This window comes from Stenotrophomonas sp. 112478_Sma (assembly GCF_056479905.1).
Genome location: NZ_CM151072.1, coordinates 2,237,926 through 2,294,142, shown reverse-complemented (window position 1 = coordinate 2,294,142; position 56,217 = coordinate 2,237,926). Strand labels below are relative to the sequence as shown.

General features: G+C 63.2%; 53 protein-coding genes (2 of these 53 cut by a window edge). 25 read left to right on the top strand and 28 right to left on the bottom strand.

Annotated features, from left to right (window positions below):
• The 4 genes from ACZK08_RS10590 to ACZK08_RS10575 all read right to left on the bottom strand — a co-directional run.
• On the bottom strand, positions 1–714 hold the 5' portion of the coding sequence (locus ACZK08_RS10590; protein ID WP_065182276.1) for a TonB-dependent receptor. It extends 1,998 nt beyond the left edge of the window; 714 of the gene's 2,712 nt are visible here — the first part of the coding sequence; its start codon is at positions 712–714; the stop codon falls past the left edge of the window.
• Positions 715–789: 75 nt separating this feature from the next.
• Positions 790–1,938, bottom strand: coding sequence for a cellulase family glycosylhydrolase (locus tag ACZK08_RS10585; RefSeq protein WP_053515931.1), 1,149 nt, complete (start codon positions 1,936–1,938; stop codon positions 790–792).
• 116 nt (positions 1,939–2,054) lie between these two features.
• Positions 2,055–3,197, bottom strand: a complete 1,143-nt coding sequence (locus ACZK08_RS10580) for an aldose epimerase family protein (protein ID WP_065182275.1) — start codon at positions 3,195–3,197, stop codon at positions 2,055–2,057.
• Positions 3,198–3,301: 104 nt separating this feature from the next.
• Entirely contained in the window at positions 3,302–4,231 is a 930-nt protein-coding gene (locus ACZK08_RS10575) for a 2-dehydro-3-deoxygalactonokinase (protein WP_065182274.1), read from the bottom strand.
• A gap of 105 nt (positions 4,232–4,336) precedes the next feature.
• Here ACZK08_RS10575 and ACZK08_RS10570 point away from each other — a divergent pair, with 105 nt between their 5' ends.
• The gene (locus tag ACZK08_RS10570; RefSeq protein ID WP_065182273.1) at positions 4,337–5,338 is read left to right on the top strand and encodes a glycoside hydrolase family 43 protein; all 1,002 of its coding nucleotides are present in this window, start codon (positions 4,337–4,339) and stop codon (positions 5,336–5,338) included.
• Positions 5,339–5,469: 131 nt separating this feature from the next.
• On the opposite strand, the gene ACZK08_RS10565 is transcribed toward ACZK08_RS10570, so the two are convergent.
• Positions 5,470–6,396, bottom strand: a complete 927-nt coding sequence (locus ACZK08_RS10565) for a ParB N-terminal domain-containing protein (protein ID WP_065182272.1) — start codon at positions 6,394–6,396, stop codon at positions 5,470–5,472.
• A gap of 192 nt (positions 6,397–6,588) precedes the next feature.
• Here ACZK08_RS10565 and ACZK08_RS10560 point away from each other — a divergent pair, with 192 nt between their 5' ends.
• The 3 genes from ACZK08_RS10560 (at position 6,589) to ACZK08_RS10550 (ending at position 9,385) form a co-directional block, all read left to right on the top strand.
• Positions 6,589–6,750, top strand: coding sequence for a hypothetical protein (locus ACZK08_RS10560; protein ID WP_180875215.1), 162 nt, complete (start codon positions 6,589–6,591; stop codon positions 6,748–6,750).
• A 78-nt stretch (positions 6,751–6,828) separates the two neighbouring features.
• Positions 6,829–7,530, top strand: a complete 702-nt coding sequence (locus tag ACZK08_RS10555; protein ID WP_065182271.1) for a lasso peptide biosynthesis B2 protein — start codon at positions 6,829–6,831, stop codon at positions 7,528–7,530.
• A 13-nt stretch (positions 7,531–7,543) separates the two neighbouring features.
• Entirely contained in the window at positions 7,544–9,385 is a 1,842-nt protein-coding gene (locus tag ACZK08_RS10550; RefSeq protein ID WP_065182270.1) for an asparagine synthase-related protein, read from the top strand.
• Here the strand turns inward: ACZK08_RS10550 and ACZK08_RS10545 are convergent.
• From ACZK08_RS10545 to ACZK08_RS10530, 4 genes are all read right to left on the bottom strand, one after another.
• A complete protein-coding gene (locus ACZK08_RS10545; protein ID WP_065182269.1) occupies positions 9,382–10,092 on the bottom strand; it encodes an ABC transporter ATP-binding protein in 711 nt (236 codons plus the stop codon). The genes ACZK08_RS10550 and ACZK08_RS10545 overlap by 4 nt on opposite strands.
• Positions 10,093–10,101: 9 nt before the next feature.
• On the bottom strand, positions 10,102–11,388 hold the full coding sequence (locus tag ACZK08_RS10540) for an ABC transporter permease subunit (protein WP_231107779.1): 1,287 nt from the start codon (positions 11,386–11,388) through the stop codon (positions 10,102–10,104).
• 68 nt (positions 11,389–11,456) lie between these two features.
• On the bottom strand, positions 11,457–12,920 hold the full coding sequence (locus ACZK08_RS10535; RefSeq protein ID WP_065182267.1) for a DUF3526 domain-containing protein: 1,464 nt from the start codon (positions 12,918–12,920) through the stop codon (positions 11,457–11,459).
• Positions 12,921–12,925: 5 nt separating this feature from the next.
• Positions 12,926–15,289: a TonB-dependent receptor plug domain-containing protein gene (locus tag ACZK08_RS10530; RefSeq protein WP_231107778.1), complete on the bottom strand. Its 2,364-nt coding sequence runs from the start codon at positions 15,287–15,289 to the stop codon at positions 12,926–12,928.
• 137 nt (positions 15,290–15,426) lie between these two features.
• Between ACZK08_RS10530 and ACZK08_RS10525 the strand changes: the two genes are divergently transcribed.
• Both ACZK08_RS10525 and ACZK08_RS10520 read left to right on the top strand, forming a co-directional pair.
• Entirely contained in the window at positions 15,427–17,109 is a 1,683-nt protein-coding gene (locus ACZK08_RS10525) for an ABC transporter ATP-binding protein (RefSeq protein ID WP_065182265.1), read from the top strand.
• Between the two features lie 116 nt (positions 17,110–17,225).
• Entirely contained in the window at positions 17,226–18,044 is an 819-nt protein-coding gene (locus tag ACZK08_RS10520; protein ID WP_065182355.1) for a S1 family peptidase, read from the top strand.
• Positions 18,045–18,056: 12 nt separating this feature from the next.
• On the opposite strand, the gene ACZK08_RS10515 is transcribed toward ACZK08_RS10520, so the two are convergent.
• The 3 genes from ACZK08_RS10515 to ACZK08_RS10505 all read right to left on the bottom strand — a co-directional run bounded on the left by ACZK08_RS10515 (position 18,057) and on the right by ACZK08_RS10505 (position 20,344).
• Positions 18,057–18,335, bottom strand: coding sequence for a hypothetical protein (locus ACZK08_RS10515; protein WP_053515798.1), 279 nt, complete (start codon positions 18,333–18,335; stop codon positions 18,057–18,059).
• Positions 18,336–18,522: 187 nt separating this feature from the next.
• Positions 18,523–18,879: a hypothetical protein gene (locus ACZK08_RS10510; RefSeq protein ID WP_065182264.1), complete on the bottom strand. Its 357-nt coding sequence runs from the start codon at positions 18,877–18,879 to the stop codon at positions 18,523–18,525.
• Between the two features lie 469 nt (positions 18,880–19,348).
• Complete coding sequence (locus tag ACZK08_RS10505) at positions 19,349–20,344, bottom strand: LysR substrate-binding domain-containing protein (protein ID WP_231107777.1); 996 nt, start codon at positions 20,342–20,344, stop codon at positions 19,349–19,351.
• Between ACZK08_RS10505 and ACZK08_RS10500 the strand changes: the two genes are divergently transcribed.
• The 5 genes from ACZK08_RS10500 (at position 20,343) to ACZK08_RS10480 (ending at position 25,091) form a co-directional block, all read left to right on the top strand.
• Positions 20,343–21,371 (top strand): glutathione S-transferase family protein, encoded by a 1,029-nt coding sequence (locus ACZK08_RS10500; RefSeq protein ID WP_065182262.1) that lies wholly within the window; start codon positions 20,343–20,345, stop codon positions 21,369–21,371. The two genes, ACZK08_RS10505 and ACZK08_RS10500, sit on opposite strands and share 2 nt — an antisense overlap.
• Positions 21,368–21,994: a LysE family translocator gene (locus tag ACZK08_RS10495; protein WP_065182261.1), complete on the top strand. Its 627-nt coding sequence runs from the start codon at positions 21,368–21,370 to the stop codon at positions 21,992–21,994. The genes ACZK08_RS10500 and ACZK08_RS10495 overlap by 4 nt, the downstream gene beginning before the upstream one ends.
• A gap of 119 nt (positions 21,995–22,113) precedes the next feature.
• A complete protein-coding gene (acuR, locus tag ACZK08_RS10490) occupies positions 22,114–22,752 on the top strand; it encodes an acrylate utilization transcriptional regulator AcuR (protein ID WP_065182260.1) in 639 nt (212 codons plus the stop codon).
• A 78-nt stretch (positions 22,753–22,830) separates the two neighbouring features.
• Entirely contained in the window at positions 22,831–23,817 is a 987-nt protein-coding gene (acuI, locus tag ACZK08_RS10485; protein ID WP_065175658.1) for an acrylyl-CoA reductase (NADPH), read from the top strand.
• 176 nt (positions 23,818–23,993) lie between these two features.
• Positions 23,994–25,091 carry a hypothetical protein gene (locus ACZK08_RS10480; protein WP_065182259.1) on the top strand — a complete coding sequence of 366 codons (1,098 nt, stop codon included), beginning with the start codon at positions 23,994–23,996 and terminating at the stop codon, positions 25,089–25,091.
• A 99-nt stretch (positions 25,092–25,190) separates the two neighbouring features.
• Here ACZK08_RS10480 and ACZK08_RS10475 read toward each other — a convergent pair whose 3' ends face one another.
• The 4 genes from ACZK08_RS10475 to ACZK08_RS10460 form a co-directional block, all read right to left on the bottom strand.
• Complete coding sequence (locus ACZK08_RS10475) at positions 25,191–25,589, bottom strand: hypothetical protein (protein ID WP_065182258.1); 399 nt, start codon at positions 25,587–25,589, stop codon at positions 25,191–25,193.
• A complete protein-coding gene (locus ACZK08_RS10470) occupies positions 25,570–25,965 on the bottom strand; it encodes a hypothetical protein (RefSeq protein WP_231107776.1) in 396 nt (131 codons plus the stop codon). Before ACZK08_RS10470 ends, ACZK08_RS10475 begins: the two co-directional genes overlap by 20 nt.
• Positions 25,966–26,084: 119 nt before the next feature.
• Positions 26,085–28,391 carry a TonB-dependent siderophore receptor gene (locus ACZK08_RS10465; protein ID WP_081284408.1) on the bottom strand — a complete coding sequence of 769 codons (2,307 nt, stop codon included), beginning with the start codon at positions 28,389–28,391 and terminating at the stop codon, positions 26,085–26,087.
• Between the two features lie 201 nt (positions 28,392–28,592).
• Entirely contained in the window at positions 28,593–29,444 is an 852-nt protein-coding gene (locus ACZK08_RS10460) for an AraC family transcriptional regulator (RefSeq protein WP_065182352.1), read from the bottom strand.
• A gap of 198 nt (positions 29,445–29,642) precedes the next feature.
• On the opposite strand from ACZK08_RS10460, the gene ACZK08_RS10455 reads away from it, so the two are divergent.
• The 11 genes from ACZK08_RS10455 (at position 29,643) to ACZK08_RS10405 (ending at position 41,181) form a co-directional block, all read left to right on the top strand.
• Entirely contained in the window at positions 29,643–30,839 is a 1,197-nt protein-coding gene (locus tag ACZK08_RS10455) for a GAF domain-containing sensor histidine kinase (RefSeq protein WP_081284407.1), read from the top strand.
• A gap of 305 nt (positions 30,840–31,144) precedes the next feature.
• Positions 31,145–31,474: a hypothetical protein gene (locus ACZK08_RS10450; protein WP_227255272.1), complete on the top strand. Its 330-nt coding sequence runs from the start codon at positions 31,145–31,147 to the stop codon at positions 31,472–31,474.
• Positions 31,475–31,901: 427 nt separating this feature from the next.
• Positions 31,902–32,117, top strand: coding sequence for a hypothetical protein (locus tag ACZK08_RS10445; protein WP_065182350.1), 216 nt, complete (start codon positions 31,902–31,904; stop codon positions 32,115–32,117).
• Between the two features lie 590 nt (positions 32,118–32,707).
• On the top strand, positions 32,708–33,007 hold the full coding sequence (locus ACZK08_RS10440; RefSeq protein WP_081284403.1) for a hypothetical protein: 300 nt from the start codon (positions 32,708–32,710) through the stop codon (positions 33,005–33,007).
• Positions 33,008–34,584: 1,577 nt separating this feature from the next.
• Entirely contained in the window at positions 34,585–35,232 is a 648-nt protein-coding gene (gene paoA, locus ACZK08_RS10435; RefSeq protein WP_065182255.1) for an aldehyde dehydrogenase iron-sulfur subunit PaoA, read from the top strand.
• On the top strand, positions 35,229–36,179 hold the full coding sequence (locus ACZK08_RS10430; RefSeq protein ID WP_065182254.1) for an FAD binding domain-containing protein: 951 nt from the start codon (positions 35,229–35,231) through the stop codon (positions 36,177–36,179). Before paoA ends, ACZK08_RS10430 begins: the two co-directional genes overlap by 4 nt.
• Complete coding sequence (gene paoC, locus ACZK08_RS10425; RefSeq protein WP_065182253.1) at positions 36,179–38,401, top strand: aldehyde oxidoreductase molybdenum-binding subunit PaoC; 2,223 nt, start codon at positions 36,179–36,181, stop codon at positions 38,399–38,401. Before ACZK08_RS10430 ends, paoC begins: the two co-directional genes overlap by 1 nt.
• An 8-nt stretch (positions 38,402–38,409) precedes the next feature.
• On the top strand, positions 38,410–39,471 hold the full coding sequence (locus ACZK08_RS10420) for an XdhC family protein (protein ID WP_065182252.1): 1,062 nt from the start codon (positions 38,410–38,412) through the stop codon (positions 39,469–39,471).
• Positions 39,447–40,070 (top strand): nucleotidyltransferase family protein, encoded by a 624-nt coding sequence (locus tag ACZK08_RS10415; protein WP_065182251.1) that lies wholly within the window; start codon positions 39,447–39,449, stop codon positions 40,068–40,070. Before ACZK08_RS10420 ends, ACZK08_RS10415 begins: the two co-directional genes overlap by 25 nt.
• Before the next feature lie 207 nt (positions 40,071–40,277).
• A complete protein-coding gene (locus ACZK08_RS10410) occupies positions 40,278–40,409 on the top strand; it encodes a hypothetical protein (protein ID WP_262917601.1) in 132 nt (43 codons plus the stop codon).
• Positions 40,410–40,449: 40 nt separating this feature from the next.
• On the top strand, positions 40,450–41,181 hold the full coding sequence (locus ACZK08_RS10405; protein ID WP_065182250.1) for a hypothetical protein: 732 nt from the start codon (positions 40,450–40,452) through the stop codon (positions 41,179–41,181).
• A 164-nt stretch (positions 41,182–41,345) separates the two neighbouring features.
• Here ACZK08_RS10405 and ACZK08_RS10400 read toward each other — a convergent pair whose 3' ends face one another.
• Positions 41,346–41,609, bottom strand: coding sequence for a DUF3693 domain-containing protein (locus tag ACZK08_RS10400; protein ID WP_428992339.1), 264 nt, complete (start codon positions 41,607–41,609; stop codon positions 41,346–41,348).
• Positions 41,610–41,816: 207 nt separating this feature from the next.
• A complete protein-coding gene (locus tag ACZK08_RS10395) occupies positions 41,817–42,560 on the bottom strand; it encodes a hypothetical protein (RefSeq protein ID WP_053515771.1) in 744 nt (247 codons plus the stop codon).
• A 238-nt stretch (positions 42,561–42,798) separates the two neighbouring features.
• On the opposite strand from ACZK08_RS10395, the gene ACZK08_RS10390 reads away from it, so the two are divergent.
• On the top strand, positions 42,799–43,626 hold the full coding sequence (locus ACZK08_RS10390) for a hypothetical protein (RefSeq protein ID WP_053515769.1): 828 nt from the start codon (positions 42,799–42,801) through the stop codon (positions 43,624–43,626).
• A gap of 36 nt (positions 43,627–43,662) precedes the next feature.
• Here ACZK08_RS10390 and ACZK08_RS10385 read toward each other — a convergent pair whose 3' ends face one another.
• From ACZK08_RS10385 to ACZK08_RS10340, 10 genes are all read right to left on the bottom strand, one after another.
• Positions 43,663–44,034: a DUF3653 domain-containing protein gene (locus ACZK08_RS10385; RefSeq protein WP_081284401.1), complete on the bottom strand. Its 372-nt coding sequence runs from the start codon at positions 44,032–44,034 to the stop codon at positions 43,663–43,665.
• Positions 44,035–44,455: 421 nt separating this feature from the next.
• On the bottom strand, positions 44,456–45,001 hold the full coding sequence (locus ACZK08_RS10380; RefSeq protein ID WP_126412179.1) for a hypothetical protein: 546 nt from the start codon (positions 44,999–45,001) through the stop codon (positions 44,456–44,458).
• 826 nt (positions 45,002–45,827) lie between these two features.
• Positions 45,828–46,874, bottom strand: coding sequence for an ATP-binding protein (locus ACZK08_RS10375; RefSeq protein ID WP_157806056.1), 1,047 nt, complete (start codon positions 46,872–46,874; stop codon positions 45,828–45,830).
• Positions 46,875–46,896: 22 nt separating this feature from the next.
• A complete protein-coding gene (locus ACZK08_RS10370; RefSeq protein WP_239515108.1) occupies positions 46,897–48,747 on the bottom strand; it encodes a hypothetical protein in 1,851 nt (616 codons plus the stop codon).
• Positions 48,740–49,456, bottom strand: a complete 717-nt coding sequence (locus tag ACZK08_RS10365) for a hypothetical protein (RefSeq protein ID WP_049401583.1) — start codon at positions 49,454–49,456, stop codon at positions 48,740–48,742. The genes ACZK08_RS10370 and ACZK08_RS10365 overlap by 8 nt, the downstream gene beginning before the upstream one ends.
• A gap of 375 nt (positions 49,457–49,831) precedes the next feature.
• Positions 49,832–50,155, bottom strand: a complete 324-nt coding sequence (locus tag ACZK08_RS10360; protein WP_024956858.1) for a hypothetical protein — start codon at positions 50,153–50,155, stop codon at positions 49,832–49,834.
• A 720-nt stretch (positions 50,156–50,875) separates the two neighbouring features.
• Positions 50,876–51,115, bottom strand: a complete 240-nt coding sequence (locus ACZK08_RS10355) for a hypothetical protein (RefSeq protein ID WP_126412177.1) — start codon at positions 51,113–51,115, stop codon at positions 50,876–50,878.
• A 916-nt stretch (positions 51,116–52,031) separates the two neighbouring features.
• Positions 52,032–52,556: a Pycsar system effector family protein gene (locus ACZK08_RS10350; RefSeq protein ID WP_474752781.1), complete on the bottom strand. Its 525-nt coding sequence runs from the start codon at positions 52,554–52,556 to the stop codon at positions 52,032–52,034.
• Positions 52,501–53,283 (bottom strand): E2 domain-containing protein, encoded by a 783-nt coding sequence (locus ACZK08_RS10345; RefSeq protein WP_369332838.1) that lies wholly within the window; start codon positions 53,281–53,283, stop codon positions 52,501–52,503. Before ACZK08_RS10345 ends, ACZK08_RS10350 begins: the two co-directional genes overlap by 56 nt.
• A 92-nt stretch (positions 53,284–53,375) precedes the next feature.
• A complete protein-coding gene (locus ACZK08_RS10340) occupies positions 53,376–54,908 on the bottom strand; it encodes an adenylate/guanylate cyclase domain-containing protein (RefSeq protein WP_043033494.1) in 1,533 nt (510 codons plus the stop codon).
• A gap of 133 nt (positions 54,909–55,041) precedes the next feature.
• Between ACZK08_RS10340 and ACZK08_RS10335 the strand changes: the two genes are divergently transcribed.
• Positions 55,042–55,962 carry a TIR domain-containing protein gene (locus ACZK08_RS10335; protein WP_088428977.1) on the top strand — a complete coding sequence of 307 codons (921 nt, stop codon included), beginning with the start codon at positions 55,042–55,044 and terminating at the stop codon, positions 55,960–55,962.
• 2 nt (positions 55,963–55,964) lie between these two features.
• On the top strand, positions 55,965–56,217 hold the 5' end (the start) of the coding sequence (locus ACZK08_RS10330) for an adenylate/guanylate cyclase domain-containing protein (RefSeq protein ID WP_197467664.1). The gene runs 449 nt beyond the window's last position; the window shows 253 of its 702 coding nt (coding positions 1–253); it begins with the start codon at positions 55,965–55,967; its stop codon lies beyond the right edge, outside the window.

The following is a 56,217-nucleotide window of genomic DNA, read 5'->3' as shown; positions in this document are numbered from 1 at the left end:
ATCCGGATTCTCCAGCACCTTCGGGAAGTCACCCCACACCGCATCGTACGCATAGCGCTTGCCGACATAGCCGAAGTTGACCATGGCGCCGATTTCGCCGGCATCGGTGTCCCAGCGGTTGCTCAACAGCAGGCTGGCGGAGGGATCGATGTCGCCGCCGTACTTGCTGTGCGTACCGGTCACGGTGCCGGCGATCTCCGCACCGTCGAAATCCAGCGGGCGGCGCAGCTGGATGTCCACCAGGCCCGCGATGCCGCCCAGTGGCAGGCTCGCCTCGCTGCTCTTGTAGACGTTCAGGCTCTTGATGGCGGTGGCCGGCAGGTTCTGGAAGGCGTAGCCGCGGCCGGAGCTGCTGAAGATCTCACGGCCGTTGAGGGTGCTGATCACGTTCGGCAGGCCGCGGATCACCACCCCGGTGGTCTCGCCCTGGTTGCCCTGCGCCACCTGCACACCGGTAACGCGCTGCAGGGCGTCGGCCACGCTGTTGTCGGGCAGCTTGCCGATGTCTTCGGCAACGATCGAATCGACGACCATCTCCGCCTCCTGCTTGATCGACTGGGCGGTCTGCAGGCTTTGGCGCAGCGCGGTCACGGTGACCGTGTCCAGGTTGACGGCCTCCTGCGAGCCGGCCTCCTGCGCCTGCACCAGAGAGGGCAGGGCGAGGGCCGAAAGGATGGCCAGGGAAAGCACGGTGCGGGAAGAACGAGCGGTCATGGCGGTATCTCCGGATTCCGGAAAGCAGTCGCGGTTGAGTGGCCCGCCTTCATGCGAAGGCGGGCGCCAGTAGGGTCAGAAAGCGGGAACGGAGGTGCGCGGGGTCTTGGCCAGCCTGCGGAACAGCTCGGCTTCGCGTGCCCGGTAGGGCGTGCCGTCGGCCTTCAGCAGATCGTGGAACCACACGGTGGGGGCTTCCATCGTGTAGGGGCGCTGCCAGCTGTCCCACGGGAAGCGGGTCTGGATCGCGCCGTCCACGAACCCCCAGTTGATCATGCCGATGTTCTCGCGGCGGGCGATCGGAAGGATCGTGTCCACGTTCGAGCCTGCGCCGCGTGCCAACCATTCGGTGCAGATCAGCGGGCGGCCGTACTTGCGCAGCTGTGCAATGCGGGCAACGAATGCCTCCGGCTGCTCGTAGTTGTGGAAGGTGATCACATCCGACTGCTCCAGCTGCGTGCGCTGGATCGCGGTGAGCGATGCGGCGCCCGGCGACCAGTCATCGCCGATCCACACGCCGCTGGTGAGCGGCTGCACCGGCTTCTTCGCGCGTGCCCAGTCGAAGATCTTCGGCAGCAGTTCGGCGATGCGTTCCTGCTCGCCCGGCAGCTGCTTGTCCATGTAGTTGCCACCCCCGGGGTTGTCCGGCTCGTTCCACAGGTCCCAGGCCAGCACGCGCGTGTCATTGGCGAAGTGACCGATCACACCCTCCACATAGGCCTGGAAGTGCGCGTCATTGGCGCGGTCCACCAGCATGTGGCGGCTCGGGCTCTGCACCCAGCCGGAGTTGTGCACACCGGGAATCGGACGGCGCTGCGGGCCGAGCACCGGATCCGGGTCCCAGCAGCTGTCGAACAGCACGAGCATCGGGCGGATGCCGTTCTTCTCGGCGATGGACAGGAAGGTGTCGATGCGCTTCAGCAGGCCCTGCGGGTCCTGCTGCCACAGCAGGTCATGCAGGTAGACGCGCATGGTGTTCATGCCGAACTGCTCGTGCGCCCAGCGGAGTTCGCGGTCGATGGCTGCCGGATCGAAGGTCTCGGCCTGGAACATCTCCAGCTGGTTGATGGCGTTGGAGGTGGTGTAGTTCGCGCCCACCAGCCACTGCTGTCTGGAATACCACGCGTCGGCTTCGGCCGGGGTCCAGCGTGCGGCGTCGGTCGCATGCGCCATCGGTGCGACGGCGAGCAGCGTTGCCAGCAAAGGGGTAAGCCACTTTCGCATGAGATGCATCTCCTTGGTTCATGAGCTGCCCGTCCTGGCGTGAGCCAGGAGGCGGGCGGTGCGTACTGCGTCGGATTGCCGGTGCCGTGGGCGACCGGCGTGCCAGCTGCGCGGGATCAGCGGGCGGGCGGTGTGCGGTCGGTCGAGAAGTCGTAGACGATGCGGTTCACATAGGTCTCGCCCGGGGCCAGCCGCGCCGAGCCGAACGACGGCTGGTTCGGTGTGTCCGGGAACAGCTGCGGTTCCAGCGCGATGGCATCGCCCTGGCGATAGACCCGGCCACTCTTGCCCACGGTGCTGCCGTCGAGGAAGTTGCCCGAATAGAACTGCAGGCCAGGCTGCGTGGACAGCACGGTCATGACCCGGCCCGAGCGCGGGTCGTGCACGCGGGCGACTTCGCGGGGCTCGCGCGTGGGCGATCTGCTGATGACCCAGTTGTGGTCGTAGCCGCGACCATGCAGCAGCTGCGGCTCATTGCCCTGGCGCAGGTCGCGCCCGATCGGCTTGGCCGTGCGGAAGTCGAAGGCGGTGCCTTGCACCGGCTGCAGCACGCCCGTGGGAATCAGGCTCGCATCCACCGGCGTATAGGCGCTGGCCGGAATGGTCAATTCGTGATCCATCGCCGAGCCGGAACCCTCGCCGGACAGATTCCAGTATGCGTGGTTGCTGAGGTTGACGATGGTCGGTGCATCGGTCGTGGCGCGGTACTCCACCTCCAGCCGGCCATTGCCCTTCAGTGCGTAGGTTGCCGTGACCGTGAGCGTGCCCGGATAACCCTGGTCGCCGTCAGGGCTGACATGCTGCAGGGTGGCGTGATCGGCGGCGGCGTCGACGATCTTCCACACCACCTTGTCGAAGCCGCGGGTGCCGCCGTGCAGGCTGTTCGGCCCATTGTTGACCGGTACCTGATAGGTCCTGCCATCCAGGGTGAAGCGACCCTTGGCGATGCGGTTGGCGAAGCGGCCGACGATCGTGCCGAAGTACTGCGGATTGTCGAGCGTCGCCTTGAGCGTCGCGTCGCCAAGCAGTACATCCGCGTATGCGCCATCACGGTCCGGCACTTCCAGTGAATGCAGTGCAGCGCCCAGCGTCAGTACCGTGGCCTGCATGCCGGTGCCGTCACGCAGCAGGATCGACTCCACCACGGTGCCATCGGCTGTCCGGCCTACCACAGCGCGTTCCTGTGCCTGACCTGCGCCCACTGCAGACAGTGCCAGTACGCCGATCAGCCCTGCCGTCTTCCCCTTGCCAGCACGCATTGCTCAAGACCCCTCTCGATGTCGTGATGCGTACAAAAACATATAATCAGACAATACGCACGTTGCGACGCAGCACGTGATCGGACCGCCGCGTTCGGCTGGGGTCAACGCGCAGTCGCGGTCATCGCGTGCAGTGCGGAGAAGCCGCGCACCACGGCGTCGGCGGACGCCACCGCGTGCGTGGCGATGCCGATTTCCGACAGCGCCGCCTGGTACAGCCGGGTGACCGGTCCGGAGCCCACCAGTGGCACCGACGCCGACCTCAGCCCGGGGAACAGCGCCAATGCGTCTGCAATCTCCGCACCGGCCAGCAGTCCGCGCAGGTAAGCGCTGGTCGCCGTGCGCGGCAGGGTGCCGCGGATCATCCGTGCCCGCACGCCGAAGAGCAGCGCACCCAGGCCCAGTCGGCGGTCGGCGCCTGCATGCACACCCTCGGCGAAGGCCGGTCCTGGCTCACCCGGTCCGTCCAGCACCGAGGCAAGCAGGCCGCCACTGGCCAGTCGATCGAACAGTTCGCCGGACATCGAGGTCATGAAGCTCTGCACCTGGCCGTCGATCAGCTGGATCCACTTGGTATGCGTACCCGGCAGCGCCACGATGGCATCGGGGCCGACATCGCCGCCGCGCAGCAGCCCCAGCAGCTCGGTCTCCTCGCCGCGGAGCACGTCCGGCATGCCATCCACGGGGCGCACGCAGGCCATGCCGGGCACGATGCTCACGGACAACTCGCCGATCCGGGTCGGCACCAGCTGCTGCGCGATCGAGGCAACACCTGCAGGGCACTCCACGTAGCCGGCATCGATCCAGCCGACATTCGACCCGATCATGCCGGCCGCATAGGCGTGGCGTGCAGCCGGCCAGCGCGCGCGGATCGTGTTGGCGGCCACCACCATGTCGTCACGGTCCAGCGTGGCCACGCCCGCAGGCATTTCATGGCCATCAAGTCGCTCACCGTTGGGGCTGATCAGATAGGCGCGCAGATTGCTGCTGCCCCAGTTGATGCCGATGATGCTGTCGGGGTGGTCCTGCTGCATGGTGGTTCCTTGGCGGCGGTGGTGTTGCCTATTGTCTGATTATATGGTTTGGTTGCCGCTCGCTGGCAAGCCTGCCGGCGCAGTTCCAGTCGGGAGGGGAACGCAATGAACGGCACGCTTTCCATGGCGCTTGCAGCGCTGCTTCAGGTATCGACGAACGCGTCCGCCGCAACGCCGGTGGTGGACAATCCGCTGCTGGACTCCGGGCCGGACCCGTGGATCACCCGCGATGGGGACGTGTTCTATTACATGGGCACGCACGGTGATCGCCTCGCCATCCGCGCCACCCGCGACCTTGCGCACCTGGCTGACGCGCGCGAAGTCACGGTGTGGCGTCCGCCGGCAACGGGGGCGAATGCCAAGTCGATCTGGGCGCCGGAACTGCATCGCATTGATGGGCGCTGGTACATCTACTACACGGCGGCAGCGGGCGATGCACCCGAAGGCCAGGAAGACGCCCATCGGGGGGTGTTCGTGCTGGAGAACAGCAATGCCGATCCGACCCGGGGTACATGGACCGATCGCGGACGGCTGGCCACGGCACACCCCGGCATCGACGGCACCACCTTCGTGACCGGCGGCAAGCGCTACTTCGTGTATTCGCCCTATGTAGGACCGGACAGCGTGCTGGCCATCGTGGCCATGGCCAACCCCTGGACCCTGCGGGGCAGCGAAACCATCATCGCGCGGCCGGACCAGGCGTGGGAGCGACAGGGCGGGCGGCAGATCCTGGAGGGCCCGGAGTTCCTGCAGGGCCCACGCGGCGACCTGTTCCTGACCTATTCGGGCAGTGCGTGCTGGTCGGATGACTACGCGATTGGACTGCTGCACGCCAAGGCGGGCGCCGATCCGCTGGATGCGAGCGCGTGGCACAAGGTAAAGCAGCCGATCCTTGCCAAGCATCCTGCAGGCAACGTGTACGCGCCGGGGCACAACGGCTTCTTCCAGATGGCCGACGGCGCGCCGTGGATCATCTACCACGCCAACCCGGGGCCGGACATGGGCTGCACCGCCAAGCGCTCGCCGCGCATCCAGCCGGTGCATTGGAGCCAGGACGGCATGCCGCTGCTGGGTGCGCCGTCCGGGCGCGGAGTCGGGGTGAAGTGATTGCGTCGGCGGTCGAATGCTCTCACGCTTCTCCAGCAGCCTTGTCTGGCGCCAGGGCGGCCGCGCGGCTGTGATGAAACGCCGCCGCAGGGCTGGAGGTGGGAGGTGCCGGATTGTTCCGATGCTTTGCGCTACACCGCCGGCACCGTGATCCTCTGCAGGTCCAGCGTGGCCCGCAGCGCATAGTTCTTGCGGATCACCGGCACGATGCGGGTCAGGCGTGGATCGAAGTAGTCCCTGAACAACGGCGGCCGTGCCGAGCCCAGATAGAACGCACGGTCCTGCTTGACTGCTGCCGGCAACAGCACGTCACTGAAGTCGCTGTCGGAGGCGTCAGTCACCAGGCACGGTACATGGCGGAGCCCAAGCTGGCGCAGCAGGTACAGGCGATGGGAGCCATTGGTCAGGATCAGGCGGTTGCCGATCCGGGTGGCACTGACGAGGTTGTCGCTGAAGCCCAGATAGATGACCAGCGCGTGGCTGGCTGCACCGAAGGGTTCGTAGCCGGCGATGGCGGACGGGTCGATCGTCGCCACGTCCAGAAAGCGCAGGTCGTTGGAGCTGGACGCAAAGGTGTAGCTGCCTTCGGACCGGGACGCGCGGACCGGCGGGTGAGCGTGCCGCCCGTTGCGTGCAACCAGCTCCATGATGTCCTGTGCCGTGGGGGAGGCGGGGAAGGCCGCGGCAAGCTCGCCGACATGGCGCAGGTTGATGCACTCCTGGAAGACCACCAGCCGGTCGATCTCGACCATCTGCCATGCGCGCGGCACGTTGTTCGTCATGCGGTGCATCGACGGTTGGCGTGGCGCGTGGTCGGCCAGCGCCGCCATCTCCGCAGGAAGTGCATGCACCTCGACCGCGTCGGCCTCGTTGGCCTCTTCCTTCAGCTGGCGCAGCGCGTCGGCGCGGGCGTTCTTCCATTCCTCCACCAGCATCGCCTCATCGAAGCATCCGGGCGGGCATCGCTCCCTGATGAAGCGGATGAACCTCGGCAGCGGGAACGGTCCTTTGAGCAGAAGGGTGGGCTCAAGGCCATCGTCACTGATCGGGTCGCTCATCCATTTCCCCTTCGAGAAGGCGTGTCGACGTTGCCGGACAGCGACAGTCGTCACACTGAAATAATATGTTATATCGTAACATTTGCATGCCTTGACGGCAATCGCTTAGCAACACGCGCAGCGATGGTGGCTTGGCTGCTCCGTATCCGTGGCACGACGCCCGGATACATCCACTGACAAGAGGAGATGTTCATGAACGAGCTGATTGAGCTGGGTGTAGTGGCAGGACAGCAGAACCCTGAAGACCAGGGTGTGGGCGGTGATCTGATCGAGCTGGGCTCGGTGGTTTCGGAAACCAAGGCACACAACCACGGCACCTTGTGGGATGGCGTGTTCCCGACCACCTCGCCCTGATCCACTGCGGCATGCATGACCTGCGGTGCATGCCCTGCGCATGCACCGCTTCTCCGCCTGGACTGAAGAGATCACGTAATGGAACAGCCTGCGGCGCGCTATTTCCTGTCGAAGCAGGCCCATGTCTGTGTCACCGGCGATGCAATGGTGATCCTGGACCAGGCGACGGGAAAATACCTGTCGCTCGACCGCCATCGTGCAGCCAGCCTGGGCGGGCTGGTGCTGGGTTGGCCGTTGCCGGCAGACGGCCGGCGGATGCCGGATCTGTTGCAGTCGCTGCTGCAACGCGGGCTGATCACCGACGATCCGCAGCGAGGCAAAGCCGCGACCAGTGCTTCGATCGCGCTGCCGCGCCACTGGATACGCGACGGTGAACCTCGCGGTTGTCCGCGCATCACCGCACGTGACGTCCGCAGATTCATGGCTGCGTGCATGCGTGCCGGATGCAGCAGGACGTTCCTTCCTTTCAGCCACACAGTGTCCTCGGCGCGCGGGCGTGCGCAGGGATCACAGCGCACGGACGTAAGCGTGCAGGAGCTGGCCCTGCGCGTCCGGGTGTTCGACTGGCTGCGGCCGTTGGCCTTCAGGAAGACGGACGAATGCTTTCTCTACTGCCTGGCGATGCGCGAATTCCTGTCCAGGCATGGAATCGTCGCGGACTGGGTGTTCGCGGTCAGGACCCAGCCCTTCGCGGCGCACTGCTGGCTGCAGCACGGCGATCAGGTCCTGACCGATATCCCCTTCAACCTGCGCCGGATGGTTCCCATCCTGGTGCTGTAGAGGCGCCTCACGCATGTATCGATACATCGCCGTGCTCTGGAACACCTCCTGCGACTCCGCAACCGCCCGGGCGCAGCAGGCGATGCAGCGCATCGAGGCCATGCACGCCGGCATCACCTGCGTGATGAACGACCACGGCGCCGCGATTTATGTCCAGAGTGACAACCCGGGCTACCTGGACTGCAGTCGCTGCGGCTCGCTGGTCGTGCTCGGCGCGCTGTTCGACAGGAATTTCAGCCGGGATACCGTGCCCGCGCGCGTGCCACTGGATGCGGCCGCCGCCGATGCGGCCTGCCGCACGCAGGGAAAAACCCTCGTGCAGCACTACTGGGGCCGCTATGTAGCGTTCGGCTACCAGCCGCAGTCATCGAGCTGGTTCGTCCTGCGTGATCCCACCGCTGAAATTCCCTGTTACATGACGACGGCGGATCAGCTGACGGTGGTCTTCTCCAGCATGGAAGACTGCCTTGCACTGGGCCTGCGCGATTTCAGCATCGACTGGCCCTTCCTGTCCTACTCGCTGCTGTTTCCGTTCCGTGACGGGTTGCAGACCGGCTTCAGGGAGGTCACCGCCATCGAGGCCGGGGAGGCCGTTTCGATCCGCCATGGCGAGCCGGTCAGCCGGCAGTGCCAGTGGGACATCGTGCGCCTGGCCCGCGACGAACCGATCGAAGACCTGCAGGAGGCGGTGCAGCTCGCGCGCTCCACGCTGTTGGGCTGCATCGGTGCCCTGGCCAGCCGGCACCGGCGTATCCAGCTGCAGCTGTCGGGTGGGCTGGATTCCTCCATCATCCTCGCCGGTCTGCTGCACGCGCCCTCCCTGCCGGAAGTGGACTGTGTCCACCACTATGACGACGGCATCGGTGCCGATGAGCGGATGTTCGCCCGCATGGCGGTGGCCGGTGCCAGTGAGTCGTCAGGCCGGCGCTGCGGGTTCGTCGAGTACCGGCGGCAACCCCACTGCGCGCTGGAAGAGATCATGGCCTTCCCGCGGACGGCGCGGCCGGCACATTGCTCGGGCTACCTTCTGCATCGCCGTGATGTCGCCTTTGATGGCGACACCGTGCAGTTCACCGGTGTCGGCGGCGACGCGGTCTTCCTGCGCTTCAAGGGCAACGCTGCGGCGATCGACCATGCCTGGCGGCGCGGCATCGACCGCCACTTCTTGCGGGTCGCCTTTGAAACCGCGCAGTCGGGCGATTCGCTATATGGCGTCCTCAAGGATGCGGTGATCCATGGGCTGCTCAGGCGGCCCGCCAGCATCAACGGTCGCTGGGGCAACCCCTGCGAATGGGTGAAGGTCGACGTGTCCGAGCAGGACGTCACGCCACCGGCCTGGCTGCGCCACGCGCGCAACGAAGGGCATGAGGTGTCACCGTACAAGCTTGCGCACATCAGCCGGATGGTGTTTCCGACCAGCGTCCTTGATCCGTTCGAGGGCGCGGGTCGCTGGCACGGTGTCTCTCCGATCAGCGCACAGCCGCTGGTCGAACTGTTCGCGCGCATGCCACTGCGCCTGCTCATGGCGGATGCGGAGGACCGGACGATCGCACGGCGTGCCTTGCAGGGGCTGCTGCCGGATGCGCTGCTGTCGCGGAAAGTGAAGTCCTACCTCGACGATCATTCGGTCGCGGTCACCCTGGGCCATCAGGCATTCATCCGCAGCCTGCTGGTCGATGGCCTGCTGGCCCGGCGTGGGTACATCGACAGCGCGTCGGCCGACGCCGGCATCCGTCGGGCCGGCCCGGATCATTCGTCGCAGGTGCTCGGCATCTTCGGCCCGCAGATCAACATCGAAGCGTGGCTCAGGCGCTGGGCAGGGTGGCCAGCAGCGCAGGGGGCCGGAGTCGCCTAGGCGCTCCGGCTCATCTCCTCGAGGTACAGGCTCTCAAGGTCGTTGGCGGTGATGGTGGTGGCATCCAATGTCCTGCGCAGCCGTCCGGCCTGCATGAGGCCGATCGTGGTGGCGACTTCGCGGGCGCGGAACAGATCGTGCGTGGCCATCAGGATGGCGGTGCCACGATCACGCTGCCGCACGATCAGGTCATGGAACTCGGCCGACGCGGTGGGGTCGAGTCCGGAGGTTGGCTCGTCAAGCAGCAGTGCCTTGGCGTCCTTGACGATGGCCAGGGCAATGCCGACCTTCTGCCGCATGCCCTTGGAGTAGAGGCCCACGCGTCGTCCGAAGACATCCGGCGCCAGGCCCGCTGTACTCAGTGCATCCCGCAGCCGGGCGGGTGAGCGGTCGTCCACGCCGGCCAGACGCGCGAAGTAGTCCAGGTTCTCAAGACCGGACAGCTCGTCGTACAGCGCCACGGTCTCGGGGATGTACAGCAGCCTGCGTCGCACCTCCTGTGGCTGCCGATGCGCGCTGAGTCCATCGACTTCCGCGGATCCGGAGGTGGGGGTGAGGAAGCCCAGAAAGAGCTTGATCGTGGTCGATTTTCCCGCACCGTTGGCCCCGAGCAGGCAGAAGATCTCGCCCGGCCCGACCTCGAAGCTGACGTCGTCGAGCGCCCGGTGGGTGCCGTGTTCCTTGACCAGGTTCTTCGCAGAAAGCATGTAGGCTCCTCAAGGGGTCGCCAACCGGCGACGCATCGATCCGGCGGCGATCAGCAGAATCAGGGTGGCGGCGAGCAACGCCGCGAGATCGGCACGCAGTCCACGCCGGCCCGCGCCGGCCGGCTCCACGAACCAGAAGCGGGGCAGGGCTTCATATTCGGCAAGAGTCTGCGGCGCGTCGCGATCCAGGTACGCCTTGTGCAGCAACCGACGGGCCTGCCAGAACGCATGGACCTGGTCCTGGAAGGCGAGCGCGCGATCCGCGTCCGAGCCGGCGATGCGGTCCAGCGCGTCCTGTACTGCGACCGCGGGCATCAGCAACCGCACGTTGTCCAGCACCCGGTGGCGTGCATCCTGCGCCCGCTCATGCGATTCGATCAGCGGCGCAAGGTCGAGATCGGTCGCCAGCAGGTCGGCATAGGCCTCGCGCACGTGGTCCGGAATCACCGGTGTCGAAGAACGTACAGCCGTTGAAGCACTGCGGCGATGGAGTGTCTGTTGCCTGGCCGTTGCGGCCAGCCGCGCCTTCACGTCGGTCGCGAGCTGCATCTGTGATGGCGGCGGAACGGCCAGATTCACTGCGGCGAGGGTCAACGACGGGGCCATCACCACGATCAGCAACCACACTGCGCCGGCCGCAATGGCCGCCTCCGTGGTGCGCCGGGCGAAACAGCCGATCAGCACCGCCACCGCCAGCCAGAAGCCGCCATAGGCAAGGATGACCAGCGAGAGCAGGCCGAGGCCGGCAAGGCTCTCCGCACCGGACCACGCCGCCGCGCCGACCAGGATCACTCCCGCAGGCAGCAGCACCACGCCGCCTCGGGCCAGCGCCTTCACTGCGATCAGCCGTCCCACCGCGACCGGCTGCGACAGCACCAGCGCAGCGATGCCACGCTCGCGCTCGCGGGCCCAGAGGTCATAACTGGCTGCCAGGATGACCAAGGGCAGCAGAAAGACGATGACGAACGCCAGATCGAACCGGCCTGCGGCCCGCGCCGCCGGATTGCCGATGTCGGCCCACACGTTCCTGAAAAGCTGGGTGCGATCGCCGAGCGCCACCACATCGGCCGTATAGGGATAGGCCTCCGCCTGCCCGATCGACACCGACGTCATCGCAGCCGGCGGTAGCACGGGTTGGACGCGCGGCAACACCGAGGGCGCCTTGCCGACGAACACCCGGCTGCGGTCATGGGTGTGCTGCTCTTCGAGCTGGATCACGCCGATGGCGGCGTTACGCTGTTCGACCCACGCCCTGCCATTCCACGCGGCGTAGGCGGCCAGCGCCAGCAGCAGCATCAGCAGGGTGGGCAGCGCCCGATCGCGTAGCAGCCTGCGGGCCTCATGGCCGGCAACGGAAAGACTGCTCATGGGGTCGTCCCCAGGCGCCGGGCCGAGAAGAACACCAGTCCAAGCGCCAGCAGCAACCAGCCCAGCAGAATGGCCAGGTTCGCCGCCTGTGCCGCGGCAATGCCGGCCAGGCACTGTTGCCCCGGCGTGTAGGCCACGGACCGGGTGAGGGTCGCGATGTCGGCACGATGCTTCTCCCCCTGCGGCGCCTTGTGCTGCTTCACTTCCGCATTGAGTGCCTGGATCAGGCGGTAGCGGTAGTCTTCCACGCTCTGCAGGAAGGCCAGGTGCGCCGCGAAATCGGTGCGGGCGAATGCGCGCGACCATGACTGCAGCGCGATGGCGGGAGAAACGAAGGCGAATGCGCGCCGTGTTGCTTGCTGCTGCCGATAGGTCGCATGGATCCGCTCGAAATGGCGGTTGTAGGTGTCCGTCGAGTTCCTCTCTGCGAACTCCAGGGCCACGCCCCGGAAGTTGACGGGAAGCTCTTCCACCGTGTCGACCTGGTAGCGCGCCATCAGCGCGTGTCGCAGGGCGTCCAGCCGCTTGTCCGCAGGGTCATGGCCATCCCCTCCGTTCTCCGCCTCTTCCGTCACGGCGGCCCTGAATGCCGGCGCGCTGGGCGTGGGATCCAGCGATTCGGCCACCGCTGGCGCCATTCGTGGCACCAGCACGGTGGCTACCACCCAGAACCCCAGCAACACCACCAGCGAGGTCCGCGCCGAGCTGGACAACGCGGAGACACCGACCGTTAGGGCACAGAACACCAGCAGATAGAGTCCGTAGGCCGCGCACATGGCCAGCAGCGCGGCGATGTCCATCCAGCCGGCGTTCTGTCCTGCCACAGCGGGAACCGTCGCCGCCAGCATGGCAAGCACCAGCAGCAGGGAAGCACTTGCCAGAGCAATCAATCGGCCGATGATCAGCACCGCAGGCGACGCTCCGGTGCCGAGTTCCTGGCGAAGGGTTTCGCGGGCGACGTCACCGGACAGCGTGGCGAAGCCGGCAAGGATGATGAGCAGCGGCGCTACTACCTGCAGCGCCCAGGCGGCAGAGAAACCGTCGAACCGGCTGAGGGCGGTACCCGCGTCCATCGCGCGATGCCTGGCCGGGTTCTGTGTGTGACCTTCGATGAACACCGAGGTGCCCAGTACATCGGTCAGTCCCGGATCGAGCGCGGCCAGGGGTCGCACCGGTGCGGGAATGGCGCGTCCCACATGCGCCGCGGCATGGGGATCGATCACGCCCTGGCCGTCCCACAGCCGCGCTTCCTCCGCTGCTACGGCCTGGCGCTCCTGCGCCTGCAGGGACAGGCGCGCGGCACCCGTGGCAACGGATGCGCCCGCAAGCAGCAGCAGGACCAGGGCGAGCCACGGCAGGCGCCGCTCACGCCACATCAAGGTCAGCTGGGTTGCCGCGACACCAGCAGCTTGCCGAAGCGTCGACGCAGGCCGGAAGCGGGCGGGGGAGGGCGGACTCATCCGGCTTACCAGCGATGCGTGAGGGTCACCGACAGGAAGCGCCCCAGCGCGGTCGCATTGGTGGGGTCGTAGCCGGTGTTGATGCTGTTGATGATGAAGGGCGGATCCCGGTCGAGAAGATTCTGCACGTTGAGGGCGAGCGACGTGCCTTCGTGGTCGCCGGCCGGGGCGCCGAAGTGGTACTTGAGGTTCAGGTCGACGGTCGTCCAGGAGCTGACGTGTGGGTGGGCGATGTTGGCCGGATCGCGGTAGCTGTCCACGTAGTTCACGAAGACGCCGCCTGCGGCCTGGCCCCGGTCCAGGGTCAGGCCGCCGCGCAGCTTGAGGTCGACCGGGTAGTAGACCGCGTTGACCGCGTCCAGCTCGGGCGATGTGCTGGTCACGCGCCGCGTCGATTCGAGGATGTACTGCCCGGCCAGGTTCATCGCGATCCGCGTCTGGCCCACATCGACGCGATAGGACGCGTTGAGATCGACGCCGCGCTGCGAGGTGTATGCGTTGTTGCGGAAGCGGTTGTCCAGGATCACCTGGCTGCTGGTCTCATCCAGGCCGGCAGGGAGTGCATACGGCCCCACACGTGAGACGAACAGCCCCAGGCCCGACACGCCCAGTTGGCGCGCCTGCTGGATCTGCTGCTGCGATGGATCGACGGTCAGGATGTCCGCGTAGGGGGCCGTGGACTGCAGGAACAGGGACGGGAAGCTGCCGCCGAAGCCGCTGCCGATCCGGTCCGCATAGTCGATGTGATAGTAGTTGGCATCAACCGTGAGGCCGGGAACGGAGGGCGGCGCGAACGAGAACCCGCCGGTCCAGGTTTTCGCACGCTCGGGGCCGAGATCGGGATTGCCGTTGGAGAGCATCATCAGGACGGTGCTGCCGTTGGCCGCGTTCGGGTTCGGCACGTTCGCCACGACCACGGTGTTGTTCAGCTGCATGTCCTGGTAGACCGGCGCGCGGTAGGAGCGGCCGTAGCTGGTACGGAAGGAGAGTCCCTCGGTGGCTTCCCACAGCAGCCCCAGCTTGGGATTCAGGGTGGAGCCGAAGTCGCTGTAGTCGTCGTAGCGCGCCGCCGCGGTCAGCGACAGGCTGCGAACGCCGGGCATCTCCTTGAGCAGCGGGATGTTGAGCTCGGCAAAGGCGGACCTGATCGTGCGCTGCAGATCGAGCGGCTTTTCCAGCCCACGGTGATCGAGCAGCTCATAGCCATCGCGGCGGTAACCGACGCCGACCGCTGCGCGTACCGGGCCGGCGGGCAGGCTGAACACTTCGCCGTCGGCCACCAGATCCAGGTAGCGCGATTCAGAGTTCGTATCCGTCGGCGGCGCCGTGCTGACCGTGCTGCCGGTGATGGTCGTGCGCTCGTAGGAGACCTCGTTCCTGCCGAATCCAGCGTCCAGGCGCGCCTGCCACTGGCGCGGAAGCTCCAGGGTCAGGCCTGCGAAAATGTCGAACTGCTGCGTGTGCGGGAACAACCGGGTTTCGTCGGCCGTGCCGGAGATGGTGGTGTCCATCTCGCGCTTGGCGAACGAGCCGGTGAGATTCAGCGTCAGCACATCGCTGAGCTCCTGCACGCCATCGACATACAGGCTGTGCCGCTTCGATCCCGGATATAGATCGTAGGGCCTGACCGTGACGTTCCGGGAGAAATCCTTGTCGGTGGCGGGCAGGCTGCCCTGCTTCAGGAACTCGTAACTTGCCAGCACGCGGCCGCGGTCCCACGCCCACCCCGCCGACTGCGACACCTGGTACTCGTCCATGTTGCCGGTGGTGACCGTGCCGTACCGCAGCGACGACTCATAGCCGGTGAAGTCCTGGCGCAGGATGATGTTGACGACGCCACCGACGGCATCGGTGCCGTAGATGGCAGAGGCACCATCGGTGAGGATCTCCACGCGTTCGACCGCACTGAGTGGAATCAGCGATACATCGACATACTGGTAGCGGTTCGATGAGGTCACGCGATGGCCGTTGACCAGGGTCAGCGTAGTGCCCGTACCCAGGCCACGCAGGTTGATCGCGGTGCCCTGGCCGAAGTTGTTGCCGGTATCACGGTCAACACCGAGATTGGCCACATTGGCACCATTGGCGCCGCCACCGAAGTTCTGCGGCAGCTTCTCGAACAGCTGCTGCAGGGAGGCCACGCCAGTGCGGTCGATGGCCTCCCGGTCGATCACGATGACCGGCGATGCACCACCGCCGACGGCATCGCGGATGTTGCTGCCAATCACCAGTACCTTGTCCAGGGTGGCCGTGGGTGCGTCGTCGTCGGTGCCCGCGTTCTGTGCCTGGGCCTGCGCTCCGATCTGCAGCGCGGCAGCGATGCTCGCGGCCAGCAACGCGCGCCTACCGCCCATGAATACCTGTTCCATTCCCCGGTCCATCACTCTCATCCGATATCGGCCTGCAGCACGGTCACGTGCGCTTGATAGCGATGTTATATCATATCATTTGGCCGCACAGGGACTTCCTTCCCTGTGGACCGCCGAGACGCCGGGGACCGAGAGTGATGAAGCCGTTCGCTGTGCCCGCGCCTGTCAGCGAAATACTGACGGCCTACTGGAAAGCCGATCGCACGCTGCTGGTGCTCATCGCCGGCACCGTGCTGCTCTCCGGCCTGGCCACCGTTGCGGCGCCCTATCTGTTCTCGCGGTTGATCGACCGCCTCCCCGGGCAGGGCGCAGCCGTCCTGGCCGGGTGGTTCGTTCTCTACGCCGTGCTGCTCGGGGTGGGCAGCGTGCTGCAGAACACGGTGCAGTACCTGTCATTCCTCAGCGGCGAGAATCTGGGCTTCATCACCAGTACCCGCTACTTCGCGCGCCTGCTGAAGAAGACCAGCAGCTTCTTCGTGGAATACAACGCAGCGGAACTGCAAGTGGCCGGCGAAAAGGGGCGAGGGGCGCTCAAGATCGTCGTGCAGCTGGGCCTGGTGGCCTTCATTCCCAGTGCCCTGCAGATCGTGTTGACCCTGGTCACCCTGGGCGCGCTGATCAACCTGCAGATCGTCGCCATCGTGCTGGGCTACGGCACGGTGGCCGTCGCGCTTTCCGCGCTCGCTACCCGACGTGCACGCATCCACCGCGAAGCGGCCGTCGAGGCCGGCCAGCAGAACGCCCGCTTCGTCGGCAATGCCATGAATGCGATGGAAACACTCAGGCAGTTTGGCGGCAGCAGCTGGATGGTGCAGCGCTTCGAGCAGAAGGCACAGAGCGTGCGCGACAGCTGGCGCGCCTACGTACTGCAGCGCGTAGGCTTCATTGCCCTGCTGGGCATCGGCCTGGCCATCGAGTTCATCGTCACCTTCAGCCTCCTGCTGCCGCGCTACCAGAACGGACAGCTGAGCGTGGGCGACATCGTCCTGTTCAATCTGCTGCTGCTCCAGCTCAACCTGCCGCTGGAGATGATCGCGCGCTCCATCGATGACGTCGCCCGTTCGTGGAGCATGCTGGCGCCGCTCTCTGCCCTGTGGGCCGCGCCCGAGGAACCGCAGGTGGCCCATGCCGAACGGTTCTCCGCCCGCAGCGGCCTGCTCCAGTTCGACGCAGTGAGCCATCGCTATGACAATGGTCGCGGCGTCACCGATGCGACCTTCCACGCCGGACGCGGCGGCATCACCTTCCTGATGGGAGAGACCGGTGCCGGCAAGTCGACACTGTTCAAGCTGGCGCTGAAATCCATCGAGCCCCAGCACGGCCGGATACGGGTGGACGGTACCGATCTGGCGCGGATTGATCGCGCGACGTGGCACGCGGCCGTCGCGGTCGTTCCGCAGGACGTGATGCTGCTCAACGAGAGCGTGGCCGATAACATCCTGCTGGGGCGCCCGCGCGATGACGAGCGACTCCGGCACGCCGCACGCAAGGCTGCCATCCTCGCCTTGATCGAAGCGCTGCCCGAGCACTTCGAGACCACGGTCGGGGAGCGTGGCCTGAAGCTCTCCGGCGGTGAGCGGCAGCGCATCGCCATCGCACGCGCACTGTATGGCGAGCCGGCGATCCTGTTGCTGGACGAAGCAAGCTCGGCCCTGGATGAGGCCACCGAACGCGAGATCATGGGTCATATTCGGGCGCTGGCCGGCGAGGTGACCGTGCTGGCCATCACCCATCGGCGCAGTGTCGTCACCGACGCCGATCGGGTGGTGGAGCTGGGCGGGGCGCAGATCGAATCCCTTGGCAGGCCAGCGCAGCCCTGATTCCGCGCCCGCTTTGCCGGCCTTCGTCGGCCGGCGCGGGCTCTGGTCGCATGCCGCTCACCAGGCAGGTGCATTTCGGCTAGCGTGGGCACTTGAACACGGGGATGCAGAAATACATGAAACGTTGGCTCTTCCTGATGCTTGTAACGGTCCCGTTTGCTGCCGGGGCCATCGTCATCCGTGACGACGTGGACGATGCCCGTTACCGCGTCGATGGATCTGCCTTCCCGGCCCTGGCCGACCTGCCGGGAGAGGGGCACGGCGTACTGATCGCTCCGCGCTGGGTGATCACCGCCGCGCACGCGGCACCGATGGACGGCATGGGTGCCGAAGTCACCGTCGGTGGGCGCAACTACGCCGTCGCGCGTGTGTATCTGCACCCCGGCTTCAGGCCGATGCCGGCCGCGCTGGGCGAAGAGGCCCTGGCAACAGGCAGTGCAGGGAAGATCCACGCGTTCCTGGCGGCATCGGATGACATCGCGCTGATCCGGCTGGCAACGCCCGTTGCCGATGTCGAGCCCGTCACCCTCTATCGGGGCGCGGGCGAGGTTGCGCAGGTGGCCACCTTGATAGGGAAGGGCGCCACCGGGAATGGCGCCGAGGGGTTGATCCCCGGAGGGTCGCATCGCACCGCTCTGCGGCGTGCGTTCAACGCCATCACCGGCGGCAACGACCGCTATCTCTGGTACCGCTTCGATCCGCCGCCGCGTGGCCTGCCGCTTGAAGGCGTGCTCGGCAACGGCGACAGCGGTGGCCCGCTGGTCATCAATGTGCAGGACCACTGGCAGCTGGTCGGCCTGGGTTCCTGGATCACCGCCGTTCCCGAGCACGCCCTTGAGGCCGGCTTCTATGGCCAGGTGGTGTTCAACGTGCGCATCTCACGCTACGCCGGCTGGATCGACCGCGTCATGTCCGGGGACGACGCCGGTCGATAGCGGTCGCCGGGTTCAACCCGGCAGCTCGCACTTCATCTTTCCGTCCACGTAGTACGGCTTGGGCACGTTGGGGTTGTCGCTGGTCTTCTCGAAGACCACCTCGAACGAGTCGGTATCCGGCGAGCCCTTGCGATCGGTGCAGGCGTCCTGCAGCTTCTTCTTGACCGCAGCAATGCCGGCATCGCGGTTGGCGCCTTCGGCGCTGTTGGTCAGGTTCACGGTTTCGGCCGAGGCCAGCGGACTCAGGGCCAGCAGGCAGCCGGTAATCAGCACGGTGTGGAGCTTGGTCATGGACTCGCCTCGTGAAGGTTCAGGGGCTTCGAGGATAGTGCGCGGCTGTTAACGGTGCGTGGCTGGGTGTGACGCGTCACGTTAGTAAGTGCCGCCCGCCGGTCAGGGCGGGCCCACATCTACGGACGCTGCGGTCAACGGGAGTGGCTGTGTGTCCCGCGAGCGCCAGCGCCCGCGGGACGAGGCATCAGCCTTCCGGCAACAGGCGTTCACTGGCGTGTGCGGTCAGCCCAAGGCCGGCCATGACCAGCCCTTCCAGCACACGGTCGCCGACGTACTGGTCAGGCTCTCCATTCTTGCGGGCGCGCTCTGAGGCAAGCAGAATTTCCATCACCACGCGCAGGCCATTGAGAGAACAGTCGGCGTCGGACAGTGCCATGCGTCGCCTTGGCGGAAGATGGCCTTCCGGCCAGGGCCGGCCGTTGGACGCGGCACCTGCGCCGATGCTGTGCAGCAGTGAAGCAAAGGCGTTGGGATCCGGTGTGGGCTCGTTGGCGGGATGCAGGCGGATCGGGTGCGGAGAAGGGGGGTAGGCGTTGGTCATGGCAGGGCTCCGAACAGATAAACGGAAGCCGCCACCGATGAAGGTGGCGGACGGTGCGAGGTTCGAAACCCGGTCTACGCTAAACCGGCAGGCACAAGGCCTCCGCGCACCGCCCGCCATAGCCGGCCGACGGATTGCCAGCCGGCACCACCTGATGGGTGATGCCGGCTGGCAAGCGTGTACTTCAGCGTAGAACCGGGGTTTCGAAGCCCGGCCACCCGTTTTCGGTGGCGCGCCAAGAATTACTCCCGGTCATGCGGGAAGCCAAGGGCTTGGGGCTGATGCCGACAACGCCCTCGACGCTTTCGGCATTGTTGCATAGCTGGCCGGGGCAGGGAGGCGCCCATCGTGCAAGGGTTTGGCCTGATTTCAGGCGTGGGCTGTCGTGGTGGTGATGGCTCGAGTCCCGGAGCCTGGAATTCAGGGCAATCACGACACGCGGCAGAAGGGATCTGAAGGTGCTGGGCACTCAGATCACCGTATCGCTAAACGCCGCCTGTTCTTTCAGCCATGCGATCACCGTCGATGCGCCGCTGCGCACATCGCGGTGCAGTGGAAGCGCAATCCAGTAGGCCGGGCCGAGCGCTACAGCGGCATCTTTGAATGGCCTTACCAGCGCGCCCGAGGCGATGTCATCGAATGCAAAGCGATGGCGCGCCAGCGCGACGCCCTGGCCCTGCACAGCAGCCCGAAGCACGAGGTCTGACGATGAGAAGCGCGGGCCGGCAGTCACATCCATCGAGGCCGGACCGTACAGCTGCCGCCATGCCTCCCACGATGCATGTGGATCACGATCATGCACCAGCCGCGTCCCGAGCAGGTCGGCCGGCTGCGCCGGTTGGCCGGAAGCTTCGAACAGCGCCGGGCTCATGACCGGATACAGGACTTCGTCCATCAGCGGCTCGCACCTGGCATCGGGCCAGGGCCCACGGCCCATGCGTATGGCCAGGTCGATGTCGCCGGTCTGCAGGTTGTCGATCTTCTGGTCTACAACCACCGACACCTCTAGATGAGGATGCGCCTGCTCGAGTCGCGGAAGGCGCGGAAGCAGCCAGCGTGCCGCAAATGAAGGTGTGGTCGATACGGTCACCGATCGCCCGGAGCGTGCTTCCTGCACTGCGGTGATTGCGCGCTCGATATCGCGGAAGCTCGACAGCGTGGCTCGGCCCAATGCCTCGCCTTGCGGTGTAAATGTGATTCCTCGCCGGCCTGCAGCGTCGCCGACCAGCCGTACACCCAGCCAGAGCTCCAGCTCCGCGAGATGGCGGCTCACCGAAGAGTGGACGATGCCGAGCTCGCGCGCGGCCGAGCGAATCCCGCCGTGGGCATACACGGTGGCGAACGCCCGAAGTCCGTTGAGGGGCATCTTCATGGTGGACTCAATAATAGACCAGAAGCGGCGTTCCTTGGACCAGCTTGCCATCACACGATGTTGCATCGAGTCCAGATCGGAGAGGATGAACATGGGAATGTTGGTCGATGGCCGCTGGGTCGATGCCGATTCGACAATGATCGATGGTCGCTTTGTGAGACCGGAAAGCATGTTCCGGCAGGGTCTGGATGGCATTGCGGGCCGACTGCGTGCACAACCGGGTCGCTACTGGCTCATTGCGTCGTCCAGTTGTCCGTGGTCGCATCGCACCCTGCTGCTGCGTGCCCTCAAGCGCCTGGAGCATGCAGTGCCGGTGCAGATCGCGGGTGGTGAGCGAAGGCAGGGCTACGAGGTGGCCGGCGGTGCCTCCTGGGTCGTCCCGGGATGCGGCTCGCGGGTCCGGCACCTGCACGAGATTTACCGTCTGTCGGCACCCCGTTACACCGGCCGGGCAACAGTGCCGGTGCTGTGGGACAGTCAGGCCTGCAGGATCGTCAGCAATGAGTCGTCGCACATCATGCGCGCGTTCGATGCGGCCGATGCGAACGTCGCGGGGGCGTTCACGCTCGTCCCGCCCGCCTTCCGCGGCCGGATCGATGCCCTCAACGCCGCGCTTCAGGCCGGGCTGTTCAATGCCGTCTATCGCGCCGGTTTCGCGCAACGGCAGGACGCCTACGAAGAAGCTGTCGAGAGTGTGTTCGCCATGCTGGATCAGTTGGAGCGGCGTCTTGCGAATGCACGCTATCTGTTTGGCCTGATCATCACCGAGACGGACTGGCGCCTGTTCCCGACTTTGGTCCGGTTCGACGCCGTCTATCACGGCCACTTCAAATGTTCACGTCGGCGACTGATCGACTACCCGCACTTGTGGGCCTACGCGCGAGACCTGTACTCCTGGCGCGGTGTCGCGGCTACGGTCGATCTCGACGTGATCCGCAACGGGTATTACTGGCACGATCGAAGCGTCAACCCGTTCGGCATCATTGCCGCCGCACCCGATTCGGACTGGTCGGCTGCGCACGGTCGCGAGCGCTTCGGGCCGGCGCGGGTGACGCTTGCCTCCGGGCAGGCGATTGAGGTCGATCCCATGACGCTTCAGCGCGGAGAGGCGGTGCGATGAGCGCTCTCCTGATCGGCGCAGGTGTCATCGCCGTTGCCACCATCACGCCAGGTCCCAACAACCTGCTGGTCATGCGCATCGCCGCGCGAACCGGATTCGTGAGCGCACTGCCAGCGATCGCCGCCATCGTTGCCGGAGGATTGGGCATGTGGGCGCTCGTGGCGGCCGGAGCAAGCACCGCATTCCAAACCGTGCCGCACCTGTACGCCCTGATGACCCTTGCTGGCGGGGCGTACCTGTGCTGGATGGGCGCCCGCCTGGTCCTGGAAACACTCCGGCCACCTGAGAAGCACGTGCCCACGCCGACCAGTGTCCGGCACGGCAGCGTGGTGGCGCTGTTCTGCTTTCAGTTCGTCAATCCCAAAAGCTGGGTGCTGGTGCTGACGGTGACTGCCGTCGTCGGCAATGGCGCCGAGCCCCTGCGGACCTCCCTTGTGCTGGCGGCAGCGTTTACGGTGATCTCCGCACTTTGTCTCGCACTCTGGTGCGCGATGGGCGTTTCAATGATGCGCCATCTGGACACAACCGCGGCACGCAACTGGATTGACAGGGTGATGGGCGCGCTGCTGTTCGCATCAGCACTGTTGCTCGTGCTCGCTCCGGCCGACATGCCGAGCGCATGATCCCAATCATGATCGGCGGGGTGCTGGTTCCAGCTCTGAGAATGGCGAAGCCTGGCAACTCTGGAGGGTTCAGACCTGCCCGTTTGAATTTAGAAGACGGTCGGTCTAAAGTGTGCGGCATGACTCCTGCTGTCACTACGACTACACGCCGCCGGGGGCGCCCGCCGAGGGCGGATCGCGGCTTTGATGACACCCGGCGCGAGCTGGTGCGCACTGGGATCGCGTTGTTGACGGAGCGAAGCTTCTCTGCAACGGGCATCGACGCAATCGTCAGGCAGCTGGGCGTCCCCAAGGGCTCGTTCTACCACTACTTCGACAGCAAAGAGGCCTACGGCTTGGCTGTGCTCGAGGCCTACGACGAGTATTTCTGCCGCAAGCTCGACCGGCATCTGCTGGACGAAGAACGCGATCCGCTTGAGCGGATCCTGGGATTCGTCGCCGACGCGTGCAATGGCCTGGAACGATTCGACTTCCGGCGAGGCTGCCTGGTCGGCAACCTTGGCCAGGAGATCTCGACATTGCCGCAGGCCTACCGTGCCCGATTGATCGAGGTGTTCAACGGATGGGAATCCCGGCTGGCCGCGTGCCTTGAACTGGCCCGGGGGCGCGCTGAGCTCTCGTCCGATGCGCGCTGCTCCGAGATCGCCACCGCCTTCTGGATCGGATGGGAGGGAGCTGTCCAACGAGCACGGCTTGAGCGCAGCGCTGCGCCGCTCACGATCTTCGCCAATGCGTTCCTGGCGGGCTTGCCCCGCTGAGTCCATGTTCCTTTGCCGGCTTGTAGCCGATCAGTCTAAATCACGCAGCAACCTTGCCGCTGCCTCAGGAGGAAGGCCATGTTCAACGCCGTATACATAGACAAGACGGGAAACGAATTGCAGGTCGACGTCAGGCAGGTGCCTGAATCGGCCCTGCCGGAGGGCGACGTCACCGTCCAGGTTTCGCACAGCACACTGAACTACAAGGACGCGATGGCAATCACCGGCCAGGGCGGTGCGGTGGTGCGGTCCTTTCCGATGGTGCCCGGCATCGACCTGGCCGGCACTGTGCTCGAGTCGGCGGACCGGCGCTATCAACCGGGCGACCAGGTGGTTCTCAATGGCTGGGGCGTGGGTGAGCGGCACTGGGGAGGGCTTTCGCAGCTGGCACGCGTCAACGCCGACTGGCTGATCCCGCTTCCAAAGGGCATGCAACCCGAGCAGGCCATGGCTATCGGAACGGCCGGCTATACCGCCATGCTGAGTCTGATCGCGCTGGAGCGCCATGGCCTTTCTCCGGATGCCGGTGAAGTGCTGGTTACCGGAGCGAGCGGAGGCGTAGGCAGCTTCGCTGTGACATTGCTGGCCGATCGTGGCTACAACGTCGTGGCGTCCACCGGACGGCTGGACGAGACCGACTACCTGAAGTCCCTAGGTGCCAGCGAGGTTATTGATCGCAATGTGCTGTCCCAGCCAGGCAAGCCACTTCAGCGGGAGCGGTGGAGTGCCGCCATTGACTCGGTGGGCAGCCACACACTTGCAAATGTGTGTGCCGCCATCAAGGAAGATGGCGCCGTGGCCGCGTGCGGGCTGGCTCAGGGCATGGACTTTCCTGCCACGGTGGCGCCCTTCATCCTGCGCGGCGTGAGCCTGCTGGGAATCAACAGCGTCACGCGGCCCACCGCAGAGCGGCTCGTGGCGTGGGAACGGCTTGCCAAGGACCTGGATATGGCCAAGCTCGACGCCATCTCCCAGCATATCGGCCTGGGAGAGGTTGTAGCCACTGCCGAAGCCCTGATGGCAGGACGCATCCGCGGACGCGTCGTGGTCAACGTCAATCGTTGACGTGAGGATCGTTGCCGCTGCCTGATGATGGCGTGGCGCCGCTGGCCGGGGGCTCTGTCATTTCCTGAAGGCGTGGGCCTGCACCGCGCCGGCCATCGACCAACGCCTTCTTCACTGCCCGCGACATTACACTTGCGCGCTTTCACATGCGGAACAGGGAGGCAAGTAACCCCATCGTGAGAGCCATTTCCTCTATTGCCGCTGCCGTGCTCGTCAGCGCTTCGCTGACAGCGGAGGCATCGGAACGCGATCGAAACGGCGGCGCTTACTTCGAGCCGGGCGGCGCGGCAAGGTTCAATTACGGCTGGCTCGACTACGGCGCGACCAGCCGCCTCCAGCTTGAACTGCTGCGTGCAGACCTCGACGCTGGGACCGGGCCGTTTTTCTTCTCTGCCCAATACCGCTGGTACGATGGTTTCGACGCTGTGCATCACGCCTACGCGGGCTGGCAGTTCTCCGATGCTACCCAGCTGAAGGCAGGTATCCAGCAAGTCCCATTCGGGCTGCTCCCTACCGTTTCGCAGAGTTTCTGGTTCGGCTCCGGCTACTACCTGGGCATCGAGGATGATTACGATCCGGGCCTTGTAGTGATTCACCGCAGCGGCAGCACAACCTGGCATCTCGGCTGGTTCTCCGGAGACGAATACGGATCGGGTGCTCGCTACGATCGCTACTCCTTCGATGTCGCGCAGACCGAGGCGTTGCCGTATCGCGAGCGGCAACGGCTGCATGCACGCGTGGAGAATGCGCGCGACTGGGCTGGCGGGGACCTGCTGCTGGGCGCATCCGCGTTCGCCGGCAAAGTGCAGAACACACAGACACGACGCCATTACGGTCACCAGGGTGCAGCTCTGCATGCACAGTGGACGCGCGATGGCTGGACCGCGCAGTTGCAGTGGGCGCGGTACCGGTATGACGTGCCCGGAGATCGCATCGCAATGTCGGCGTTCCAATCCCCCTTCCAGGTTGCAGCGCAGGCGGATGTGCCAAGCGCCAACATCGCCTATTCGTTCGGCCGGAAGGGCTGGCTGGATGACATCACCTGCTATAACAACCTCAGCATGACCCGCCCGGTCGGGCACCGCGCGGGCCTACGCAACTCGTGGCAGAACGTGACCGGTTGCAGCCTGCAGAAGGGCGTCATGCTCACCTATGTCGATTGGATCGCCGGACGCAACATGTGGTTTGCCGGCGGCGACGGCATCGGCATCAGCGAGGGAGGCCCTTCGCGCTGGCATTCTCGGTTGAATCTGAACCTCGGTTTCTACTTCTGATCGGCCTCGCGCGCTCAGCAGGACCTTCCATTGAAGAACTCGGAGGCATGCTGTCAGGAGCGCTGAGGCGCCGCAGGTACAGCGCCCAACGAAGGCGGCTCAGGGCGTCTCGTTTGATTGAGACAGCAGATTCCTCGCAACTTCTATTGCCTTCTCGCGTGAGGTGACAATGTGGAGAGGGTAGCCCCAGAACTTGGAAAAGGGTACCGAGAACGTCTTGTAGGCGACGCGCTTGGCCGGATTGGGCTCGACCAGGACCATCGCCAGAACCAGCCTGCGAAGCTCGGCCTTGTGCTGCTTCATCCACAGCGCCATGCGTTTCTTCTCCGCTGGCGAGTGGTCATGCTCCTCCGATGGCGCCGTATCAGTGAGAAGTACGAAGGGCTCCCCCCGGCGCAGATTTTCCTCGAATGCGTCGAAGTCATCCTGATGTTCGTGTTCGGGGCCTTGCGCGAGGTCCATCCAGACCAGGGGAAAATCACTGCTGTTCATCGACATGGGCGGCTTCCTTGAGTTTGATGTGTCGCCAGGTGGTCGCTGCAGCGAACAGGCCCGGCAGCGTGATGAAGAAGATTGCGGAAAAGGTGACGTGCCAACCGTCCCTGAAGCCGTCGAAGACGCCGCCGAGCGTATTCAGCAGCACAAGTGCGCTCCCCAGTATCAGCGCAATCCACCAGGATCTTCGGGTATTTGACAGTGCGAGAAGCACTGTCACTATCCAGCACCCGTAATAGGCGGGAAATGCCCAGAGCGCATCGTTATCAAACGTGATCGCCGGTGCCGCTCCTTTGGCCCTGGCGAAGTCGTTGACGTAGAAGAACAGCTGGAAGGTGACAAAGAGAATGGCGCCAGCGGCAGTTGTCAGCCACAGCAATGCAACTTTGTCTGGAACACTTCCGGGCCGGGGTGGGGCGGTGGGCGAGGAGGGCTGAGTGGGCATGGCGGATTGTTCTCTGATGAGCCTCTATGGATCTTGTCGGGTACAGTGATGAATCAGTATCTGTAGTCCAGCGTCACCATCACATTGCGCGGCGCGCCATAGCCGACGGTGTCGAAATCTCCCTTCTGAAGCGCGTACTTCCTGTCCAGGACGTTGTTGACGTTGATAGCCACACTGGATTTGTCCGTGATGGAGTAGCGACCCATTACCGAGAGAAGTGCATAGGATCCCTGTTCTCCACCCAGGGAACTGGTTCCTGTGTTGGGCGCGTTGTAGAAGCGGCTTTGCCATTTGAAGCCGCCGCCCAGCGTCAAGCGGTCCCATTGGCCCGGCAACCGATAGGTCGTGAAGAGCTGCGCCGTGGTGCGGGGCAACTGCGTGTTCAAGCGCTCGTGGGCACCGTCCTTCGCAGTGAAGTGCGCGACACCCGCGTAGACGTTCCATCCACGGGACAGCTCTCCCTGAAGATCCAGCTCGATACCGCGAGACCTGGTCCCGTCGGCGCCGCGGTAAGCCTGCGCTCCGCTGGGTGTGTAGGTGCCGGCGACCGATTGCGCGGCGTTGTCCAGTTCGGTGTGGAAGAGGGCAATCGATGCAGTCAAGCGCCCGTCAAGAAGCCCTGCCTTCAGCCCGATTTCGCTTGTTCTGCCTTTTGAAGGGGTCAGCACGTTACCGTTGCTGTCCCGATACTCGGTCTGGGGGTTGAACACTCCTGTGTGGCTGGCGTAGACCGAGTACGTCGCGTTGATGTCGTAGATCAGGCCGGCGTACGGGGTGAACTCGCCACTTTTTCTGTAGTGCACCGGTGCTCCACCGGCCGCATCGTCGATTTCATAGGTACTGAGGCGACCCCCGACGATCAGCTTCAATGGTTCAGCCAGCGAGAGTCGCGCCGCGCTGTAGACGCCACCTTGCTTGATTCGGGTTCGCGTCGGCGTTGTGGACATCGCATCGAAGTCAGGCCTGCGGAATGAGGGGCTCAACTCATACACGTTCACCGGCCAGATGCCTGCATAGAAGGGGGCGACGTCCTCCTGATATGCGTTGCGCCGCGAGCGGGTGGCGCCGACGACCAGATCGTGCTGTCGGCCAAACAGCTGGAAGGGGCCACCGGCCATGACGTCGAACGTGTTCTGGCGACTGCGCCCCTCGGACGCCAGCGCTACCGGATAGGCCCCGTTGGGGAACACGCCCAGGCCTGTGGCACGATCAGGTCGGCCGATCAGGCCAAGGAGCTCGGCGGCATGCTCGGTCCGATATTGATTCGCGGTGGCCTGGAACTTCCAGCCGTTTCCGAAGAGATGCTCGATTTCGGCGAAGGCCGTCTTGAGGGTGTTGTCCCAATAGCTCCAGTCCTGCGCGTAGTTCCTGGAGCGCGGATACTCCGCTTGCGTACCATCGCTGAACCAAAGTGGCAGGCCTCCCCAGGTCGATCCCTTCAGCGTGATGTCCTGGTATTCGTACCCCAGGCGGAAGGTCGTGTCGGCGGTCAGATCGGCCTCGATGACGCCATATAGCGACTTCCTCTGCGGCCTGTAACCATCAAGGTAGCTATGTCCGTCCTGGTATGTCCCCACCAGTCGCGACCGGATCCGACCGTCCGCGGTCAGCGGTGTGGAGATGTCGCCGATGCTCCGATAGGTCTCCCAGCTGCCAGCCCCCAGCGAAGCGCTCGCCGAGAAATCACGTGTCGGTCGTTTGCGGACAAGATTGATCGCGGCTGAAGGGTTGCCGGTACCTGTCAGCAGGCCCGATGCACCACGCACGACTTCCACGCGGTCGTAGAAGGCTGTATCAACAGCGCCGATGCCACTTCCATTGACGGTGCTGCCGACCACCGTGGGTATGCCGTTGTACTGGATGTTATTGATCAGGAAGCCGCGTGCATAGAAGCTGGTACGCTCACTGTCCGACTGGTACGTGGCGATTCCAGAAGTGCTCTCCAGCGCTGCCTGCACCGAGTCCAGGTGCTGGTCATCCATGCGCTGACGCGTCAGTACAGTCAGTGCCTGCGGCGTCTGCTGGAGCGACAGCGGCATGCGCGTGGCGGCAGAGGACTCCCGCGTCGTATAGGATCCTGTGCCCTCTGTGGCCGACTTGTCCTTGTGAGCCAGCACTGTAACCGTGGGTAACGCGGTCTCTTCCGGCGCTGTCCTTTCGTCCGCGCGATCCGACGGAACGGATTCGCCTGCAAATGCGGTCGGCGCGCCCAGCAGGGCCCATGCCACTGCCACGGCCAGGCCAGCGTATCGGGCGTCCCTCGGGCGCCCGCGCCTGTACTCCAGATCAGAATTCCCATCCGCACCTGCAAGCGCGTTGATCGGGTAATGGGGAGCATCGGCGCTCAGCTGGCCAGTCATAAATAATAGTCATTCGCGTTTGGGCGGCACATTTAACAACGAAATCCAGTGGAACACTGGCGAACCCAGGCCAGACTATTGTTCAGTCAGGCCAGGTCGGCAGGCGGCAGGCGGCAGGCGAGAGTCGGCTACACGAAGGAGCGGGGTCGAACCGGGCCAGAGGTGGAGCAGGCCAGGGGGGGCGGGAGTTGGCCAGTCCGTTCAGCCCAGCAGATGGCCGGGCAAGGTGATTGTGGGCGGCGCGATCTGCGGCGCCAGCATGGAACGTTCTGAAAGGTAGCGCCCAGGCGGCTTTCCCATCGCCTTGCGAAACATGGTTACAAAGCCGCTTGCACTGCCGTACCCCAGATCCAGTGCGATCGTTTGAACGCTTTCACCTTGGGCCAGACGTTGGAGCGCGAGGATGACGTGCAGCTGCCGGCGCCAACGACCAAAGCCCATACCGATCTCGTCCTGCAGGAGGCGGCTCATGCTGCGCTCGCTCATGCCGACGCGGCTTGCCCAAACGCCCTTCGGGGTCTTGTCGGTCGGGTCGACCAGCAGGCACTCGGCCAGGCGACGGAGTCTTGCATCGCGCGGCATCGGCAGATGCAGATCTTCAACCGGGGCCTCTGCCAGCTGGTCGAGCAATGTGGCAATGAGGCGCTCCTCCTTGCCTCCAGCTGCATACTGCCCAGGAAAATCAGCCGCCTTCAACAGCAGTTCGCGCAGCAATGGCGAAACCGCAACGGTACAGCAGAACGTTGGGAGGTCCGGTGCGGCCTCCGGCTCGACAAACAGGCAGTAGCATTCTGTGTGTCCCGCTCCCCTTGCCGAGTGGGGAAGGTCGCCCGGTATCCAGACTGCGCACTGCGGAGGAACGATCCAGACGCCATCTTCCACCTCACAGGTCAAGACGCCGCGAACCGAATAGATCAGCTGTGCCTTGCGGTGCTGGTGGCGCTCATTTTCCCAGTCCCGCGCCACCGAAGCGGCAGTAACGGCTACAACTGCCTGGTGAAGGCTGTCGACGCTCACGTGCGCTGCGAAATCAGTGGTGGATACTCTGGACATGATGAAGGGGTCGATAGGCGGACGGCGATCTGCCGCCCGATTAGGGATTGCGGCCATTCACTTGTCAATGAAGCAGGCGCATCCTCGCGGCTGCGCGCTCATCGCTCGATTGCCCGCTTTGGACGCCCCGTTCTGAACGGAGCCGGCTTGCGATGGCGGTTTCATGGGATGATGCATCACTGTGCCCGCCTGCCACATATGCATACGCTGACTGATCCCCACCTGCTCAATGACGTCGCTGAGATCGGTCGTATCGAGGCAGTGCCGCGCATCCTTGAAACCGTAGCCCATATCACGGGCTCGAGATTCACGGCGATTGCCAGGGTTACAGAGACGACCTGGACCGCCTGCGCCACCCTGGACACGCTCGGGTTCGGGCTTGTTCCAGGCGGGCAGCTGGTCCTGGAAACCACCATCTGTGACGAGATCAGGCAGTCATCAACCTCCGTGGTTTTCGCACGCGCCAGTAACCACCCGCTGTACTCCAAGCACCACACGCCTCGGATCTACGGGCTTGAGAGTTACGCGTCGGTTCCGATTCATCGGCCGGACGGCAGTTTCTTCGGCACTCTGTGCGCCATTGATTCTTCGCCGGGCAACTTCGATGAAGCCCATGTCCGACGGTCCATGGAGCTGCTTGCCGAGCTCGTCGGCAACTATCTGGACAAGGAGGACCGCCTACAGGAAGCGGAGACGGCGCTTTCGGACGCGCAGCGGGATTCCGACTTGCGCGATCAGTTCATCGCGGTACTGGGCCATGATCTTCGCAGCCCCCTCCAGGCAATCAGCGTAGCAGCAGATGCACTTGAGGATGAGGCGACGTCCGCGCGTCAGCAGCAGATGCTTGCGCACATCGCATCTGGCGTGACCCGGATGGATGGGCTCATAAACGATGTACTTGATTTTGCCAGGGGCCGATTGGGTGGAGGCATCCCGATCTCGCTCCGGGAAAGCGATACGCTGCAAGCTGACCTTGAACGAGTTGCAGCGGAAGTGGCGATCGCCACCGGTCGCGAGGACATCGATGTGCAGATGCGGATCGAGGGCAGCGTGGTCTGCGATCCCGGCAGGCTGTCGCAGATGCTGGCCAACCTGCTGACGAACGCAGTGCAGCATGGCGAGCGGTCGCTTCCTGTCACGCTGAGGGTGCACGCTGCATCCAATCGCCTCACGCTGGATGTGCACAACGCAGGCTGCATTGCGCCCGACAGGCTCAGCACCATTTTCAACCCGTTCTCGCGTGAGAAGGGCGAGCTTCCCAGGCCAGGTCTTGGTCTGGGCATCTACATCGCATCGGAGATTGCCAAGTCTCATGGCGGGATACTCGATGTGGTGTCAAGTGAAAGTGCCGGAACAGTGTTCACGTTCCGGATGCCAAGCGCGGATGTTGCCTGAGCGCCGGGGCTGGCCCTGCTTGATGCCGCGGCATGCACTATCCAGGAGGTAGGCCGCGGTGGACTTTCGCTCAAGCAAGCTGTGGTAGCTCACGTCGTAGCACTTCGTGCGCTGCGCGAGGGCGAAGGCAGACCGTCAGGCACCTGTTGGCCGGACAATAGCTCTGTCAACGGAAGCTCTCGCGCATCCAGCGTGGATCGTGCCTCCTTGCTGGGTTGGTCGGGAAGTCCCTTCTCGAACGCTTGATTGTAGATCTGTGTACCGTGGGCGATACTGAGATTGCCCCTGAGCGAGAGGACAGATCGTTGAGCGCCTCCATGCTTCCAAGAATCGTAGGTTTCGACGTGCCACGGCTACAGGAGCATGTCGACTCATCTACCGACGAGGCCATCATTGCATTGCTGGATCTTGCCCCCGGTGCTCGCTGGATTGAACTGTTCCTGATGAAGTGTGAGGCGCTGGCGTCTCAGCTTTCGCTTGCGCAAGTCCGGGTTGAAGGCTCGAAGATCTACTTCTACGGTTCGATCAGCGACTCTCGGGCGCTTGCAGATGCTGTCATGTCCATCGTCCACGTGCTGAATGATCAGTTGATGCGGGAAGGGAATGATGCAGCTGGGCAGGAGGGGCGTTGCTAAGGGCAGGAGAGTCGTGACCAGCATAGGGTCGCGATCTCCGCTGCGCCGGGGTGCCCGCGGAGACTGGATCGAGCCGCAAGCCTGACTTGGAGGGCGCCCAGCCATGCCTCGCGCATTCCGTGCGGATCTCTGATGTAGATGTCACACGCGAGCCGGATGACGGGGTCAACTTCATGGCGAAAGCTGACAGCAGGCAGGGCGCCAGAGTTGAATGCCAACCCCCAATGGGTGAGCTCACGCTCGATGTCAACGAAATCCTTGTTCCTCGTGCGTTCCATGGTTTGCTCCTGTTGGACATGCACTGTACACCCTTCAGGACAGCGGCCTGTTCATGGCGCTTGTTCATACTCGATCCAATCGGGCACGGCTGCGTAACGCGCTGAAGCCCACTGTGGGGTCGCAGCAGATGGCTGCATCGGAGCAAGACATGAACAACACTTCCCAGAACCAGAATGATGGCCGCAACTCGAGTGTCGAGAAGAAGCCCGGCCAGCAGGGCCACGCGGACGGCAAGGATCTCGGCGGTGAGGATCTGGCCGGACAGCAAGGGCAGCAACAGCAGCAGCCAAGCGAAACAGAGACTGGACAGCCAAGCTCTGGCCAGAACCCAAAGGCGGGTGTTGATCGCGACAGTCAGCGTTGATGCCCCAGAGGTGGCCGCGCCCAGCGCGGCTGCTTCGGCATCGACAGGAAGGCTGGAATGTCGTCTCACAATCAGGCTGTGACCTTGATGTCTCAGATCATGTACCAATCGCGCCCGGTCAGCACGACGACGATGGCTCAGTGCCGGGCTTGCCATGGCGAGAGTCCTGGTGGAATGGAGTGTGCGCGGTGTTTGACTGAAGAGTTGGGAAGAGTGATTGCCAATCGAGGCGCTGCTCTTTGCTGGCTTGAGTCGTTCCTGAAAGTTCAGCGAGACGAGGCACGCGTGTTCATCTGTGCAAAGAGAGTCGATGCGTCAGCCTTGGAGTAGTCGCATTCGGACCTGACATTGCGCAAGCGTATGCTCGATAAATCCAGGAGCAACGCTATGAACTTCCCGATATGCATCTACGACCGAACGGGTACGGGGCTCCGCCTTCCTGCCGGGTGGTGGATTGACCTTCAGTCCGATCTCCCCGCTCTGGTGAGAGGTGGTGAGCGCATAGATCTGCCACGCTCATCGAGAGATAACCGCCCTCGCCTGGATCCTGAAGTTCTCAGCGATCTGTCGAGGCGGATCCGGGGCTCGCAATGACTAGAGTAGATCGAGCCCAACCGCCAGGCGTGCGCTGGTTGTTCTTCCGTCTTCGGAACGGACAGTCGATCAGCCCCGCCAGGCTGATGTCTGTCTGGTGCGAAGCCAGTGAATCGACTGAGTGCGCAGTACGCCGCGAGATCATTGACGGTGCTGGCTACGTGTATGCCCTTTATGCGCCCAATGGGCTGCGCTCACCTCGTCGCGTGGAACTGCGCATGAGGGCGCTTCTGGAAGAGGCGGGATTCGCCTTTACGATGGGAAGTTTGGCCGGGAGACATCCAGCCGACGGCTGAAGCGCGCCGTTTCCGGGACTGGAGGATCAATCTCCCGGTGGGTTCGCCGCCGCTCTGAGATCATGGCGTAGGGCCAGCCCAGCCGGCCGAAAGACTTTGCGTACGCTGCACGCGGCGCGGTGCCGATGCCTCCGGGCCCAAACGTGGTCATGCGCAATGACGGAACATCCTGCGAAATCAGGCAGCAGCTGAATCCATGCCTCGGGTACCTGCCCGCGCGCGATCGGCAGCAACAGCCTTGCGCCCCCACACGCGATCACTTTCAGGCAGCCGCGACAGACCTCAGTGGAGCCTTCGCGGCGGCCGAGGCAATCCAGCCCTTCGGGCATGTCCATCACTCGCTTCTAGTCCTCGATATCGAATGGATCATCTGCTTGGAGCGCGCCAAGAGTTGTTGACGACGGCACTGCTCGAGCCAGTGGTGCCAGATCTCCATTTCGTCCATCAGACCTGTGGCCCCGCATGCAGGGCAAGTGAGGGTGGTTCCCTTCTGATCTGTTTCAAAGCCTGCGCCCCTGGTCATTGACGACCTCAGCCCACAGCTTCTACAGGTTGAACGCACCTGATCCAGTCGGATGATTGCGCCATTGAGCGCAAGCTGGGGCAGGATCGAATGGACCCTGAAGGCGTTGGGAGGGTGCATGGTCGTGCCATTTGGGGGGCTGGACACGGGAGCAAAGGATTGTGCACCGGAGAAGAGCCGCGAGGTTGCAGTGTCCGCTCTTTGATGTGAGATCCCCTTCACGTCAATCGTCTCCGGCTGGCGGTCGAGGTGGATAGCCAGGAAGGATGCCCGAACGGGGCACATCCCCTGGGGGCAAAGCCGTTGCCAGCCCACGGCAGCAATGTGGTGCTGGCCCCTGACGGTGCCACCCAGTTCTTGCTTCGCATCTGCGAAGTGCCGCTGCAGGTCAGTTTCCGCGCACGCGATAGAGCAGCTGTCTGCCGAAATGGGCCTGACGGTGGAGTTTCCGAGTGATCGTGTTCGTTGCAGAGATCTGGCGGAAAGCTGAGGCACTGATTCATCGAACCGTAGCTCTACCGCGGCGCCACGATCTCCATGGCCAAACTAGAGCCTTCCCGGTTCAAGCCGGCAGCTGAAGACATTTCCTCCACTGCAAAGACGAATGCTGAAACTTCCGCCCTACGCATGGCAGATGCGGTCCATTCCGCATCTCGACTATCCACAGCAGGTTGGCGCGTTAAGACTCGGATGCATCAGATCCGAGCGTCGAGGCGACTCCACGTTTTAATCCTTGTTTGAGCTCAACCCAGCTGCGGCGGGTGTTACGGGCATAAACGAATCTCCAATCGGGATTCAGTACCGCCTCGTGGCATCCGCTGATGGGGCAGATCAGTGGCGCAGATCAGTGTCTGTGGCGCACGCTTGCCAGAGACGGCATTGAAGATGACCGGCCAGTACGCTCGGCCGTTGATGCCGGCATGCCTCCGACCGGCTTCACAAATCTGTACCCCGCAGACGGGCATAGTGCCCTCTGAGTAGTGTGAGCGCGTCCATCCAGCCACGGGGTTTCCCCGAACGCCAGGAGGTCACTGTGCCAAGTTGGGATGAAGGAATGAAGTTGACGCGTCGCCAGGTGATCGCCGGCGGCGCCACGACCGTGGCGATGTCCGCCGCACCGGGGGCGTCATCGCTCGCCGCCGAGCTGGCGGCATCCCCGCCGCCCAGGCCGCCGGTCATCAGCACGGTGGCGTTGACCGTCAACGGCGCGCGCCGGGAGCTTGAGCTCGACACGCGAACCACGCTGCTCGATGCCCTACGCGAACATCTGGAGCTGACCGGGACCAAAAAGGGCTGCGACCACGGTCAATGCGGTGCCTGTACCGTGCTGGTCAACGGTGAGCGCATCAATGCCTGCCTCAGCCTGGCGGTGCAGCACCAGGGCGATGCCATCACCACCATCGAAGGCCTCGGAACCCCCGATGACCTGCATCCGATGCAGGCCGCCTTCATCAAGCATGACGGTTACCAGTGCGGGTATTGCACGCCGGGGCAGATCTGTTCGGCGGTAGCGGTACTGGACGAGATCAAGCGGGGTGTCCCCAGCCATGTGCAGGCGGACGTCAGCGCACTGCCCCAGGCCACCAGCATGGAAATGCGCGAACGCATGAGTGGCAACCTCTGCCGATGCGGCGCCTATTCCAACATTGCCGAGGCAATGCAAGAGGTCGCTGGCGTGACCTCTGCAGGGAGGCGCTCATGAGGGCCTTCAGTTACGAACGCGCGAAATCCCCGGCCGAGGCCGCCAAAGCCGTGGCCGGTACCGAGGGCGCGAAGTTCCTGGCCGGAGGGACCAACCTGCTCGACCTGATGAAGCTGGAGGTCGAGACGCCAACGCACCTGGTCGACGTGCAGGACATCGGCCTGGACAGGATCGAACCCACCGACGAGGGCGGCCTACGCATCGGCACGCTGGTCACCAATACCGCACTGGCCTCGCATGAGCGCGTGCGCCGCGACTACGCGGTGTTGACCCGCGCGATCGTGGCAGGCGCCTCCGGGCAGCTGCGCAACAAAGCCACCACCGGCGGAAATCTGCTGCAGCGCACGCGCTGCCCTTATTTCTACGACCCCCATCTGCCCTGCAACAAGCGCCTGCCCGGATCAGGCTGCGGCGCGCTCGAAGGGTTCTCCCGCCAGATGGGCGTGATCGGCACCTCGGACAGCTGCATCGCGACCTATCCGGGCGACATGGCGGTGGCCCTGCGGGTGCTGGACGCCTCGATCCAGACCGTCAGGGGTGACGGTAGTACGCGCAGCATCCCGATCGCCGATTTCCATCGTTCCCCCGACGACAGGCCGCAGCAGGACAACGTGCTGCAGCGCGGTGAGCTGATCACCCACGTCACGCTGCCGGAACCCCTGGGCGGTCGGCACGTGTACCACAAGGTACGTGACCGCGCGTCCTATGCGTTCGCACTGGTTTCGGTCGCCGCGGTCGTGCAGCAAGACGGCTCGGCGCGGTTCGCCTTCGGTGGAGTTGCGCCGAAGCCGTGGCGCATCGAGGCAGCCGAACCCCTGCTGCGCGACGGCGTAAAGGCCGCGGCCCGGCAGGTGTTCGCCGGCGCCCGTCCGACGCGGGAGAACGCGTTCAAGATCGCTCTTGCCGAGCGCACCCTCGCAGCCGTGCTGGTGGAAGGAGAGCACTGATGCCCCTTGAATTCAACGCCCCCGCCGGTGACAACCTGTTCGACAAGGCTAAGGTCGTCGGCAAGTCGACGCCGCGCATCGACGGCCCACGCAAGACCACCGGCACCGCCCCCTATGCGTATGAGCGCCATGACGTGGCACCGAACCAGGCCTACGGCTATATCGTCGGCGCGGGCATCGGCAAGGGGCGCATCATTTCTATGGATGCCTCCCGCGCACGCGCCGCCCCGGGCGTGCTGGCGGTCATCACCGCACCGGAGACCAAGCCGGTCGGCAAATCGAACTGGAACAATGCACCGCTGTTCGGCGGCCCCGACGTGGCCCACTACCACCAGGCCATCGCCTGCGTGGTGGCAGAGACCTTCGAGCAGGCCCGCGCCGCCGCGGCATTGATCCGCACCCGCTATGAGCGCGGCAAGGGCCGTTTTGATTTTCCCGCATTGGCGCCGTCCGCGCCGCTGGCAAAGGGGCGCGATGGCAAGCCCGACCGGCAGGCGCTGGGCGATTTCGACACCGCCTACGCTAGCGCCGCGGTCAAACTCGACGAGACCTACCACACCTCCGACGAAAGTCATTCGATGATGGAGCCGCACGCCACCATCGCCGCCTGGGAGGGCGACACACTCACGCTGTGGACGGCGAACCAGATGATCGACTGGGCCAGGCAGGGCATGGCGGCGATCCTCGGCATCGATCCTGCCAAGGTGCGCGTGGACTCGCCCTATATCGGCGGGGGCTTCGGCGGCAAGCTGTTCATCCGTGCCGACGCGGTGCTGGCCGCGTTGGCGGCCAAGCAGGTCGGGCGACCGGTGAAGATCGCGCTGCAACGGCCTTTGATGGCCAACAACACCACCCACCGGCACGCAACCATTCAACGCGTCCGGATCGGTTGCGCGAAAGACGGCAGGATCTCCGCCATCGCCCATGAGAACTGGTCGGGCAACATCAACGGCGAGGACGGCGAGAACGGCACCCTGCAGACGCCCAAGCTCTATGCGGGCGCCAACCGCCTGGTGGCCAACTACATCGCCACGCTCGACATGCCCGAAGGCAATGCAATGCGCGCGCCGGGCGAAGCGCCAGGCCACATGGCGCTGGAAGTGGCGATGGACGAAATGGCCGAGAAGCTGGGCCTCGACCCGATCGCGTTCCGCATCCTCAACGAACCGGAGGTCGTACCCGGCGACCCGTCCAAGAAGTTCTCCGACCGCAACCTGGTGCGCTGCCTGCGCGAAGGCGCCAAGCGCTTCAACTGGAACAAGCGCAATGCCAGGCCGGCGCAGGTAAGGGAAGGGCACTGGCTGGTCGGCATGGGCGTGTCCGCGGGCTATCGCGGCGCACCGACGATGAAGTCGGCGGCGCGGGTGCGGCTCGACGGCCAGGGCGGCGTGATCGTGGAAACCGACATGACCGACATCGGCACGGGCTCCTACACGATCATCGCGCAGACGGCAGCCGAGACCATGGGCGTGCCGCTGGACCGGGTCCAGGTGACCCTCGGCGACTCTCGTCATCCCGCCTCCGCCGGTTCCGGCGGCCAGTGGGGCGCGGCAAGCTCCACCGCAGGCGTGTACGCGGCGTGCGTCAGCCTGCGCCGCAAGGTGGGCGAGAAACTGGGCTTCGACGGCGACACCGCAAACTTCGCCAATGGCAGCATCCAGGCGGGTGGGCGGACCATCAAGCTGGCGGAGGCGGGGACACTGTCGGCGGAGGACGGCATTGCCTTCGGCGACTTCAAACAAGGCTACGACGTCGGCACCTACGCAGGGCATTTCTGCGAGGTCGCCGTGCATGCCTACACTGGAGAGACGCGCATTCGCCGCATGCTTGCCGTATGCGATGGCGGCCGGATCCTCAATCCGCTGTCCGCACGCAGCCAGGTCATCGGCGGGATGGTGATGGGCGCGGGTGCGACGCTCATGGAGGAACTGGTGGTCGACAAGCGGCTTGGCTTGTTCATCAACCACGACCTGGCCGGCTACGAGGTTCCCGTGCACGCCGATATTCCGTACCAGGAAGTGGTCTTCCTCGATACGCTGGACCCGGTGATCTCGCCGATGAAGGCCAAGGGCGTGGGTGAACTGGGCATCTGTGGGGTCGGCGCCGCGATCGCCAATGCGATCTACAACGCAACCGGTGTGCGCGTACGCAACTATCCCATCACCCTGGACAAGCTGTTGCCCGGCTTGCCCGGCTTGCCCGGCTTGCCCGACGTAGGCTGACGTTGCGCATGGACCGATCCGTAGCCTCACCCGCGCCGGAAGCTTCAGCGGCAGGTGGAGGGGAGCCCGGCGATCTTGCCGAGGACCTGTCCGCAGCGCCGGGCTTCCTCACCGAAGGAAGCCCGCGGAGCGTGCTCGAGACGGCCTTGACGCGCGCGCGCGCGGGGGAGCACGCCGTGCTGGCGCTGGTGCTGGAAACCGATGGCTCCACCTACGCCGGTGCCGGCGACATGGTGCTGTTCTGCAACGGCAGCCAGGTCGGCTGGCTGAGCGGCGGATGCCTGGAGCCCGAGCTCGCGCGACGCGCAGATCTGGTGAGCGCGGCAGGGCAGGTCGATTGGATCGAGATCGACACGCGCAGTGACGAGGACCTGCTGAGTGGGTCCGCGCTTGGGTGCCGTGGTCGGCTGCGGATTGCACTTCTGCCATTGCGTGCCATGGCCGGCATCGACGTTGTCATCGAGGCATGGCTGCGCGAGGGTGTGCCACTACAGCGCGAGCTTCGCGCATCGGGGCAGATCGTTTTCGGCGCGGGTCGTCGCGAGCGGACGTGGCAGCTGCATTCGATGGACGGTACGCAGCCCTTTGGTGAGGGTGCGTGGCGTTTGACGCTGCCCCGGCTTCCGCGGGCCCTGATCCTGGGGGGCGGTCCCGAAACGCCCTTCCTGGTTCCGTTGCTGCGTGGCCTGGGGTGGCAGATCAGCGTGGCCGAACGGCGAGCGCGCTGGACCTCAGCCGGGCAGGGCGCGGATGCGCATCTTCAGACCAGCCCGGCCGAGGCCCTTCATGGCGACCCGTGCGACGCAGTACTGGTGATGCACCACGATTTCGAACTTGACCGGGAGGCGCTGGTGGCCCTGGCTGATACCAAAGTCGCGTTCATTGGACTGCTGGGTCCGCAGCGAAGGCGCGAGGACCTGTTCAAACTGCTGACACCGGATCAGCGCCACCGCCTGTCCCCGAGACTTCGATCACCTGTTGGCCTGAAAATCGGCGGCCGAGGGCCAGAGGCGATTTCGCTCAGCATCGCCGCGCAGCTGCAGCAATGGCGAAGCGCGCACGGCAGGTGACCGACCCGCATGCGGTCGTCGTGCTTGCTGCCGGCGGGAGCACCCGGCTTGGACAGCCCAAGCAGCTTCTAACCCGGCAGGGCGAGACCCTGGTACATCGCGTGGTCCGGTTGGCGCTGGAGCTAGCGCCAGCGCAGGTGCTGGTCGTAGTAGGCGCGAAAGCACAGGCAGTGACATCCAGCATTGCCGGGCTGGATGCCACCCCGGTAACCAACCACCACTGGGAACGCGGCCTGGCGAGCAGTCTGCAGGTTGCCGGCGCACACCTGCTGCCGACGGTGAGCGCGGTGATGGTCGTGGCATGCGACCAGCCCGCAATCGAGCACGCCCATCTGCAGGCGCTGCTTTCGGGTGCCCGCGCCGCGGCATCAGCGTGCGCGGGCACGCGTCACGGGAGTGCGCTTGGCGTTCCCGCGGTAGTACCGCGCGCCTGGTTCAGCCCTGTGGGTGCAGCCGGTGACCGCGGCTTCGGAGCGCGCCTGCGGCAACATCCTGCCGATACCGTGCATGTCCTACAGGCACCGGAACTGGGCCTGGATATCGACACGCCAGAAGATCTCGCGCGTGCGCGCGATGCGGGCTGGGTCGATATTGAGTGAGTCGCACGCGGGTTCGGCCCCGTTTGAAATCGCGGCCGAGGCCGATGTGCCCAGTGCCAACGTTGCCTATTCCTTTGGCCCGCGCGCCTGGCTGGACGACCTGACCTGCTACAACAACCTCAGCATGACCCGTCTGGTGGGGCACAGCAGCGGGGGTGCGCGACTCCTGGTAGAACGTCACCGGCTGCAGCCTGCAGAAGGGGCGGGATGCTCACCCATGTCGACTGGATTGCCGGCCGCAATATGTGGTTTGCCGGCGGTGATGGCATCGGCATCAACAATGGCGGCCCGTCGCGCTGGCATTCACGGCTGAACCTCAATATCGGGTTCTATTTCTGAGATGCTACGGTCGGCATCGTAGCCGGTGGCAGGGGACGCAATGGATATGCAGGCAGCGGGCGAACTCGATTCGCCGGCAAAAACCGATTCGCAGGAACTGACCTTCCACTGGCTCTACCAGCGGGTCCAGGGGCTGGCTGAGCACAGCATCTATCCGAAGGCGGGCAGGGTGGAAACGTGGGCGTTTCGCATTGGCGTGGCCGCCGCAATCATTGGCATTCTCTGTGGCCAGCTGCCTGATCGGTGGCTACCTGTGAGTGTGGTGCTGCAAGTGGTTGTTGCGTGCCTGGCCATCGAGATCGGCGGCTTCATCGTTGGAGTTGCCCTGGCCGCCTGCAGAGGAATTCACCAGTTCAGCCAGCCACGGCTCTCGCACGCCAAGGAGATGGACGGCGACTTCGCGCACTGGCAAACGGTGGTTACCGAGCTTCGCCGCTTCCCCCGCATCGAGCGTGAGCGACGCCTTCGCTATGTCAGCACGCTGCGCACCAATATGATCGAGCGCATGGGCATGATGTATGGCGGCCTGCAGCGGCTCGGGCCGTTTCCACTGCTGATCGCGCTCTACCTGCAATTCCGCGAATGGAAATGGGGTGACTGGGCGAGCGCGTTCGACGTCAGCCTGCTCGGCGCATTGTTGATCTTCGCCATGGTGCTGCTGTACCTCCTGGGCTGGATGCTGATCAGCCTCCGCACCCGCCTGGATACTTACGTCGCCCTGCTCGAGGGCTCCACCCACGAGCCCGAGCCCCCGCAACCTGCGCCACAGTAGAGCCGAGCCAAGCTCGGCTACGGCATGCCACATCGCACCCATCAGGTATCTCACCAGCCAGCAGCTGCAGCTGCCCGGTCCATCAGAACAGGCTTCGGCACGCCCGCCAGAAGGCCGGTCAGGTCAATACGGTGGTGCGGGTCGAACACGATCATGCCGCGATCTCATACAAGGCTGGGCGGTCTCAGGGCGGAGGCAGGGGCCGAGCCAGAGGCCCAGCCATTGCCATGCGGAGCCAACAAAGGCCCAGATTCGGCGGGTACGAGATTTTGCATAATGTATACAGCTTGTGCCTTATCGAAGCCCGGCACCGCTGCTGCCGTCTTGTGGGGTAGGGCAAAGCCAACGGCCAAGCACAAGGCCATCGCCGTCGCCGCTAACCGCTTCCAGAAAGTGCGCTCTGGCGAAATAAGCGCCGCACACTTCATGATCTCAATCGCCTGCTTTTCAGGCTCCGGATGCCCTTGGATACGGAGCGCATCCGCTACCACCCACACCTGCGGAACACGCCTGCCCATGCGGTAGTGGCCGATTGCGCCATCCGTAATTCCCAGCAGCGGCGCCAGCTTTGACGCGCCATCGCCCCCCCAAGGCCGCTGGCGGGGATTCTTGGGGAAGCAACTTGGGGAAGGGGATCACGCATGACCGGGGCTCAGACGCAACATCTGCAACTCAGTTTCAACAGTCCTGAGATCCCCTTCAAGCTCCTGGATCCTGGCCTCCAATCGAGGACTCAGCGCTTCAGCCGCTCCGTGAGCCGCAAGGCATGCCGCGACCAGGGAGCCAAATTGCCGTCGGAAGAGTTCTATTTCCTCGGGCTTGTAAGTCGCCCCAACCTCCGGGAGGCTAATCAACTTCAATGCCATGTGGACGCCCAAAACCCGTCCTTCAATCGCGTCGAGCATCTTCTGAGAAGGCAGATTCACAAGAAGAACTTCCTCTCCGGACCACTTCAGTGTTCCGAGCATATGGCTAACAGCCTCAACTGCACCGAGCATACCCAAGAGATTCATGGGGCCTTCGTATCCGGTAGGCAACGCGTCATTCGCAACGAGCTTCAGATTGCCGGTACGCCAGACCTTCATCAGAACGACATTGAAGCGTCGAATCCGAGTCTCAATTGCATCTCGATCCGCTCGCGCTTGCTCTGTGAGCCTCTGAATATGCGCCTCACGCGCATATCGGTTCGCGCTGATTCCGATGAACCACGCGCCGATCGCTGCCGCCACACCACTAAGTGCAGCGACCCAGTCTGCGGCATTTCCCCTGGTACTGACCTTCCCTACGGCCCACCCGGCCGCAATGGCACCCACCCCGAATGCCAGCACTGTAATGGCGGTCAACGACGTAGTGGAAATCGAGTGGTTGCCGCTGGCCATTCTGTCCTCCTTCTCAGGAATGCGATCTTGGGGATTCTGGCATGACGGAGCCCCTGCTAGTGGAGGCACCATCGTGCGCGTAGGTGAGCGCCCCATGGACACGTTCCCGGAATCCAAACCCTACCCGCCAAGCCTCTGATTAATGTGAAGAATCACGCGCGACGCGACTGGTACAGAACCTTGCTTAAGGCTAATCTCCGCGCCTAGAGAGTAGGGTGGCCATAGGGAGGGGCGGGGAATGTTCGAGGACTTCATCAAGGGCGTCAGGGAGTACATCAGCGACAGGTTCATGAGCCCGCTTGGAGCTTCGCTGACCGTGTCTTGGTGCGCTTGGAACTACAAGGTTCTGTTGATCGTCTTTTCGGGCGAATCCGCCATTCGAAAGATTCATCTAATTCATCTTGTATATCAGGATTTTTGGTACTCAGCCTTTCATCTGGCGGCTGGTCCTGTGGCAACAGCGGCCTTCTACATCCTTGCCTTTCCGTATCCATCCAACTGGGTCTATAGCTATTCGCTAAGGCGGCGAAAGGAGGCTCTTAACCTCAAACGTGAGATCGACGACCAGACCGTGCTTACGCAAGAAGAGTCCAGGGCGTTGCGAAATCGCTTCACAGAGATGGAGGTTCAGCACACTACGGAATCGGTGCGCCTCACTAGCACTATCGATAGCTTGAAGGATCAGCTGAAACAGGTGATTGAAGAAAGAGATGCGCTTGCAGAAGATGTTGCGGCAAGGCGTGCTGCGAGCGCCGTCGAAACACCCTCGTCACGACCGCCCTCGAGACCGGTTGTTCTAAAGAAGAACGGAGAAGCCATCGAGCTTGACAAGTATCAGTGGCAAATTGTGAATGCAGTAGGCAGATCCGGCAGCAACACGTATGTCAGGGATTTGTCGGTCCAGTTGAAAATTGGAGACGCTGCGATCTGGCTTGTCGCCGGACAACTGGAAGAACTTGGGCTTGTTTCAAGGGGGACTGTCGACGACTACGACAGTGGTAGTGGCATTCGTGCGCTTTCGCTTACGGATCTGGGGCTTCGCCTGTTTATCGAGTCGCTGAAATAGGACGGGGTGTAGGGGCGGAGCCCCTACGGAAGCGCCTCACACGCGCTGGCAGGACCTCGGCCCACGGCTGAGATAGAGCACGTTGGAAGTTTCGGCGTCGGAACCGGGGCCGCACACGCCCAACCGCCGTTCCCGACGAATTCTGAGCGCCTCGGCACGGTTGATCACGCTGGATTTCGTCGTGGAGGGCGCATTTCGGTTTGGGACCGATGAAGTAGCTATCTCGGCTCGGGCCTCGGCCATCATTCGTCGCCATTCCCGCGCAATGTTGCAGGTCAGGGACCACCAGGCCATATCGCAGGGTTCCAGCTGGTGACCTTCAGGAGTGAACATGTGCCCACCTTGGAAGCCGAAACCAGCCCAAGGGCCGGTCAAGTCGATACGGTGGTGCGGGTCGAACTCAACCATGCCGCGATCTCATCCTTGGCCGGGGACTGAGGGCGCTGTCTGCCGCACCGAAAACGCCCGGCCTCTAACGCATTGATTGTAGAAGATATGGATGGGGTGAGCTTAGCCTCTTCCTGGCAGCTTCCGTCCACCAAAGATGCCCGATATTTCCGGAAGTCCACCAAAGATGCCCGATATTCCCGGAAGTTCACCAAAGACGCCCGGCATTTCCAGAAGTACATAAATAACGCCCAACAGTTCCGGAAGCCCATAAAACACGCCCACGACTGCCGGGGGTTCATTAGAATTGCCAATTAGCCCACGCGGCGGCAAAGCCTCCCCTTGTGTTGCGTACTCGCATGAAGGCTACTGCCGTTCGCAGTCCGGCACGAGACAGTGCCGTTGCCCCAATGATGGCAAAAATTGCTAAGAACTGCCTGCCTTAGGATTTCTGCTGGATTCTAGCTGTTTTTCGAGGTGTCACCCAGGCGACCCGGACTTCTCTCAAGGAACGGGCGGAACCCTGAAGCTCGATGACCGGATACCCACCTGAAGGCAGTACATCCTTCGGATTCAGCTTGAACACCCTTGCAAGCGTCAACGCCAAGCCTTCCTCATAAGCGGTTGCCAGAACCCACACAAGCGCGTCGACCAAGGCGGATCTTCCCTTAATGCTGTCCAATACCGAAGCGACGATTACGGAAGGGGACCTATCCGGCTTGTCGTTCGCGATACCAAAGGCCGCAGCGGCCAGCTCCAGCGCTGTGCCGCACGCTAACGTTACCATCGGGTCGACAACCGAGAGATTGAGCCAAGTCGCGCCGCTGGCAGAAACACCATAGGGAGCTAGGAACGACTCGTGCCGCTCTACCTCAGTGGGTCCTTGGGTGTCGTAGTGCGTTGAGCGGAAGCTCAGGACAGATAGGCCTTCAAGTCCGACCCTGGCGCATGCCGCTGCAGTGGCCCGCGTCAAAGCATCGTAGGCCATCAATGGGAGCGGAGCGCACATGAGGCCCGAGTTGCCGCCAATCATTGCCCAGCCCCAGAACGCCCCTGGCTCCGGATCGTCAGCGGATGGCTGGAAAGCCTCATACCTTACGTGAGCATTGCCATCGTCCTGGTGGACGGGCGGCATAGGAGTCGTTCTATCAATCAGGCGCGCCAGAGCTGAAGGCCAGCTTTGCGCATCACTGGGGAAGTGAATCACTCGGCCTGCCCGCTGGCGTGATGCCCAATGAAGGTAGTCATCCACCCACTGCGACACTTCACGAGCGGGAAATTGCCTGACGTCCAGTAGCGCTGTGTGGGCGTCGATTGGCTGAAATCCACAAGTACAAGTCCCGAGACCACCGGAGTGGTCAAAACTGGTGCCCAGCGTCCTTCCGCATGCCTCGCAGTGGCTGATGAGCTTCTCGCCATGCCAAGGGCACGCAGAGATGGAAGGAAGGAGAAATAGTGAACAATGGTAGCCGTGAAGTGCGCATGCGGGGCACCGCATATATGGAAGCTCACTACCCGCGAGAAGTCGAAGTGATTGAACTGGAAGCCACGCGGCCGGATTCCATAGATTCTTCGTTGTGACGTCACGGACTTCGATGGCTGACGCAAAAGTATCCTGCACCCGGCCCGGCAGAAGCAAAGGGCGGAGCATGGAGCGCCCAGTCTTACGCCTCACCCCCATGATCATGAGTTGCTCACTTGTTGGCATGCCCAGTGCAACGATCCGCTGCAGCACGCCGTAGCCCGATATGTATGGATAGAACTCATGCTCTGCGCCGACAATCCGAGGCGTAGAAGGATTTACGGCGCGAGAGCTATTCATTGCTTCCCCCTACCTGGTTTGCCGTATTCTGTATCTTCTCAATGATGGCGATTGCCTTGTCGGACATCTTCTCGCGCATGCGAATGAACTCGGTTCGCAGGTACCCGACATGCACAAGCGCAGCACGGACGTCAGATGGAGTGAAGCGTTCGAAACTCTGCTGAAACCAAGCGTTCGTTAGCAGATTCCGCACGGTCGATGTGAAGGAGCACATCGGCCAGCCACTATGTTCGGGAAGTCCCACCTCCCTCCGGAGGGCGGACACAGCATCGCAAATCATCTCCGTTTCAGATTCCAGCCGCCATCCGCGATCAAATGCGTCGGTGGCGAAGTATCTAGAAAATGGCATGTCCTCTGTCGGCCACCATGCTGCGCCGTCGTAGCGCGACAGGGCATGCCTGACCTCATCTCGCGCCGCAAGAGGAAGAAATGGGGCTGAGTCCAGAAACCACCGGCGAACAACATGTGACGGATGGTGCTGCCACATGTCGCCAAGCTCGATGCCCTGCTGGTCACTTTGGTACACAAAGACCAAAAAGAGAGTAAGCTTGTCCTTGCTCATCAAGTTATCAAGATCTTCTAAGCACTGAAACTCAAGATTGGTGAGCCGTTGAGCACTGTCGATGAACAATACGTACCTGCGTACGTCGGCGTGCCCACACGCGGCGCGCATGTGATTGTGTATTCGTGCCCTCAGCTCGTGAGGCCTGGCCGATGACCAGCGCGGCATTCCCAGTTGATGTGAAAGCGCGTGCCAGAAGCTCAGCGGGCTCCTGCATGCATCTGAGGTTGCGACGATTGCCCTGGCCACACCTGCGCGGCGTCCGTCCTCCACGAGCCAGCGCCAGTCGGTTTCGACTAGATAGTCTTGCGCCGTGGATTTGCCAACCCCGCTCTCTGAATAAAGAGAGCACCCATGATGACCCTGCTGAATGTTGTACAGAACGAAATCCGCCATGCGTTCGACAGGCTTCGTGTTGATACGGTAGCCAGACTCAATGAAAAGTGGATGGTCGGGGTCAAGGCGACGGACGGCCATGATGGCCTCCGCAAGGTCCGATCTAGTCATCAAGATTCACCTTGCCTCCCCGGGGGACTCTTACCGGGATGTGAGCTGGCTGGGACCGAATGTCGGGCAGACGGCCGAAGTGCAACTGCTGCAAGCGCGCAAGTTGGTCGACTGCGGGTTGGGACGTGTCTGCAGTAGATCGAAGATGCGCTATGAAGGCTTCAATTGCACACTCCACGCCAGCGATTGAGAAATCACTGCGCTGTTTGGACCAACGACAGATGATCCTTCGCGTCCTCTCGTCATGCGGCGCGCGCGACCAAGGCGCTCGCGCGGTAGCCACTCCGAATGGCACGGTGGCACTTTGAAGTAGCACGATTGAACGAAGATCGCGCCTATTCACGCGCGCAAGAATCCTGGTGCCAATCAGTCCCCATTTATCGTTAAGGGAAGGGGATCGGTAGTCCGCATACAAGTAGGTGACATGGGGCAACTCCCCATTATCCTTGTTGCCTTTTACGGGCAGGCTTACGATTGTCGAAGCCATATCTGCAGCATCCAGGCCACAGGTTTCCGGCGCAAACGCAAACGCTGACTCTTTGCGATTCGTGAGATACGCTAGCGGCGTCATCTGTCCGAGTGCGGAGTGAGGCGTCGCGTTGTAGTTGGCTATGATGACGTCCAGGAGCTCCTCGAGAAGGTGCATCTGGATGGGATGGGCATCCGGAGAGAAGTTGCTGATCCTGATCTTGTTTTCCCCCAGCCGTTTGGCGGGCTCAAAACCGCCGGGGATCTTACGCAGCGCACCACGTTCCAAGCGCGAGAAGAATTGCTCTACAATGGGTCGTGAGCGCGGTGTGTGCGACTTTCCGAAGATCATCACACCTCCCCGAGCCCTGCAGAATGCTGCTTCGAGTGCATGGGCCGAGTGCGCAAGGAAGTTGTCCAGTGCGACAGCGGTCGAGCGCGTGACTATCGGCGTTGCTGCCTGATAGACGGGCATTCCAGCGCCAGGTGCGTAGAAGAGGTCCGGGATCGTCAGGTCCCTGGGAGCCCAGGGTTCCATTGACTTGGACAAGCAGAGCGCTACATCAAGATTGTCATAGCTCTGGCCGACACAGAGAAGCCATCCCGTTACCGCCCTGGATTCAGTCTCTATTTCGATGAGAAGCCATAGCCGTGACACTTTGCGCGTAACACGCGCGCCATTGGGCATATCGATGGAGATCTTGCATTCAACATCGATTTGGTGCGCGTCAAACTCCGTTCTGGCGAACAGGCCCATCCGTACTGCTTGCTCCAAAGCGACAGGAGCGTTCGATGCCGATTGAGGTTCATAAAGGTCCACGTCGGCTACTGCCGACTGCCGCCGCTTGAGCAAAGCAAGCAGCGAGCGCTTCCCCTTGCCAGGATCGTTCAGGGGGAATTTGTCCTCCAGGTTGTGCTGCTTCAGCTCCGCAAGGACTCGTTGGTGCAATTTTACGAACGCGCTTGGAGGGCGGCCCGGCGGCAGATGGGTTGCAAAGCCATCGATCAAGGCTTTAACACTTGGCACAGCTTCGGAGACTTTGTGCCACGCAAATCTTCCTGGAACCAGCGGCAATTCCGCGGGTTCGAAGGAAAGCTCAGTCGAGTAACTGCCCCATGGAATGCATACGCGAAATCCGTGCGGCATGCCATCGTGGGCTATCGTGGGCGCTTTCATTGCCATGCGCTTCAGGCGTTTGTGGCAGATTCCATATCTCCGGGATATAGCGGTGATGGTGGAACGGCCCAGAAGCAAGGCGGTGAGTGCTTCCTTGGCCACGCGGAACTTGGAGAGATGATCTGGTGCAATATCAACCGGATGTGGGGAGTACCACTCGTCGAGTGTCGCCTGATCATAGATTTCGTACCTAGCCATGACGCACCTCCACGAGGGCATCCGGATCCCCTGGGCGATAGTCCACGAGTTGTACGCGGCCGGTGTAGACGAGGCTTGCCACTGCGCAAGCCACTGCGAACCGGGCCTGGCCCGTCTGCAGTTGTAATGCGCTCATGGTGAGGCGCTCAACGTTCTGGAGCATGTCCTCAATCCTCACTTCCAACTGCCTGGCCCCCGCGATCTTTGCATTGGCCCAGACAAGCGGAAGTAGTTCGTAGGCAACAGCGACCTCGCTGGCGCGAGATGCCAGAGAGTTTTCGTGGACAAGTCGCAATACGAGCCCTTGATTCAAGGCCATGTGGATGAGCTCGTCATCTGCGGGAAGCTTGACTAAGCCAACGCTCAGTGAAGCCACCCGTTTTGTAGGGATTACAAACTGGTAGTGCTGGGTGCCATCCCTCCGCCCGACCCAGAAGCTCAACTCAAGGTCGCGCTTCTCGCCTACCGTGATTCGACGCGGCCTCTCAACATACATCTCCACCTGGGGGTCAAATTCGAGCATCAGCGCCTGGCAAAAGTTGACCAGGTCGGCCACCGTTACGGTCCGCCCATTCTTCGGGGACTGAAATACAAAGATTTCGCGGCGGTCGCGCTTGCCGCGTGCTAGCTCGAGAGGGGAATGGGGCAGATGCCCCTCACGGCGGTCTTCGTCCGTCGGTTTGGCGGTCGCGCTTTTTCCTGCGGTCATCATCCTGCTCCTCAGCCGTCGGCTTGCGAACGTCTGCCCGGTCTCGAGATTGGAACAAGGTGCCCATTCAGGTTCGCCTCCGCCATATGAGATGGGGAGGAAATGGGCGCACCCCTCCGCGCGAACGGGAAGTCGCTTGACTTTGTCAAGGAAAAGGGTGAGCCTCAGGGTACAGGCTGAGTTTCACCACCATCTGCTCCAACAGATGTCACTTGCCCCCGCGCCAACGGGGGCAAGTCATTTCCAGGGTTCGGAGATGTTAGTTTCCGGCTCTTGGTACTCTCCTCGGCGCTCGGCGAGCGCATCTTCGGGGACGTCTTGAGTCTGTTCTTGAAACGCTACAAGCCCGGCCCCTTGAGTTTGGGTTGTGGGGCGTCATTCCTGGTTGGGCTTCAGAGCAGCCGCTTCATCTTGCGGGGTGCCAGATACTGCCGGCGGACTGATTGCGGCCCTCAGCCCAACCATCCAGTCGGCGATGTCCATCGCAAAGGCAAATTTGCCGCGGCGGCCGGGCACTTTGAATATCTTCACGGGCAAGGTTCCGCGTGCCTCTGCTTGGCGGAGCGCGTGGCTGGAGCGATAGCCAAGAGCTCGCGGCAAGTTTTCATAGCCGATGAGAGGCCCGAAATGAAAGGTCAATTCTCTTTCGATCTCACGGCGTTCCGGGGCCAGGATTGATTCGTTGGTCCGCTCCGTCATGGCGTGGTCACACCCCGTCGCTTGTGTCCTCCTGATTCTGCCCCTCTAATACGGATGGTGGAAGGAGTAACAAACTCGCGTTTCGTTACCCATCAAAGGTGAATGGGGAGGGGCACGGCCATGGCGCTCAAAGAGATACCCTTTTACGGCGAGGCGCGACTTGCCCGCATGCGTGCAAGCACGAGCATACTTCCCGCCAACCGAGCCGTGCCGTACTGCCTGCGATCACTCAGTGTCGGATTGTGGTTTGAATGCTTGCGAAGCCGAATGGGCCTATCCAGCGCATACGCGCTCGGACAGTCGATATCCCCGGAGCGTCCCGGCTGCCACTCCAATGTGTGGGTGAAATATGCCCATGCGGAACACGTCCCGTCCCAGGCGACGCAGGCAGCAGCCGAGGCGCGCTATCCCGGCTCCCGCATGGTTCTATGTTCACCGGTCTGGGCCGCTCTGAATGTCCACGAGGCACTTGGCGGTTGTGGAGAATCAATACTCATGTCGCTCAGTGCACCTGTGCAACTGGAAGTGTTCAGCGGAGCGAGCTTGCGAGCCGGCATGTTTGTCCGCCGAGACCGTCGGTTACGAGAGATCACCGAGGGCTTGTGCGGGCTGGGCACTCTGGATAGCCTGGCGGCACTAGTGGTGATGTTGAGGGTCGCCCATGAGCAGGGCAGACGGCATGACTGCTTTGCCTTGGGGCGTGCACTGCACGATTGCCTGCTACTGGTGGGGCAGGATAGTCCCATCCAGCTTATTGCCGAAGAGCTGTTCTGGTACTTCAGCCATTTCGTGCTTCCTTTCACAGGGTGCCGGGGTGTTCGGATTGCATCGTCGCGACGCCGCTTGCTCCTGCAGCATGAGGTTCTCTCCCGCCTCGTACTTGAGCTTGAAGACAGCGGGTTCGACTATCTCCCAGGCATGCGTCACCCGCTCTTGCGGGTAGTCCGCAATCAGCAGCATGCTCCGTCTTCGCGCTTCTTCTCGCCCGGCGTCGGACCCTGCAGCGCAACATCGCGGCAGATGGCGCGGTAGCGCTATCAATACAGAGTCTTGTTGAGACGAGGAGGCATCCAGGATGGTGAGCGCAGAGACTAAAGGCTCGACCGATTACGAAATGAGCCGCTTGTGGTGGGCGGCACGGCTGTCGCAGTCGAGTAGAGGCTCAAGATGATTGCCTATCTTGGTTGGGGGTCGCTGGTATGGCAACCCGACGGTCTACCGGTTCGTGGACAGTGGCTGGCAGACGGGCCAACGGTTTGCGTAGAGTTTTTAAGGCAATCCGGCAATGGACGGCTTACGTTGGTCATGCATGCGGCCGCGTCTGCTGTCACCTCCTTCTGGGTTGAGGCTGGTACCGACGACGAGGGCGACGCCAAGCGAGCCTTGCGTGAGCGGGAAGCCATTCCCTCAAAGAACATGGAGCGACACTTGGGGGTCTGGACACATGGCTGTCCAGCACCGGCGAGTATTCCTGGGCTCGCTGACTGGGCCGCTGCTCGCGGGATTACCACTGTGCTATGGACGGCGCTGCCACCGAAGTTCAACGGGGAAAATCAACGCGTCCCATCAGTGGAAGAAGCAGTTGCCTACCTCGCAAGCCTCTCAGGGCAAACTGCGACGCTCGCAGAAGAGTACGTCCGGCGAGCCCCGCCCCAGATTGACACCGTCTATCGTCGTGAGTTTGCTGCACGTCTAGGCTGGCATCCCCTTCCGAAAGGGAGCTAACTGCGACGTGCGTGTGATAGCCGATGGCCAAACTCCGGCAATGGCCAGCACCGTTTCTCACCTTGGGCCGACTTGGGCCGGAAGGCCCGGCCCTGTCAGCGCTGCCCGGGGCTCCGGCTCAACAACTGGATGAGCAGAAGCCACTTGTGTGTCACTTTGCCGGCGGAGGCAGCACAACGATGAGTGCCATCCATGGGGCGATTGCCAGAACAGTGGCAATGTACGCGTACTTCAAACAGCTGAATTTTGACGAGAGAATCTTGGAATTGCGCCAACATTGACCCAGGAGGTCTTCCTCGAACTCCATCAGCGTACGCTCCGCGCACTTCTGCAAGAACTCGTGCTCGGCCATGCTCGACACCCGTTCAAAGAAGATGAGCGAATTTGACCCGCCTCGCAGTTCCGGAAAATATCCGTACCACAGGTGCCAGAAGCTAACAGTAAGCGGTGTAAGGAACAAAACGCCCACAACCGAGATCAGGGCCGTTAGTTCATCAAGTTTCGGCAGCCGCGTCGCGATCATGGCAAGCATGCCCAGGTTGATACCCAGGCCGACCGAGAGTTTTGTGTCTACACGGGAGAAGAAGCCCAAGACCAAATTCAGCTGCTGCCAAGCGGCACTAACGCGGTCGCTTTGATTTGGCGGGTGGCCGCCAGAATTTTGAGGTTCTTGCACGGGGTGAGTTCTCTGTCTTGAGGGATACGGTTTGTGTTCGTTTGATGGCAGATCGAAGACCGCAGATGTCCAGCGTTCCGCAGCAGCGCGCTCCTGCAGCCGCACAATCCTCAAGGAAAGCTGTGTCGGCCAGCGCACATCGGTGCTGTTCCAAGATGAAAGTGACCAGGGCCGCAGCGTGGTCGCCACATGCAGTGATCGCACCGTCAGGATCGCGGCCACATGGGCAGACTGGGGGTCTCCCGACCAAGGTTTCAGTGCGCGTCGACACCCGAGCAAGGAGTAGTTTGCCGTGCCAGAGCTCGAGCCTCCGCTTCTGAGGGCGCGAATCCTTGCGGACCATGAACTGCCCCGCGAGCACATCTGCCTTGAATGCCGGACCCAGTCGTTCGGCTGCCTGCTCAGCATTGGCCTGATGCTGCGCAGCACGACCGTGCGCGCGGCCGTTCTCCGCTCCAGGAAAGACCCGGCGGGCGTTCGCGCCGATCTGGTAGGTCAGGTACTGGTAGACCGTGGCCCACCAATGCCTCGCTGCTGCTTCGTCTTGGATCCGGCTCGGATTGTCTTCTCCCCAGCCGAGGCAGAAGCTACGGTCACCGTTGATATGCCGATCGGGACAGAACCCCGGCAGCATGCCGGGGTCGGCGATCTCGCGCACTGAGACGTGCTCGCCTGCAACGGAGACGAGCAATCTAAATGCGTACTCGGCTCCGCCGGCCCGAACCACTGTGATCCCAACCAGCCCCCCGACAGGGTCTACGATCAACGTGGCACCGTAGTCCGGTGCCACGCGCTGCAGCAGCTCCAAAGGCCTTGGCGTCACGTCGCGGCCACATGAGGACGGATCGGCTGCGCGAGCGCAGGAGCCACTGCGGGTGCCACTTCAGCGTAGTGTGCCTCCAGTGTTGCCTTCGCCACGCGGTCCCCGGATGCGGCGAGTTCCTCCACCGCTGCGGCATAGTCTAGGTTCGCCGCCTTTCGCTTGTCGGTAAAGACGGTCCGTATCGCGGCGCTGGCGGCCTTGTAGGCATTTTCACCAATGGCCGTCTCCACACCGTCGCAGAGTCGTTGTTGGGCTTCAGATTCCAACACCGCTCGCCCCGTGGCACACCGCAGAAGGCTCCCCTTCATGCCCAGGCGGGAAATGGCAAGGGGGCCAAGTTCGAAGCCAATGGCCAATCCCAGCTCTGCCACTTCCGCGCCTTCGGCGCTCAGTTGCTCTAGGGCAGTGGAGAAACTGCTGCGCAATGCACCCGCGCACTGGGCAGCGGTGCTGACCGTGTCCTGCGCATCTGTCGTCTGTGACGTGCCCTCCAGCAGCACCCCATGAAGGCAGTCGCCAATAAAACGGACACGACGCCCTCCAAAATCCTCGTGTACGACCGCATCCAGCTCAGAGCGCAATACGTGCAGTGTTCGAACCAGATGTTCGGGATCCTCCTCTAAGTGCTTGTCCACGAAGTCGGTGAATCCGTCAATGTCGGCATAGATCGAAACGCCATCAAATCGCCTTGAGTTCGCCGCGCTGAGCAGGGAGAAGTCCAGATCAGAAAGCGGAGGCGTCGGTCGACTGAACTTGAATTCGCCGATAGGGAGCTCGGCCTGTTCATCTTTCCAGAGTTCGATGATGCGCGACTTGGAAATGCCGAGTGCAGCGGCCTCGACGCATGCGGAAATCTGAGCATCGGTCAGCGAAGTGGTGCGGTCCTTGTTGCCGGTCAAGGTAGGCAGTTCAAGCACGGCACGTGCGCCGTGCGTCAGGTAGATGCCTTCAGCCCCTCCATGCCCGGCACACTTGGCCGCCTGATTGGCTGGGGAGCCTAAGAAAAGAGGTTCTCGGCTGGCGCGACGACCATTGTTGACGGCCAACGCCATCCCGCTGTCAATGCCGACACGAACCTGGGCATTGGGGATGTGCGCGTCCGAGTCGCCCGTTTCAGCCAGCACATCGATGGCGAGCTGGGCGATCGCAACCGCGCGCTCGATCCGGGCGCGTTCGTTGGCATCGCCGTACGGCTTGGTCACAACCGCATGCAGCCGCTGGTTGTGAAAGTCCACACGGATGGCATCACTTTCAACGAGGATGCGATGGACGGCGCGGTAGTGCTGATTCAGGAATCGAAGGGCCCGCTTGTGGCAGGTTTCGCCTTCGATGTCAGTGCAGCTAAGCATGTCCGCCAGATTGACGATGTCGATGTAGACATGCGCCCCTTGGACGCGATAGGCGCGATTGACTGGAATATCCACCAGCGAGGTTTCCCGCTTGTAATCGCGGATGTCCACGTCGCGGACTTCGGCGTAACGGGTGGCAATGCGCTTCTTGGTGCGATCTTTTTTCCAGCTGTGTCCCATCGTGCTACTCCCTGCGCCCAAGAGGAGGCCAGGCCGGGCGGGTCGCGTCGCCTACGGCGTGGCTGGCAGCCGGATTCATTCCAGCTCCTTTGGGCGTATATTGGGACCCAGTTCACACTTTCAAGGGGGCAGTATGGGGACTGGGATCGTCGAGCGCCTCGCGGCGGATGATGGCAGGCGACTGATCGCCGCCTTGGCTGAGTTCCGCCTGCTGGCCGGCTTGGACGCGGCCGCAGCCCAGCTGGCACAGGCCGGGGAATTGCTCGACGTGGGGACAGGGCAGGCCTTTATCACTCAGGGCGCCCCAGAGACCGACGTTTTCTTCATTGTCTCCGGCTCCGTGGACGTGCTGGTCAACGGCAAAGTGGTTAATACCCGAAGGGCTGGGGACCACGTCGGCGAAATGGCAGCCATCGAACCGGCGCAACTGCGGGCGGCAACTGTTACTGCACGCGAGCCGACCGTAGTGCTAAAGGTGCCGGAAATCGATTTCAGCAGGATTGCGGATTCACACCCCGTCATCTGGCGGCGGCTGGCCGCGACCCTTTCGCGCCGTCTAAAAGAGCGCAATCACATGATTACCCAACCTCGCGGACAGGTCCGGGTCTTTGTGATGTCGTCGGTGGAGGCGCTCCCTGTCACGCGGTTGCTGGTACAGCACTTCGAGCACGACCCGTTCCTGACGGTGGTATGGGACCACGGGGTGTTCCGCGCCGCCAACTACACACTTGACGAGCTCGAGCGCCAGCTGGAACAGGCAGACTTTGCCATTGCCGTGGCCCACGCGGATGACATGGTCATCAGCCGCGGTGACGAGTGGCCTGTCATGCGCGACAACGTCGTCTTTGAACTGGGTATGTTCATTGGATTCCTGGGGCGTCGGCGCGCCTTCTTGATGGAGCCGCGCGAAGACAAGCTGAAGCTTCCCAGTGATCTCACGGGGCTCACGACCGTCCCCTACCGATACACCCCTGGCCCGGACGCCCGGGCTTTGATTGCACCGGCATGCGAACAAATTCGCTCCCGCATTCTCGAAGCTGGGCCGAGGGACTGACGGTGGCACTGCTGGAAGAGATGACGGCCGCCGTGCAGGCGATAGCACAAACCCGATGGTCTACACGGAGAGGTCAAGTTGTACCCGATCCAGAAGATGTGCGATTGGGCAATGACGCAGTGGAGTTTGATCGTGCCACTGTTTTGTACGCGGACCTGAACGGCTCAACGAATATGGTCGACACCGAAGCCTGGCAGTTGAGTGCAGAGATCTACAAAGCGTTCCTGCACTGTGCAGCGACGATCATCAGGAAAG

What these genes read in the sequence shown, in the direction of transcription:
- ACZK08_RS10585 (WP_053515931.1), bottom strand. Translation starts at nt 1,938, where the DNA reads ATGCGAAAGTGGCTTACCCCTTTGCTGGCAACGCTGCTCGCCGTCGCA.
- ACZK08_RS10580 (WP_065182275.1), bottom strand. Translation starts at nt 3,197, where the DNA reads ATGCGTGCTGGCAAGGGGAAGACGGCAGGGCTGATCGGCGTACTGGCA.
- ACZK08_RS10575 (WP_065182274.1), bottom strand. Translation starts at nt 4,231, where the DNA reads ATGCAGCAGGACCACCCCGACAGCATCATCGGCATCAACTGGGGCAGC.
- ACZK08_RS10570 (WP_065182273.1), top strand. Translation starts at nt 4,337, where the DNA reads ATGAACGGCACGCTTTCCATGGCGCTTGCAGCGCTGCTTCAGGTATCG.
- ACZK08_RS10565 (WP_065182272.1), bottom strand. Translation starts at nt 6,396, where the DNA reads ATGAGCGACCCGATCAGTGACGATGGCCTTGAGCCCACCCTTCTGCTC.
- ACZK08_RS10560 (WP_180875215.1), top strand. Translation starts at nt 6,589, where the DNA reads ATGAACGAGCTGATTGAGCTGGGTGTAGTGGCAGGACAGCAGAACCCT.
- ACZK08_RS10555 (WP_065182271.1), top strand. Translation starts at nt 6,829, where the DNA reads ATGGAACAGCCTGCGGCGCGCTATTTCCTGTCGAAGCAGGCCCATGTC.
- ACZK08_RS10550 (WP_065182270.1), top strand. Translation starts at nt 7,544, where the DNA reads ATGTATCGATACATCGCCGTGCTCTGGAACACCTCCTGCGACTCCGCA.
- ACZK08_RS10545 (WP_065182269.1), bottom strand. Translation starts at nt 10,092, where the DNA reads ATGCTTTCTGCGAAGAACCTGGTCAAGGAACACGGCACCCACCGGGCG.
- ACZK08_RS10540 (WP_231107779.1), bottom strand. Translation starts at nt 11,388, where the DNA reads ATGCTGCTGCTGGCGCTGGCCGCCTACGCCGCGTGGAATGGCAGGGCG.
- ACZK08_RS10535 (WP_065182267.1), bottom strand. Translation starts at nt 12,920, where the DNA reads ATGAGTCCGCCCTCCCCCGCCCGCTTCCGGCCTGCGTCGACGCTTCGG.
- ACZK08_RS10530 (WP_231107778.1), bottom strand. Translation starts at nt 15,289, where the DNA reads ATGGAACAGGTATTCATGGGCGGTAGGCGCGCGTTGCTGGCCGCGAGC.
- ACZK08_RS10525 (WP_065182265.1), top strand. Translation starts at nt 15,427, where the DNA reads ATGAAGCCGTTCGCTGTGCCCGCGCCTGTCAGCGAAATACTGACGGCC.
- ACZK08_RS10520 (WP_065182355.1), top strand. Translation starts at nt 17,226, where the DNA reads ATGAAACGTTGGCTCTTCCTGATGCTTGTAACGGTCCCGTTTGCTGCC.
- ACZK08_RS10515 (WP_053515798.1), bottom strand. Translation starts at nt 18,335, where the DNA reads ATGACCAAGCTCCACACCGTGCTGATTACCGGCTGCCTGCTGGCCCTG.
- ACZK08_RS10510 (WP_065182264.1), bottom strand. Translation starts at nt 18,879, where the DNA reads ATGACCAACGCCTACCCCCCTTCTCCGCACCCGATCCGCCTGCATCCC.
- ACZK08_RS10500 (WP_065182262.1), top strand. Translation starts at nt 20,343, where the DNA reads ATGGGAATGTTGGTCGATGGCCGCTGGGTCGATGCCGATTCGACAATG.
- ACZK08_RS10505 (WP_231107777.1), bottom strand. Translation starts at nt 20,344, where the DNA reads ATGTTCATCCTCTCCGATCTGGACTCGATGCAACATCGTGTGATGGCA.
- ACZK08_RS10495 (WP_065182261.1), top strand. Translation starts at nt 21,368, where the DNA reads ATGAGCGCTCTCCTGATCGGCGCAGGTGTCATCGCCGTTGCCACCATC.
- acuR (WP_065182260.1), top strand. Translation starts at nt 22,114, where the DNA reads ATGACTCCTGCTGTCACTACGACTACACGCCGCCGGGGGCGCCCGCCG.
- acuI (WP_065175658.1), top strand. Translation starts at nt 22,831, where the DNA reads ATGTTCAACGCCGTATACATAGACAAGACGGGAAACGAATTGCAGGTC.
- ACZK08_RS10475 (WP_065182258.1), bottom strand. Translation starts at nt 25,589, where the DNA reads ATGTCGATGAACAGCAGTGATTTTCCCCTGGTCTGGATGGACCTCGCG.
- ACZK08_RS10465 (WP_081284408.1), bottom strand. Translation starts at nt 28,391, where the DNA reads ATGACTGGCCAGCTGAGCGCCGATGCTCCCCATTACCCGATCAACGCG.
- ACZK08_RS10460 (WP_065182352.1), bottom strand. Translation starts at nt 29,444, where the DNA reads ATGTCCAGAGTATCCACCACTGATTTCGCAGCGCACGTGAGCGTCGAC.
- ACZK08_RS10455 (WP_081284407.1), top strand. Translation starts at nt 29,643, where the DNA reads ATGCATACGCTGACTGATCCCCACCTGCTCAATGACGTCGCTGAGATC.
- ACZK08_RS10445 (WP_065182350.1), top strand. Translation starts at nt 31,902, where the DNA reads ATGAACAACACTTCCCAGAACCAGAATGATGGCCGCAACTCGAGTGTC.
- ACZK08_RS10440 (WP_081284403.1), top strand. Translation starts at nt 32,708, where the DNA reads ATGACTAGAGTAGATCGAGCCCAACCGCCAGGCGTGCGCTGGTTGTTC.
- paoA (WP_065182255.1), top strand. Translation starts at nt 34,585, where the DNA reads ATGAAGTTGACGCGTCGCCAGGTGATCGCCGGCGGCGCCACGACCGTG.
- ACZK08_RS10430 (WP_065182254.1), top strand. Translation starts at nt 35,229, where the DNA reads ATGAGGGCCTTCAGTTACGAACGCGCGAAATCCCCGGCCGAGGCCGCC.
- paoC (WP_065182253.1), top strand. Translation starts at nt 36,179, where the DNA reads ATGCCCCTTGAATTCAACGCCCCCGCCGGTGACAACCTGTTCGACAAG.
- ACZK08_RS10420 (WP_065182252.1), top strand. Translation starts at nt 38,410, where the DNA reads ATGGACCGATCCGTAGCCTCACCCGCGCCGGAAGCTTCAGCGGCAGGT.
- ACZK08_RS10415 (WP_065182251.1), top strand. Translation starts at nt 39,447, where the DNA reads ATGGCGAAGCGCGCACGGCAGGTGACCGACCCGCATGCGGTCGTCGTG.
- ACZK08_RS10410 (WP_262917601.1), top strand. Translation starts at nt 40,278, where the DNA reads ATGCTCACCCATGTCGACTGGATTGCCGGCCGCAATATGTGGTTTGCC.
- ACZK08_RS10405 (WP_065182250.1), top strand. Translation starts at nt 40,450, where the DNA reads ATGGATATGCAGGCAGCGGGCGAACTCGATTCGCCGGCAAAAACCGAT.
- ACZK08_RS10400 (WP_428992339.1), bottom strand. Translation starts at nt 41,609, where the DNA reads ATGAAGTGTGCGGCGCTTATTTCGCCAGAGCGCACTTTCTGGAAGCGG.
- ACZK08_RS10395 (WP_053515771.1), bottom strand. Translation starts at nt 42,560, where the DNA reads ATGGCCAGCGGCAACCACTCGATTTCCACTACGTCGTTGACCGCCATT.
- ACZK08_RS10390 (WP_053515769.1), top strand. Translation starts at nt 42,799, where the DNA reads ATGTTCGAGGACTTCATCAAGGGCGTCAGGGAGTACATCAGCGACAGG.
- ACZK08_RS10385 (WP_081284401.1), bottom strand. Translation starts at nt 44,034, where the DNA reads ATGGTTGAGTTCGACCCGCACCACCGTATCGACTTGACCGGCCCTTGG.
- ACZK08_RS10380 (WP_126412179.1), bottom strand. Translation starts at nt 45,001, where the DNA reads ATGGCCTACGATGCTTTGACGCGGGCCACTGCAGCGGCATGCGCCAGG.
- ACZK08_RS10375 (WP_157806056.1), bottom strand. Translation starts at nt 46,874, where the DNA reads ATGGCCGTCCGTCGCCTTGACCCCGACCATCCACTTTTCATTGAGTCT.
- ACZK08_RS10370 (WP_239515108.1), bottom strand. Translation starts at nt 48,747, where the DNA reads ATGGCTAGGTACGAAATCTATGATCAGGCGACACTCGACGAGTGGTAC.
- ACZK08_RS10365 (WP_049401583.1), bottom strand. Translation starts at nt 49,456, where the DNA reads ATGACCGCAGGAAAAAGCGCGACCGCCAAACCGACGGACGAAGACCGC.
- ACZK08_RS10360 (WP_024956858.1), bottom strand. Translation starts at nt 50,155, where the DNA reads ATGACGGAGCGGACCAACGAATCAATCCTGGCCCCGGAACGCCGTGAG.
- ACZK08_RS10355 (WP_126412177.1), bottom strand. Translation starts at nt 51,115, where the DNA reads ATGCTGCTGATTGCGGACTACCCGCAAGAGCGGGTGACGCATGCCTGG.
- ACZK08_RS10340 (WP_043033494.1), bottom strand. Translation starts at nt 54,908, where the DNA reads ATGGGACACAGCTGGAAAAAAGATCGCACCAAGAAGCGCATTGCCACC.
- ACZK08_RS10335 (WP_088428977.1), top strand. Translation starts at nt 55,042, where the DNA reads ATGGGGACTGGGATCGTCGAGCGCCTCGCGGCGGATGATGGCAGGCGA.